A 56,429-nucleotide genomic window follows, 5' to 3' on the forward strand; every position below is an offset into this window, starting at 1 on the left:
TTGTCAATCTGGTCATAAGCCTTGAAATCACCGAAATACTTCGTGATCGCAGCCGTCGTCGACGTCTTGCCATGGTCAACGTGACCAATCGTGCCAATGTTCACATGAGGCTTATTGCGCTCGAATTTACCTTTTGCCATAGTCTCTTTCCTTAGGCGCGTGGACCTTTGGTTCAGTCGGATGCGGGGCGATTAGCGAGAACGGCCGCAAAACACAAGTGTCTTTTGGCCAGCGACGGTGCAGCCATACACCCTGACATGCAACTGCGGGTGAATGACGCAGATATAGGCAGAAAATATTGCTGTTGTAAGGGGCTGGATGAACGAACCCGGCCCTGCGCTTCGCATTCAGAAAACTGGAGCGGGTGAAGGGAATCGAACCCTCGTATTCAGCTTGGAAGGCTGCTGCTCTACCATTGAGCTACACCCGCATTTCAGGTCTCCGGTGCGGCAGTGGTGGAGGAGGTTGGATTTGAACCAACGTAGGCTAAGCCAACGGATTTACAGTCCGTCCCCTTTAACCACTCGGGCACTCCTCCAGTCTGCCGACGGAGCCTGCTGCGAGGCACTTACAGATGCCGGAGCCCTGTCGATGCCCGCCATCAGCGAAGCGCCTTATGGCCGCAAGGCTGTTTTGTGTCAACCGCGCCGGAGACGTTTTCTCCGCAGTTTTTTCATGGCGTCGCCGCCATAGGCAAAAGCAGGCACTACAGCTATAGGACGAGCATGAGCGACATCAAGAAATCCGGCACCCCCAAAGACGCGCATTATGCAAGGCTGCGTCGAACCTTTCGTGACGAAAAGGCCGGCGGGCCACCCGCGCACAGGCCACGGCGCAAGGTCATGCCCGGCGACGGTCCCTCCGAAGGTCTCGTGCATCTCTATGGCTTGCACACGGTGCGCGCAGCCCTTGCCAATCCCGGACGCAAGGTGCGCTCCATGCTGGTCACGCGCAATGCGGCCGAGCGGCTGGAACTCGGCTCTGTGGATGGCCTTCCCTTCCCGGCCCGCATCGTCGAGCCGCGCGAGATCGACAAGATCACCGGATCCGACGCCGTCCATCAGGGCGTGCTGATCGAGGCCGAGCCGCTCAGGCCCAAGCGCCTCGACGCGCTGGGTGACACGAATCTTGTGCTTGTGCTGGATCAGGTGACGGATCCGCACAATGTCGGCGCAATTCTGCGTTCCGCCGTGGCCTTCGGCGCCGGCGCGCTCATCACGACCAATCGTCACAGCCCGACCGAATCCGGCGTGCTGGCCAAATCGGCATCCGGCGCGCTGGAACACATCGACCATATCGAGGTGCGCAATCTCGCCGACGCGCTGGAAACCCTGCATGGGGCCGGCTTCCAGACGATCGGTCTCGATTCGGATGGACCCGCCGAGCTGGAAAAGACCTTTTCGGCACAAAGGCTGGCGCTCGTTCTCGGCGCGGAAGGCAAGGGCCTGCGGCAGAAGACACGCGAGACGGTGAGTGCGCTGGCCCGGCTGGATATGCCCGGCGCCATCCGCTCGCTCAATGTCTCCAACGCCGCAGCCGTGGCTCTCTATGCGGCGGGGCGGTTTCTGAACGAATAGAGAGAACAGCAGGCGTTCAGACAAAGGCCGATTCCGCTGCTCCAGTCCCGAGTTTAGCGGGATCTATGCGATGTCAGTCGCTTGCGTCTGACTGCAAAATGCCCAAACGGGCGGCAAGGGGAACATCTTTTTGGGAACACGACCGTTCCCCTCCCCGCCCGCTGTTCGCACCGGCTGTTTGCCGGTTCGATTCGCGTGATCGTCTGGCCACTTTGTGCCGATTTGATCGTCAGGCTACGTCGTGGCCGGCCATCCGCTCCAGCGCGCGCACCAGCGCCGAATGATCCTCCTTGGCCCCGCCATTGGCGGCGCAGGAGTTGAAGAGCTGCTGCGCCGTTGAGGTGTTGGGCAGCGAGACGCCGAGCGAACGGGCCCCTTCGAGGGCCAGATTGAGGTCCTTCTGGTGCAGTTCGATGCGGAAGCCCGGGTCGAAGGTGCGCTTGATCATGCGTTCGCCATGTACTTCGAGGATGCGCGACGCCGCGAGCCCGCCCATCAGCGCCTGCCGCACCCGGGCAGGATCGGCTCCCGCCTTGGACGCAAACACCAGCGCCTCGGCCACCGCCTCAATGGTGAGCGCGACGACGATCTGGTTCGCTACCTTGGTCGTCTGCCCGACGCTATTGGGGCCGACCAGCGTGATGTTCTTGCCCATTTTCTCGAAAACGGGGCGCGCGCGCTCGAAAGCGTTCTCCTCGCCGCCGACCATGATGGTGAGCGATGCAGCCTTGGCGCCTACCTCCCCGCCCGAAACCGGCGCGTCCAGATAATCGCAGCCCAGAGCGTTGATCTTCTGCGCGAAGGTTTTGGTGGCGATCGGCGAAATAGACGACATGTCGATGACCAGCTTGCCCTTCGACAGGCCCGACGCCACGCCATCCTCGCCGAACAGCACCTCATCCACCTGCGGCGTATCCGGCACCATGGTGATGATGATGTCTGCGGCCTGTGCCACGGCGGCGTTGCCGGTCACGATCCTCAGGCCTTTGTCGACAAGGTCGGCAGGCGGCGGTGATCGATGGTCGGTGGTGATGACCGAATAGCCTGCATCCAGCAGATGCCCGGCCATGGGAGAGCCCATTATGCCCAGACCGATGAAACCGATGTTTTCCATTGTGGCGTCCTTTCGATTCGTCACGCTGCCGCGTCCGCCTTGCCGGCGAATTTCCCGAACCAGCCAAGTCCCGCTTCGGTGCCGGCTTTCGGCTTGTATTCGGCGCCGATCCAGCCCGCATAGCCAAGGCCGTCGATGACATCGTAGAGGAACGGGTAGTTGATCTCGCCCGTTCCAGGCTCATGGCGGCCAGGGTTGTCGGCAAGCTGGATATGGGCGATGCGCGGCAGGTTGGCCTCTATCGAGCGCGTCAGATCGCCCTCCATGATCTGCATGTGATAGATGTCATATTGCAGCCACAGGTTCTGCGATCCGACCTTTTCGATCAGATCGAGGGCCTGTTGCGTGCCGGTCAGGAAGAAGCCCGGAATGTCGCGGGTGTTGATCGGCTCGATCAGCAGGCGAATGCCAGCCTCGCCCAGCCTGTCGGCGGCAAATTTCAGGTTTTCGACGAACACCTCTTCAAGCTCTTCACGCGGCACACCGGCAGGCGCGATGCCGGCGAGGCAGTTCACTTGCCCGCAATCCAGAGCCCTCGCATAGGTGATGGCCTTGTCGACCCCGGCGCGGAACTCCTCGATCCGGTCCGGCAGGATGGCAATGCCGCGCTCCCCGGCGGCCCAGTCGCCGGATGGCACATTGAAGAGAACCTGTTTCAGTCCGTTCTTCTTCAGCCGTGCCGAAACTTCTTCGGCGGGATGGTCGTAAGGACCGAGATATTCCACACCGCGAAATCCGGCCCGGGCGGCGGCATCGAAGCGGTCGAGGAACTCATATTCCCCGAAAAGCATGGAAAGATTAGCTGAAAACCGTGGCATAGCTGAATTTCCTCACAAACTGAATCAGTCGAGCATGGCGATTGCGGTGGGCGCATCCTCATTGCGCTCGGCCAGTTCCTCGAACTCGGTGATGTTGTCGATCTCGGTGCCCATGGAGATATTGGTGACACGTTCGAGAATGAATTCCAGCACGACCGGAACCTGATGTTCCTTCATCAGCCGGCGCGCTTCGGCGAAGGCACCGGCGAACTCGTCCGGCCGGCGTACGCGCAGCGCCTTGCAGCCCATGGCTTCGGCAACGGCGACATGATCGACGCCATAGGCGACCTCCGCATGGCCGACGGTATTGATGTTCTCGAAAGCGAGGCTGACCTCGTAGTCCATCGCGAAACCGCGCTGTGCCTGCCGGATGAGGCCGAGATAGGCGTTGTTCACCACGACATGGATGTAGGGCAGCTTGTGCTGGGCGCCGACGGCCAGTTCCTCGATCATGAACTGGAAATCGTAATCGCCTGACAGGGCGACGATATTCGCATCCGGACGGGCGGCCCTCACACCGAGCGCCGCCGGCAATGTCCACCCCAGGGGACCGGCCTGCCCGCAATTGATCCAGTTGCGCGGCTTGTAGACATGCAGGAACTGCGCACCGGCGATCTGGCTGAGACCGATGGTGGTGACATAGGTGGTATCACGGCCGAAAGCCTTGTTCATTTCCTCGTAGATGCGCTGTGGCTTCAGCGGCACCTGCTCGAAATGGGTCTTGCGCTTCATCGTCTTCTTGCGCTGCTGGCACGCCTTCGCCCAGCCGGACCAGTCGCGCAGTTTTCCAGCCGTCTTCCATTCGGTCGCCACATCAAGCAGCATTTTCAGCGCCGCGCCGGCATCCGAGACGATGCCGAGATCCGGTGCGAAGACACGGCCGATCTGCGTCGGCTCGATGTCGACATGGATGAATTTCCTTCCCTTCGTATAGACGTCGACCGAGCCGGTATGACGATTGGCCCAGCGGTTGCCGATGCCGAACACGAAATCGGCCTCCAGCATGGTGGCGTTGCCGTAGCGGTGCGAGGTCTGGAGCCCGCACATACCGGCCATCAGCCGGTGATCGTCCGGAATGGCGCCCCAGCCCATCAGCGTCGGGATGACCGGAACCCCGGTGATCTCCGCGAATTCGATCAGCAGGTCGGACGCATCGGCATTGATGATGCCGCCTCCGGCCACGATCAGCGGCTTTTCCGCCTCGTTCAGCATGGCAAGCGCCTTCTCGGCCTGGGCGCGGGTCATGGCGGGCCTGAAAGCGGGCATCGGCTCATAGGCATCGATGTCGAAGTCTATTTCTGCCAGCTGGACATCCAGCGGCAGGTCGATCAGCACCGGGCCGGGCCGCGACGAGCGCATGAGATGGAACGCCTTTTGCAGCGCCATCGGCACCAGATAAGGCTCCATGACCGTGACAGCCCACTTGGTGACGGGCCCCGCGATGGCGGCAATGTCGACCGCCTGAAAGTCTTCCTTCGTCAGCCGGGCGCGAGGAGCCTGCCCGGTGATGCACAGGATGGGAATGGAATCGGCGGACGCGGAATAAAGCCCGGTGATCATGTCGGTTCCGGCCGGGCCGGACGTGCCGAGGCACAAGCCGATATTGCCGCTGGCAGCGCGCGTGTAGCCTTCCGCCATATGCGAGGCGCCCTCGACATGACGGGCAAGAATATGACGGATCGTTCCCCGTGCCTTCAGCGCGGAATAGAGCGGATTGATGGCTGCACCCGGCACCCCGAAGGCACAGGAAATCCCTTCCTTTTCAAGAACGAGAACAGCGGCATCGACGGCACGCATTCTGGCCATGGCGGCATCCTCCAGAGCAATTCTGATGATCAGAGGATGTCAGCACCTGACCTGTTTTTCAACTTTTTCAAAAAAGTTTTTCATTTATGATATTTTTCCATAACATACTGACAAACATAATCTTTTCATTTTTCATTTACTCGCTTATCAATTTCTTATAAAAAAGTTTTTCATTTTCATTGGAAATCGAAGGTGACCGCGATGGAACAAGCCGAAAAACGTCAGCGCGGCAGGCCACGCGCCTTCAGCCCCTCCCCGGATGCCGGGCCGGTGCAGTCTCTCGACCGGGCCTTGCGGATACTGGCGATCGTGGCACGGGCAAGCGGTCTTTCGCTGAGCGAGATCGCCGACCAGTCGGGCATTGCCGCGGCGACCGCCTATCGCATGCTCACCACCCTCGAATCCCATGGAATGGTGGAGTTCGACCGAACCGAACAATTGTGGTCGATAGGCGTCGAAACCTATCGCATGGGCTCCGCCTTTCTGCGCGGGCGCAAAATTGTCGACCGGGCGCGCGTGGTGATGCAGGACCTGATGGAGAAAACCGGAGAAACCGCCAATCTTGGGCTGGCAGAGGATGATTGCGTGGTGTTCGTCAGCCAGGTCGAGACGCATCAGGCCATCCGCGCCTTCTTCCGGCCCGGCACCCGCACCGCCTTTCATGCTTCCGGCATCGGCAAGGCCGTTCTCTCCCACATGGATCCGGAGCGAGTGGCTGTGCTCATCGACCGGCTGGGTCTGGAAACCTATACGGACCGCACCCTTGCGACCCTGCCCGAACTGATGCGGGATCTCGCCGAGGCAAGGATCCGCGGCTGGGCCGTGGACGACGAGGAACGCAATCTCGGCATGCGCTGCGTGGCGGCGGCCGTTTTCAACGAACATGGCGAGCCGGTGGGAGGGGTGTCCGTCTCAGGCCCCACGGTGCGGGTCACGCCGGAACGGCTGGCGCAGATCGGGCCGGTGGTTCGCGATGCGGCGGCGGAAGTAACAGCGATGATCGGCGGCAGGAACTGAGTTCCCTCCCCTTCAGCCCATTCCGCTGACGTGGCGCAGATAGAACGCAAGCGCGACAAAGCCGACCATGAAAGCGACGCCGGTCCAGTCTATGCTCATGCCACGCACCACCCGGATCGTATTGAGCACCAGCGCCCATGCGGCCAGCACAATCAAAGCGACGATGACAAATCTGAGCATCGGCTTTCCCCTGAATGGCTCTTGTTCCCCATGTAGGGAGCAGCAAGGGCTATTTCAGCATGCGAAACCGTGATCCGGCTCTGATTTGTCTTTACTGGCACGACAAATATGCTAACCGGAGCACGTTGCCCTTGTAGCTCAGCTGGTAGAGCAGCGGTTTTGTAAACCGAAGGTCGCGGGTTCGATCCCTGCCGGGGGCACCACCACCCATTTCAGGGTGTTGATTTTCCTTGTTAAATTGGATCATTTCGCCCCACCTTCTGCACCACTTCACATAGTGGGACAGTTTCTTCCATTTTTGTTTTTGTTGCCGGGTTCCATGAGGTGGCTCCTCCGCTAATCCCGGAGATACAAAAGCGGCAACGGCCATCCGATACGATTCCAATAATGCCTTCAACGCAGTGGAGCCGCCCGCGGGATCAGGGGTGGTTGTCGGCAAGGGAAATGAGGTGAGAAAATAGTTTCCCCCTCATTTTCGAATGGTGTGATGGGTCACGATGACACCGCGTAGCCGCCAGCATGTCAGGCAAAATTGCAACGGGTCACTTTCGTAGGCGACATGATCCAGTTCCATTTTGACGCCAATGGCGTCGGGCTCGTCGCCGAGCAATCCTCGACACAGGCGCATGACATTCGCGAACCCGGAACCGAGGCGACATTGTCGTGGGCTGTGTCGGATACCCGAATGTTCGGGAGGGCCGAATGAGTTCGGCGGCGGTCTCGAACAAGCCCGCAACCGGTGGACTTGGCGGCCAAACGGGCCTTGCATTGCTGTTTCCGATCGTGCTGGTGAACGTGATTGGTTTCATCATCCCGATGCTCAATCTCGCTCGCATGTCGTTCAATGAATATGTGCCCGGAGGCGGCATCCGTGAAGCCTTCATCCTCAGCAACTGGATCAAGGCGATCGCCGATCCGTTCAATCTGCAACTGATCGCCAACAGCGTCACGCTCGGCCTTGGCGTCACTCTGGCGACGCTCATCGTCAGCTACCCGATTGCGCTGTACATTCACTGGTCCAGCGGCCGGTGGCGCAGCTTGCTGATCTTCCTCGTGATTGCGCCACTGCTTACGTCGGCGGTCGTCCGCACCTATGGCTGGATAGCACTGCTGTCCAATGACGGGCCAATCATCCGCTCGATCAAGGCTCTCGGCGTCGAAAACCCGCCGCGGCTCCTGTTCAACGCAACAGGCGTCACGATTAGCCTGACGGAAATCCTGATGCCTTACATGATCCTGGCGCTCCTGGCCGGCTTCGGCAGACTGGATTCCCGCTTCGAAGAGGCGGCGCGTTCGCTCGGCGCGACACCAGCCCAGACGTTCCGCAGGATTATCCTGCCGCTCACATTGCCGGGCATCGCGCTCGGCTGGCTGCTCTGTTTCGTGCTCGCCATCTCGTCCTTCGTCACACCGAAACTGATGGGCGGTGGCCGTGTTTTTCTGTTGGCGACAGAGATCTATGATCAGGCGATCGTCACATTGAACTGGCCGGTTGCCGCGACGCTTTCGATCCTGGTGCTCATCCTGTTTGGCATATCCCTCGCCGTCTACACCCGATTGTTGAAGAGGCTCGATTGATGGATGGACATAATATCCCCTGGCCGCTGCGCGCTCTTGTGTTCGTTCTGATGCTGTTTTTGTTGGCGCCGGCGCTTCTGGTTTTCCCGATCTCGTTCAGCGGCGACCGCCTTCTCAGCTTTCCACCGAGCTCATGGTCGTTTCGCTGGTATCAATCCCTGTTGCAGAACGAACTCATCATCTCGTCATTTCTTACCAGCCTGTCCCTGGCGGTTGTCGTCACCATGTTGTCGCTGGCAATCGCGATTCCCGCAGTTTACGCAATCATCAGATTGAAGACGCCTGGCTCGGAGCTTCTATACAATCTGTTCACCGCGCCACTCCTGCTGCCGACCATCGTCCTGGGCCTGGCGATACTGATTATCTTCGCGACTATCGGCTTGCTTGGTACGTTCCACGGCATCGTGCTCGCGCATCTCGTCGTCACGCTGCCCTACGCCCTGCGCGTGCTCGCCGTGGCGCTGGGCAACGTCAATCTGGCCTGTGAGGAGGCCGCCGCCTCGCTGGGTGCAGGGCCGCTGACTGTCGTGCGGCGCGTCACACTGCCCATGATGATGCCCGGCATCATCGCAGCGACGGCGTTATGCTTCCTCGTCTCGTTTGACGAGTTGGTCATCACTCTGTTTCTGACGGGGCCGAAGCTGACGACACTGCCGACCGAATTGTTCCGCTACGTCGAGACAAGCGCTGACCCGACGGTCGCCTGCGTCTCGGTGTTGCTGTTCCTATTAACGCTGGCGATCATCATGATCATCGATCGAGCCATGGGACTGACCCAAACCTTCGTCCGCTAAGCCGGTTTGCTGTCGCCCCACCCGGGCAATCGGGGAGGCCACGGCCATGAGCACTTTGCGTGTTGACAGGCGGCTTCCGCCGGGAGCGGAATGAGGTCTCTGGTTGTCGTAGTCTCACACCCAGACGGGCATTGCTGCGGTTCGTTGTCTGGAGCTGAAGAATGGTCTTTGCGCAGAGCCATTCGCGCAACGAAGTCTGGATGAAGCGCCCGGCGTTTCCTTTGGTGCGCGGCGTATAGGGCCTTGTGCTCTTGTGACGGATGCCGTGATCGGCGAACGCCTTGCGGAAGAGATGGCTTTTGCAGGCCCCGCCGTTGTCGGTCATGACCCGCTCGATCGTGATCCCATCCGCCTCGAAGAGGCCGAGCGCCCGCTCAAGGAAGCCAGTTGCGCTCGCTTTTTTCTCATCGGGCAGAATCTCGGTACAGGCCAGCCGGAGGCGTCATCGATGGCAATCTGCAGCACCTCCCGTTCCAACCCCTGACCACAGGCGCGACGGTTGCTCTGACCATGCTGGTTTCCGGCGATGCGCTCCAACTTTTTGGAGTCGATGCGAATCAGTTCGCCTAGCTGCCCGACATGACCAAAGATTTCATGTCCGGACTTCGACCTGATGAAGTCGACCCCCTCGACGATAGCATCCGGCTGAATTTATGCCTGTTGTCGGATTGGTCATCTTTGTCACCTTATCATTGCTGGCAAAACAGCGACTGATTTGGGGCCATGGTTTCAGAATATTTGTTCGCCATTGTGGCAACGATGATGCTCTCGAACGGGCTGGTTCTGGCCATCATGTCCCGCGATCTGCCGGACAACCTGCGTCCTGCCGCCCACATGTGGCAGGCCGGAACATTTCTGATCGCGATAGGATGCGGGCTGTTCGCCATCGCGTCGGAACGACCGCCCCCGGTGCTGCTGGTCATTGTCAACACCGCCTTCCTGATCGGCCTGCTCGCCTACAATCAGGCTCTGGCCAAGTTCTACGATTTCAAAGCCTCGAACTGGCACTACCTGACGATAGCGGTGGGTGCTTTTTCAGTATTCTGGTTCTCGATGATAGAGGAAAATTTTCAGGCCAGAATCATCATCATCACGATAGCCTGGTGCTGGCTGATGCTCGCGAGCATCAGGATACTGGCGCGCCCACCCCGGGCGGATGACTCCATCAGCCGGCGGGTGCTTCTGGTCATATTCATGATCATGGCCGTGTTTACAGCGTTGCGCGCCAGCGTTTTCCTCTTCAGCCCCCTGCCTACGGACTTCAGCGTCACCACCGGCGCATCGACGGTAAATGTGGTGACTCCCATCTTCATGGCCGTTCTGCCTGTGCTGGGCACAACGTCATTCATCCTTCTGTGTTCAGACCGCATCCGCATGCAATGGGAGCATGCCGCCTCGACCGACTACCTGACCGGCCTGCCGAACCGGCGCACACTGACCCAACGTGCCGAACAGCTTTTCAACACGGCAGGACCGGCCGGAGCCGGACTGAGTGTCGCGATCTTCGATATCGACAGTTTCAAGAAGATCAACGACACCTATGGCCACGATGTCGGCGACAAGGCACTTCAGCATGTTGCCGATATTCTCAGCACACATGCCGGCAACCGAACCATGGTCGCCCGCTCCGGCGGCGAGGAGTTCGTCATGCTGCTCGATGGCTCGCCGGAACAGCGGCTGGAAGGCCTGAGAAAGGCGGTGGAGGACGCTCCGTGCAAAACGGACGGGAATGTCATGCAGCTGACGGTTTCCGTCGGCGTAGCGTCGCGCGGTCCATCCGACGCGGATTTTTCCGGACTGCTGCGCCGAGCCGACCGGGCGCTCTATGCTGCCAAGTCTCTTGGCCGGAACCGGGTCGAAGTCAGTGACCCGCAAGAGGATGGTTTAGCCGCAGCGGGGCAGCGAGCTGTCTAGGCCGGTGGCAATTCAAAAAGCCTGGAACCGTTACCCTGCAGTTGCTCGTAGCCGATTATGCGGAACCACCGCGTCACTTCCGGCTCACCAAGCCAGCTTCTTGAGCGGATCGGCATGTTTCCGGTCAGTTCCTGTATGCGCCTGATATGCTTTTTGCAGAATCTCACCGTTGAAGCAGTGAAGAAGCCTTCGCGCGCCGCAAAGGCGGTTTCCGCGACGTGATCGATTTCGTGCCAGGTAATGATGGCAACCACAGTGTCGTCATCGAGCAGCGCGTGAGCCCGCCCCTCTTTCAGATCCATCGTCAGGCTGTCCTGCGCACCTTCAACGGTCAGGCCAGCAGCAACATAGTCAGCGGACATGCGACCGGAAAGGTCGCGGAACACCGTTTCGAGATCGCCAATCGTGGCTGTACGTGCTCTCATTCCGTCTCCTTGTCGAAAAGTGGTATTATGGCGTCCCAAATGGGTGAGGCCAAGCAAACTCTGCCTCCATCCATTTCCGAATGCGCAAATCTGTTCCCGTTCGATGACGAAGGAATGACTACATCTGGCGCCGCGTCGGGCAGGCTACGCCTGTCCCCTCTCCGCAACTCACATCTGAAGGCTCCTGCCGGGAAACTCCTGAATCTGTGTTCCTGACCAGATGCGAGAAGGCCATGGCAAAAGCTGCCATGAAGAGAGCGATGATCAACATACGTGTGAACGGCAATTGGGAAGTCCCTGTCAGTCAGGCCCCCGCCTTTCATGCCGAAGCAGCATCGGCCGCTTCCGTTTAAGCCAGCTTAATGTGTGTACCCTTTCCGGTAAACCTGTCGGCCCGCAAGGCGGCGCTCCGGTCATCCGCTTTGCCAGCACCCGAAACCCATGTTAGGTCCACATTGCATTCTGATCGGGGGCCATCGCATTAAAATGAACACCAAGCCCATGACGAAGAAGCCATCCGCGCTGGCTTTCGTTTCCTCCGGCACTCCCGAAGCACTTGATGCCCTGGCTGCATTGTCAGCCGAATACGGGCAGGTTCCGGTCGAGCAGGCCGACATCATCGTGGCTCTGGGTGGTGATGGATTTCTCCTCCAGACGCTGCGCGAGACGATGGGAACCGGCAAGAAGGTCTACGGCATGAACCGTGGCACCATCGGCTTCCTGATGAACGAGTTCGCGCTTGACGCCCTGCCCGAGCGGATAGGCGCGGCCGTGGCCGAAACCATCCGCCCCCTTGAGATGGAGGCAACCACCATGGATGGCGAAACGGCAAAGGCCGTTGCCATCAACGAGGTGGCTTTGTGGCGGCAATCCTACCAGACCGCAAAGATCCGTATCTCGGTGGATGGCAAGGAGCGGCTGGAAGAACTCAGTTGCGATGGCGTGATGGTGGCGACGCCTGCCGGATCGACTGCCTACAATCTTTCTGCCCACGGTGCGATCCTGCCTCTGGATGCACCGCTTCTGGCGCTGACCCCCGTCAGTCCGTTCCGCCCGCGTGCCTGGCGTGGCGCCCTGCTCCCCAACCGCTCCGAAGTGCGGTTTGACATCCTTGAGCCCGGCAAGCGGCCGGTCAATGCCGCAGCGGACCACACCGAAGTCAAGAGCGTGCAATCCGTCACCGTGCGCCAGTCAAAAAAAGCGACGGCGACCCTGCTGTTCGACCCCAGCCATTCGTGGAACGAACGCATCCTGAAGGAACAATTCAGATATTGATGGTGAATCCGGTGCTATAATGCGCCGGGCACCACGCCAGACCCGGCAATTGCCGCGATTATGCTCTGTTTGTGTTGACAAGACGCGGGCTTGAGCCTATCGCGATGCACATTAATAGCGTGACCATATGGCATGCTGCAACGCAGACCGCCACGCGATCCGAACCAGCTCAAAGACAGCAAGCGAACTTGTCCTCAGACACCCAGACCGCTCAAGAAGCGTTGACATTCGCAGACCTCGGCCTTTCGCCGAAGGTTGTTTCCGCAGTCGCTGACGCCGGCTATACCCAGCCGACGCCAATTCAGGCAGGCGCCATTCCTCACGCCCTTGAAGGCAAGGACGTTCTGGGCATCGCCCAGACCGGCACTGGCAAGACCGCCTCTTTCGTGCTTCCCATGCTGACGCGGCTGGAAAAAGGCCGGGCCCGTGCGCGCATGCCGCGCACGCTCATCCTTGAGCCGACGCGCGAGCTCGCCGCGCAGGTCGAGGAAAACTTCGTCAAATACGGCAAGAACCACAAGCTCAACATTGCCCTGCTGATCGGCGGCGTTTCGTTCGACGAACAGGACAAGAAGCTCGAACGCGGCGCCGACGTGCTGATCGCCACGCCCGGACGCCTTCTGGACCATCGCGAGCGCGGCAAGCTGCTGCTCAACGGCGTCGAAATTCTCGTCATCGACGAGGCCGACCGCATGCTCGACATGGGATTCATTCCCGACATCGAGCGCATCTGCGAGATGATCCCTTTCACCCGCCAGACGCTTTTCTTCTCCGCGACGATGCCGCCCGAGATCACGAAGCTGACGGAGAAATTCCTTCACGCGCCTGTGCGGGTAGAGGTTGCGCGCGCCGCCAGTGCGGCAACCACCGTTACCCAGCGGCTGGTCAAGTCCATGTCCAAGCCGTGGGAAAAGCGCGACGTTCTGCGCAAGCTGATCAAGCAGGAAGAAGAAGGCCTCAAGAACGCAATCATCTTCTGCAACCGCAAGGTGGATGTGTCGGAGCTTTACAAGTCGCTCATGCGCCACGAATTCAGCGTCGGCGCGCTTCATGGCGACATGGATCAGCGCGCGCGCATGACCATGCTGACCAATTTCCGGGATGGAAAGCTGAAGCTGCTGGTCGCTTCGGACGTAGCCGCGCGCGGGCTCGACATTCCCGATGTCAGCCATGTCTTCAACTACGACGTTCCGATTCATTCGGAGGACTATGTCCACCGCATCGGCCGCACCGGCCGCGCCGGACGCCTCGGCAAGTCGTTCACCATCGCGACGCGCAACGATACGAAATACATCGATGCGATCGAGAAGCTGATCGGGCAGTCGATCGAATGGCACGATGGCGACCTGTCGACTGTGGAAGAGAGCGAGGGTGAAACCGATGCTCCCCGCCGCGGCAAGGGTGCCCCGCGCCGTGCCGGACGCAAGGATGAGGGTCGCGAGCGCAAGCCGCGCGGCGCGCGTCATGATGCAGGCGAGGCCGCCGCACCCAGGGCAGAAGCAGATCAGGAAGTGGTGGCGCAACCGGCACCGGCCCGAACAGCTGCGCCTGCGCGAAAGCAGCGTGACTGGTCCAATGACGGCAACAGGCCGCCGCGCGAAAATCGCAACTACCGGCGACGCGATGACGATGATGGCGACACTCCGGTGGGCTTCGGGGATGATGTCCCGGCCTTCATGCTGATTGAAGCCAAGGTCTGACTTTCAGGCGAACAATTACACAAAAGGGCGGCCTTATTGGCCGCCCTTCTTGTTTAGGAAAACCTTCGGTTTTGTTCAGAGAAGCTCCGCGCTCCAGACGACAATCTGCGCGGCCGCATCGCGGAAAGCGCGGTCGAGCGCTGCAACATAGGCCTGATTGCCGGTTCCCGAAACAGGCGCCACCGCGGTGAAGCTGCGGGCTGCCCGCACTTCTCCGGTCCGGTCGTTCAGCAAGCGCACGAAAAGCTCCACATTGGCCTTCTGGCTACCGGAGACGCGCACGTCGAAGGCGCGTATCTCGGCTATCACCTGATAGTCGATGGCGAGCCCCTCGCCCGGCCTGCCAACGCCCGCAAAGCGGCTGGAGCGCTGGAAAGTCTCTGCAAGCCGCGCCTGCACCATCAGTGGCAGGCGGTCCGCCCATTGGGCGCCCTTCAGATACTGTATCGATCCGTCGGACGGCTTGATGACGATGTTCTGGCCATCGAAGGCCTTGAGGGCAGACGGTTCCGCGATGAGGATCTGGCGGCGGCTGCGCCCCTCGGCGCTGACATTCGCCGCCGACAGTTCGAAGGTGTCGAGCGGAGCAGGTCCGCCACCCGGCAAGGCCGCGCAACCTGCCATGCCGCAGGCAAGAAGAAGGGCTGCGAGACGAAACTTCACGGAACTCAGCATACAACCTCCGCCCTCAAAGGCTCAGCTCCCGACAGAGCACGGCTGGCGCGGGAAACTCCAAGGAATTTGCGGTCACAGGCCATCAACGGCGAACCCTTCCGTCATATTGCCTGACCTCGCCATCGCCTCCCGACAGAATGCGCTGCGGATTGCGTTGCAGGTCGCTGACGGCCTGCTCGATACGATTGATCGAACGGCGGCTGTCATTGACCAGCGCCTCCACATTCTGAAGCCCCTTGCCGGAAAAACGTTCCAGATTTGCGGTGATGGTGCCGAGCCGCGCGTTCAGCGTATCGGCCACCTGCTTGAACGACTTCAGCGTCTCGCGCGCATCCGCCATCACGCCGTCCGCCTGATCCGAACCCAGCATGGTGTCCACCTTGGCCAGAATGCCGTCGACCCGCACGGAAGCGTTGTTGAGGCGTTCGGCCAGCTGCTGCGCGTCGGAAATCGCCTTGTCGATGTCATCGGCACGGTTGCTGAACTTCTCGGTCACCTGCGCCACGTCGGCCGCCGCCTTGTTGGCGTTCTCGCTGGCGGTGCGAATGTTTGCCAGCGCCTCGCGAACATCATCGGGATCGATGCCGTCCAGAACGCCGTCCACCTTGGCCAGCGTGCCCTGCGTGCGCGTGGCGAACTCATTGATGGATGCTACCGCCTTGTCCACGCCATCGATGACATCATCGAATTTTTCGCCCGACCTGCTGAGGTTGCGGGTGAAATCATCGACGTTCGACACGATCTGCTTCACGCGATCCTGATCGATCGAGTTCAGCAGTCCCTCGGCCGCTTTGAGTGTGCCGTCAAGCTTGCCCGAAACACCCTGCAACTCCTCCGACAGCGCACCGACGCTGGTCAGGAACTTGTCGATGGAATCGGCATTGTTGGCCAGCGCTTCGGAGAACTTCTGCGCATTCTGGACCGTCTGGGTCAGCGGTCCGCGCACATCGGTGGCGAAACCTTCCAGCTGCGAGACGACGCTTTCGGCGCGCGTGAATATGTCCTGCGCGGTCTGCAGCAGATTCGTGACCGCAGAGGGATTGGCCGTGATTTCGGCCACTGTGCCCGCGGCCTCCGCCTCGTCAAGCAGCTTCGGTTCGTTGCGGTTGGCGCCCTTCAGCTCGATATTCGCCTGGCCGGTAAGGCCCGCGAGGCCGATGTCAGCCTGGGTGGAACGGGTGATCGGGGTCAGCCGGTCGATTTCCGTGTCGGCGATGGCGACGCTCGGATTCTCCACATCGATATAGACGCGGCGCACGTCGCCAACCTTCACGCCATTGAACAGCACGAAGCTGCCGCGCCCGAGGCCCGAGGCCGAGCCCGGTATGCGCACACGCATCATCACGGTTTCGCCACGGTCGCCGATCGCCGCCGTCCAGTAGACGAAGCCGAATGCCGCCAGTATCGCAACCAGCGTGAAGATGCCGACGATGACGTAGTTGGCTCTTGTTTCCATTACACCACTTATCGCTATGTACGGGCCGAGAGATCAAGCTGACGGGCGCGTTTTCCGCGGAAATAGGACTTTACCCACGGTTCTTCGCTCTTGAGCATCTCTTCTATCGTACCTTCGACGATCACCCTTTTCTGGCCGAGGACTGCGATGCGATCACAGGCGGTAAACAGCGAATCGAGATCGTGGGTGACCATATAGACGGTCAGTCCCATCGTATCGCGCAGCTTTATGACAAGCTCGTCGAACTCGGCCGCACCGATCGGGTCCAGCCCCGAGGTCGGCTCATCGAGAAAAACGATATCGGGATCGAGCGCCAGTGCGCGCGCCAGCGCGGCGCGCTTGATCATGCCGCCCGACAGCTCAGAGGGAAACTTGTAGGCTGCATCCGGCGGTAGGCCGACCAGCTCGATCTTGAGCATGGCCAGTTCATCCATGAGCCTTGCCGGCAGATCGAGATATTCACGCATGGGAACCTGCACGTTTTCCAGCACCGTCAGGGCAGAAAACAAAGCCCCATGCTGGAACAACACGCCAAGCCGCATATCGATCCGAACTCTTTCGGCATCGCTCATCTTATCCACGTCCTCGCCGAAAAGGCGGATCGTGCCGGAGCGCTTGGGCGTGAGCCCGAGCACAGTGCGCAAAAGCACCGATTTTCCGGAGCCGGAAGCGCCGACGAAGCCCAGAATTTCGCCCCGCCTCACCTCAAGCGACAGGTTCTGCAAAACTGTCTTGGGTCCAAACGCCACCGTCACATCGGTAGCCGACAGGACCACGTCGCCCTGCCCGTCCGCGTCCGGTTCTGCGATAGAATGTTCGCTCACGCCTGCCATCTCAGAAATCGATCGCCGCGTAGAACATGGCGAAAAGTCCGTCGAGCACGATGACCACGAAAATCGCCTTCACGACCGAGGTTGTAACCTGCTTTCCGAGCGATTCCGCGCTGCCGCCGACCTTCATGCCCTCGACCGAGGCGATTGTGCCGATGATGATGGCCATGAAGGGCGCCTTGATCAAACCCGCAGCGATGGTGCTGACATCGATCGCAACCCGCAGCCGGTCGATAAAGGCGGCAGGCGGAATATCCGAATAAAGCCAGGCCGCAACGATGCCGCCGCCAAGGGCGGCGAAATTCGCGAGAATGGTCAGGCAAGGCAAGGCGATCACCAGCGCCACCAGACGGGGAAACACCAGAACCCCGATGGGATTGAGGCCGATGACCTTGAGGGCATCGACTTCCTCCCGCATCTTCATGGACCCGATCTCGGCCGTGATGGCACTGCCGGAGCGGCCGGCGATCATGATCGCGGTGAGCAGCACGCCAAGCTCGCGCAACACCAGCACGCCGACCAGATCGACGACGAATATGTCTGCCCCGAAATAGCTCAGCTGATAAGCGCCCTGCTGGGCGACGATGGCGCCGACGATCCCCGACATGAGAAACACGACGGGGATCGCCCCGACCCCCATGCGGTCGATCTGGTTGAAGATGGCGGCCGGATTGACGGCATGGCCGCGCCCGAGCTTCATCTGCGCGCCACGGATCGTGGCGCCGAGAATGTTCATTCCGGCGATGAAGTCGTCGCGCATGGAATACACGCCGCGGCCGACCAGCTCCAGGAACCGGATGATGATGTTGACTGGCGGCTCGGCTGCCGTTTCCGTCTGCCGCCGCGATATTTCGCCCACGGCTCCGAGCAGGATGCCGGCGACATCGCTTTGGCCCTCCACGCGAACCGGGCCGCCGCGCGATTCGCAGGCCACCACCAGACGGTCGATCAGCCAGGCGCCCGCGGTGTCCAGCTTGGCGATGCCGGAGAGATCGACGGTCAGCGGGCTGCCGGCGGCGCGTTTGGCGACATCGCGCATCTGCGCATCGACATGGGCCACGGTCAGCGTCGTCCAGACGCCGGAAAGAGCGCAGACAAGGCTACCGTCGCGCTCGCTCAGATGCACACGCGGGGTTTGCGTGTCATCTCCTGATTTTGCCGCGCTTGCGCCGCGTTTGCCGATGGTCAACATGGTGTCCTGTTTAACCTGACGTGGCCGGCCTGTCGAACGGCAGATGGCCGCCACATGGCGAACCGGAGAAAGAAAGATATGGCGCGTGTCATTTCCGTCGAGGTCGAAAAATTCCCGATCGCGGGAAGCTTCACCATCTCGCGGGGGTCCAAGACCGAAGCGGAGGTGGTGACGTGCATCCTGCGCGACGGGACCAATAGCGGACGCGGCGAATGCGTGCCTTACGCTCGCTATGGCGAAAGCGTCGAAGGGGTACGCGCAGCGATAGAAGCGATGGCGGAGAGAATCTCTGCCGGCCTCGACCGCCAGTCGCTGCTCGATTCGATGCCAGCGGGTGCGGCCCGCAATGCCGTGGATTGCGCGCTATGGGATCTGGAGGCCAAGGCTTCTGGAAAAACCGTCCGCAGCCTGATCGCGCCGGATGCCGGCTCGCTTGAAACCGCATACACGCTCTCCCTTGCCACCCCGGATGAAATGGCCAGGCAGGCAAGCCTCAACGCCGGGCGCCCGCTGCTCAAGGTCAAGATCGGCGGAGGCGGAGACGACATCGCACGCATCCGTGCCGTGCGTGAGGCAGCCCCTTGTAGCCGACTCATCATCGACGCCAATGAAGGCTGGACCGACGAGAACGTGGAACGCAACCTTACCGCTGCGGCGGAACTGGGCGTCGCGCTGGTCGAGCAGCCCCTGCCGGCAGGCAGGGATGAAGTCCTGCGGCGGATAGCTCACCCGGTTGCGATCTGCGCCGATGAGAGCGTGCATCAGGCCGCCGATCTCGATGCGCTTGCCGGGCTTTACGATGCGGTCAACATCAAGCTCGACAAGGCCGGCGGGCTGACGGCAGCGCTTCTCCTGCGCGACAGGGCGCGCGCGCTCGGCATGAAGGTCATGGTCGGCTGCATGGTCGGCACATCGCTTGCCATGGCACCCGCCGTGCTTCTGGCGCAGGGCGCGGATTTCGTCGATCTCGACGGGCCGCTGCTGCTTGCCCGCGACCGCGATCCGGGCCTTCTCTATGAGGGGTCGACGGTCTTCCCGCCTGAGCCCGGGCTCTGGGGCTGAATCCTCAGGCGGCTTCCGTCAGGCGGGCATCGATGCGGATCGGCACCAGCACATCGCCCGATGGCGGTGCTTCGATCTGCACATGCGACCAGCGCAGGATTTCCATCTGGCCATCGAAATGCTCGACAACCGCCGTACAGCTCTCAACCCAGTCGCCTGTGTTAATGTATTCGACGTCGCTGGTCTTTTCGATAACCGCATGATGGATGTGGCCGCAGATTACCCCTTCAACCCCGCAGCGCTTTGCTTCGTCGGCAAGCACTTTCTGGAAGGAGCCGATAAAGTTCACAGCCTTCTTGACCCGAAGCTTGGCCCAGGATGAAAAGGACCAGTATTCGAGGCCCATCATATGCCGCAGCCGCGCGATCGCCCGGTTTGCCAGCATGGCAGCGTCATAGGCATGGTCGCCGAGATAGGCGAGCCAGCGCGCATTATGCACGACGGTATCGAACTGGTCACCATGAATGACGAGATAGCGCCTGCCGTCGGCGGCTTCATGGATGACGCTGTCGGCCACGACGATGCCGCCGAAATGCACGCCCTGGAACTGCCGCGCGAACTCGTCATGATTGCCGGCTATGTAGGTGATGCTGGCACCCTTGCGCGCCTTGCGCAGTATCTTCTGCACCACATCATTGTGCGCCTGCGGCCAGTGCCAGCTGCGGCGCAGCCGCCAGCCATCGACGATATCGCCGACCAGATAGATGTTGTCCGCATCGTGATGACGCAGAAAGTCTATCAGAAACTCGGCCTTCGCGGCTTTCGAGCCCAGATGAAGGTCCGAAATGAAAATCGTGCGGAAACGACGAGGCTGCTGACCCGGCATTGGCAATCCCACCTTTCGTGGCCCTGCTATGCCTTGATTCATACAACAAACATGTGACGCTCATTCACAAACGGTCTTCATTCGCAAGAATAAAATCCAAAATCAGCCTTGCCTCGCAATTGCCACGGTGCGTGCTAAAAGACCATTGTACGCTTCCGGAGCGTTGCCGCTTTTCCAGGCATCGCTGCAACGCTCCAACTCTTTATTTTCATGCAGATCCGATCGCGGAACCGGTTTCGTTTCCTGCCCGGATTGATTCAGGGGGTCCGCTTTGATGGATAACGGCAACGGCAAGAGAACACGCTCCGACATCGAGGAGGCAGCGCTGTTCTTCCACCAGTATCCGGTGCCGGGAAAGCTTGAGATACAGGCGACAAAGGCTTTGGGGAATCAGCGAGATCTGGCGCTTGCCTATTCGCCGGGCGTTGCGGCGCCCTGCCTTGAAATTCAGGAAGACCCCGAATCGGCAGCCCTCTACACCACCCGCGCGAATCTCGTGGGTGTGGTCTCCAACGGAACCGCCGTTCTCGGTCTCGGCAATATCGGCCCGCTTGCCTCCAAGCCGGTCATGGAAGGCAAGGCGGTTCTTTTCAAGAAATTCGCGGGCATCGACGTCTTCGACATCGAGATCGATGCGCCGGAAATCGACCAGATGGTGAGCACGATCTCGGCGCTGGAGCCGACCTTCGGCGGCATCAATCTTGAAGATATCAAGGCGCCCGAATGCTTCGAGGTCGAAGAGCAGCTCAAGGCGCGTATAAACATTCCGGTTTTCCATGACGACCAGCATGGAACGGCGATCATCGTTGCTGCCGCGATCCTCAATGGGTTGGAAATCGCCGAAAAGAAGATCGAGGACGTCAAGATCGTGACCTCGGGCGCGGGCGCGGCTGCGCTTGCCTGCCTCAACCTTTTGGTTTCGCTCGGCGCGAAAATCGAGAACATCTGGGTCACGGACCGTTTCGGCGTCGCCTACAAGGGCCGCACTGAGGAAATGGACCGCTGGAAGGACCCTTACGTCAAGGACACCAAGGCCCGCAAGCTGGGCGACGTCATCCGTGGCGCCGACGTGTTCCTCGGCCTCTCCGCGGCGGGCGTCCTGACGCCCGACCTGCTCAAGATGATGTCTGAGAAGCCTCTTGTGCTGGCGCTGGCCAACCCCTCGCCGGAAATCATGCCGGAGGTTGCCCGCGATGCCCGCCCGGATGCGATGATCTGCACTGGCCGTTCCGATTATCCCAATCAGGTCAACAACGTATTGTGTTTTCCTTACATATTCCGTGGCGCCCTGGATTGCGGCGCCAGGGCCATCAACGAAGACATGAAGATGGCTGCTGTGCGCGCCATAGCCGGCCTTGCCCGCGAGGAACCTTCCGATGTCGCCGCCCGCGCCTATTCGGGAGAAACGCCGATGTTCGGCCCGGACTTCCTCATCCCGTCGCCTTTCGACCCGCGCCTTATCCTGCGCATTGCTCCGGCAGTGGCCAGAGCTGCCGGTGAAACGGGTGTGGCCACCCGTCCGATCACCGATTTTCCCGCCTATATCGACAAGCTCAACCGCTTCGTGTTCCGTTCGGGTCTCGTCATGAAGCCGGTGTTCACCGCTGCGCGGTCATCGGCGAAGAACCGCATCGTCTACGCCGATGGCGAGGACGAGCGCGTTCTGCGCGCGACTCAGGTGGTGATCGAGGAAGGAATCGCAAAGCCGATCCTGATCGGCAGACCGCATGTCATCGATGTGCGGCTGCGTCGCTATGGGTTGCGCATCCGCCCCGGCGAGGATTTCGAACTGATCAACCCTGAAGACGATCCTCGTTATCGCCACTATGTTGACCTGCTGATCGACATCGCCGGCCGGCGCGGTGTGACGCAGGAAGCCGCGCGCACCATGGTGCGCACCGACAACACGGTGATCGCCGCGCTCGCCCTGCAGCGCGGCGATGGCGACGCCATGCTGTGCGGTCTTGAAGGCCGTTTCGGAAAGCATCTGCGCAATGTGTCGCTCATCATCGGCCCGCGTCCGGGCATACGCGACCGCGATCTGTCGACGCTGTCGATGCTGATCACCCAGCGCGGGCCCCTCTTCTTCACGGATACGTTCGTGACAGTGGACCCATCCGCCGAGGAAATCGCCGAAATGACGGTTCTGGCAGCAGAGGAAATCCGGCGATTCGGCATCGAGCCGAAAGCAGCGCTCCTGTCGCATTCGGATTTCGGCTCGCGCGATACGCCCGGTGCGGAGAAAATGCGGCGCGCCGCCGAGATCATCCGCGAGATCGCTCCCGACCTCGAATGCGACGGCGAGATGAACGCGGACTCCGCCCTGTCGCCAATACTGCGCCAGCGCGTCTATCCGCATTCGCGCCTCAAGGGCGAAGCCAACCTGCTGGTGTTCCCTAACCTGGATGCTGCCAACATCGCGATGGCGACCGTCAAGCAGATGATGGATGCCCTCCATGTCGGGCCGATCCTGCTGGGTGCCGCCATGCCCGCGCATATCCTCACGCCTTCGGTCACGTCGCGCGGCGTGGTCAACATGACAGCGCTTGCCGTCGTCGAGGCCACGCAAAGGTCGCAAGCCTCCGTCGACATGGATGCGCTGCTCGCTGCCGCCTCGGAATAGCGAAAGGCGGAATTAACCGGCAACCGCTACTCTGCCCGCGCAATTCATGGCGAGGTTGGAGTGGCGGGCCCGGTTCGCAATATTGGCGCAGGCATCATGTCGGCTTTTGCACTGGTGGGAACGCTGGTGCTTTGCGGCGTGACGCCCGCCAATTCGGCCCCTTCCTGCCGCCAGCTGGAGGCCGAACTTGCCCGCGCCTCCGTGCCGGGGAAAGCAGGCCAGGCGAAGAAGTACGACGACGCGATCGCCAGGCAACGCGACCAGATCGCCAGGGCGCGCCAGCGTGCCAACGCCTCGGGCTGCAGCTTTTCGATCTTCGCCCGCAAAGGGTCGCAGTGCGGTGAACTGAACGAAACCATCAAACGCATGACGCAAAATCTGCAAAGCCTGCAGAACACGCGCGCGGGGATGGGCAAGGGTGGTGGACGGACCGACCGCAAGCGCATACTGGCGGCGCTGGACGCAAGTGGATGCCGTGCCAGGAAGGCGCCTGCCACCGCGGCGGCCCGCAATGCGTCTCCCCTCGCCTCAGATGACACTGACTCGCGTGCCAATGCCGGGGTCGTGATCCGCGGCACCGGCTCCTCGTCGATCTACTATCCGGCAAACCGGCCCTACCGGACGCAATGCGTGCGCACCTGCGACGGCTATTTCTTCCCGATGTCGAAATCCACGAGCCCGGCCGACTTCCAGCGGGACCAGAACCGCTGCGAGGCGGCCTGCCCAGGCACGCGCGTCGAGATGTTCTACAGCCAGAGCAAGGGCGAGGACACGGCTACCATGATCTCGGCGGTGACCGGAAAGCGCTATGCTGACCTGCCCCGCGCGCTGTTCTTCCGGCGACTGGACGTTCCGACGGAGCCGGGTTGCAGCTGTGGCGGCAGCATGGCGGCGCAGGCCACCTCCTTTGCCGGCGAAGCCGTCCCGCACCCTGCCCGCATATCGACGAAACCGGGTTCGTCGGTTTCAGCCATGGAAGCACCGCGCAGAAGTGGCGGCCAGAACGAGACCGCAGAAAAACCTGTCGAAACGGCAGAACGGGAAGCTGATGACGACCGCAAGATCAGGGTCGTCGGGCCAACGTTCCTTCCCGACCGATAAGCGGCAGAAGCTCGGCCAGTTCCGGGCCGGAGGAGCGCCCCGTCAGCGCCAGCCGCAGCGGCGCGAACAGGTCCTTGCCCTTTCGCCCGGTTTCCTTGCGGACCGCGCCCGTCCATTGCTTCCAGACGGTATCGCCCCACGGCTCTTCGGGCAGCAGTGCGAAGGCTGCCTGCAGAAACTCCAGCGTCTCTGCATCGAACTGCGGTGCTTCGAGCGGTCCCTCGTTGACGATGCGCCACCAGTCGCGGGCATCGGCAAGCTTGTCGAGGTTGTCGCGAACGGCGCTCCAGAAGGCTTCCGCCCGCTCATCAGAGATGCCGAACAGCACCAGCCGGTCGCGCACTTCTTCAAAAGGCATGCGATGCAGCAGCGCGCGGTTCAGAACGAACAGCTCGTCCGGGTCGAATTTGGCGGCCGATTTCGAGGTCGATGCGGGATCGAAATGCGTGGCCAGTTCCGCCAGGGAGTCGATCGCCTGAACATTTTCGGACGTGCCGATCAAAACCGCCAGCGAGGCAATCGCCATCGGCTCGACACCCGCCTCGCGCAGGCTTTCCACCGAGAGCGCACCGCTGCGCTTGGAAAGCCCCTCGCCCGACGATGTGGTGAGCAGATTGTGGTGGCCGAACACCGGCGGTTCGGCTCCCAGCGCCCTGAACAGCGCAATCTGCACGCCGGTATTGGTCACATGATCGTCACCGCGAATGACATGGGTGACGCCCATGTCGATGTCGTCGACGACCGACGGCAGGGTATAGAGATAAGTGCCGTCCTCACGCACCAGAACCGGATCGGACAGCGACGCCAGATCGACGGTTTCCTCGCCGCGCACCAGATCATTCCAGTGCACTTCGGTGCGCTGCGTTTCAGCGGGGTCGCTGGCGAAATTGGGCAGCAGGAAACGCCAGTGCGGCCTGCGCCCATCCGCCTCGAACTGGGCGATCTCGTCCTGTGTCAGGGCCAGCGCTTCGCGGCCATACACCGGCGGCAGACCGCGCGTGCGCCTGATCTTGCGGCGCAGATCCAGTTCCTCCGGCGTTTCATAGCAGGGATACAGAACCCCGGCAGCCTTCAGCTTCTCCACCGCCTGATCGTAAACGTCGAAACGCTTCGACTGATATTCGATGCTGTCGGGGAAAATTCCCAGCCAGTGAAGATCATAGAGGATGGAGTCCGCATACTCCTTGCGCGACCGCTCCACATCGGTGTCGTCGAAACGCTGGATGAAGCGGCCATTGTGCTTTTGCGCGAACAGCCAGTTGAACAGGGCCGTGCGGGTATTGCCGATATGGATTCGGCCCGTGGGCGAAGGTGCGAAGCGGACGGTTATGGTCATCGTCGTGGCCTACCGGATGGGGTGGAAATTGGCAACACAGCCATTGGCAGTGTGCTGTGGCATTTCGTTGGCGTAACAATGCCTCAGCGCACGAAGCGCATATACATGCCATCGTTCGAGACTTCGAAGCCGAAAGCCTCGTAGAACGAATGCGCGTCGCTGGTGCGCAGACTGAAAGCCGGAATGCCTGCAAGGTCGGGATGGTCAAGCATGGCCTGCACAAGCTTCTTGCCGATACCCGCCCCACGTTTGTCCGGCCACACGATCACGTCGCAAAGATAGGCAAAGCAGGCATAGTCCGTCATCGCGCGGGCGAAACCGACCTGCTGGCCATCGATGAAAGCGGCAGCGCAGGCCGAGTGGTCGAAAGCCCTGCGGTTGATCGCATCAGTGCGCTTTTCGCCCCAGTAGGAGGCTCTGATCAGTTCCGACGTGCGCTCGAAATCGATCCGCTCAAGATCGTAGGAAATCTCGACTTCGGGCCTGTCAGCCACGGTCGCGGAACCTGTTGGTGATCGGGTAGCGGCGGTCGCGGCCAAAGTTCTTCTTCGTGATCTTGACGCCCGGAGCCGCCTGCCGGCGCTTGTATTCGGCGATGTAGAGCAGATTTTCCACGCGCATCACCGTTTCGCGGTCATGTCCGCGCGCGACGATGTCGTCCACGCCCATCTCGTTCTCGACCAGACATTCGAGAATATCGTCGAGAACCTCATAGGGCGGCAGCGAATCCTGATCGGTCTGGTTTTCGCGCAGTTCGGCGGTCGGAACCTTCTCGATGATGTTGACCGGGATAACCTCGCCGGAAGGTCCCAGGGCGCCTGGTGGCACTTCATTGTTGCGCCATCGGGAAATGGCATAGACCTGCAGCTTGTAGAGGTCCTTGATCGGATTGAAGCCGCCATTCATGTCGCCATAAAGCGTGGCGTAGCCGACCGACATCTCGCTCTTGTTGCCAGTGGTGACGACCATCGAGCCGAACTTGTTTGAGATCGCCATCAGCAGGGTACCGCGGGCGCGGCTTTGCAGGTTTTCTTCGGTGATGCCCGCCTGCGTGCCCTCGAAAAGCTGCGCCAGCGCGTTCTGGAAGCCTTCGACCGGTTCGGCGATGGGCACGATGTCATAACGGCAGCCGAGAGCGCGTGCGCAATCCTCGGCGTCTTTCAGCGATTCCTTCGAGGTATAGCGGTAAGGCATCATCACGCAGCGCACCCGCTCCTCGCCCAGCGCATCCACGGCCAGCGCAGCGCAGATGGCTGAATCGATGCCGCCCGACAGGCCAAGGACAACGTTTTTGAAGCCGTTCTTGTTCACATAGTCGCGCAGGCCAAGCATGCAGGCGCGGTAATCCGCCTCTTCCTTCTCGGGAATCCGCGACATGGGCCCCTGATCGCAGGCCCAGTGGTCGCCCTGCCTTTTCCAGGTGGTGACGGCGAGCGTTTCCTCGAACTGGCTCATCTGGAAGACAAGCGACTTGTCGGCCCCGATGGCGAAGGACGCGCCATCGAATACCAGTTCGTCCTGCCCGCCGACCTGATTGGCGTAGATCAGCGGCAGGCCGCTCTCGATCACCTGCCGGATGACGATCTGATGGCGAATGTCGACCTTGCCGCGATAGTAGGGAGATCCGTTCGGAACGACCAGCAGCTCCGCGCCGCTTTCGGCCAGCGTCTCGCACACGCCGAAATCGCCCCAGATGTCCTCGCAGATCGGAATCCCAAGACGAACGCCGCGGAAATTCACCGGACCCGGCATATCCGGCCCAGCCTGAAAGACGCGCTTTTCATCGAATTCGCCATAGTTCGGCAGATCGACCTTGAAGCGCTCAGCAATGATCTTGCCACCATCGGCCACGATCACGGCATTGTGGGTGCCGCTGCTGCGCTTCAGGGGAACGCCGATGATGATGCCCGGACCGCCATCGGCCGTTTCCGCCGCGATCTCTTCGGCGGCACGCTCGCAGGCCCTGAGGAAAGCGGGCTTCAGGATCAGATCCTCCGGCGGATAGCCGGATATGAACAGTTCGGTGAACAGGATGAGATCGGCACCCTGGCTGGCCGCGTCAGCCCGCGCCTGCCGCGCCCTGGCAAGATTGGCCGCAACATCCCCTACCGTGGGGTTGAGCTGGGCAATGGCGATGCGGAGAATATCGGGCGATGTCTTCTTGCTCATGATGCCGGTTTAGCGGGAGTCTGCGCAGAAGGAAACTGCCCCTAGACCGGCGATCCGAACAGCCGTTCGAAGATGGCGACCACCCAGACACCTCCGGACAGAAGAATAGCGATCAGCACCGCCAGCGATCCGCAATCCTTGGCGAGTTGTATGTCGATGTTGAATTCCCGGCTGACGGCATCGCATGCAGCCTCGATGCCGGTATTGAGCACCTCAACAAGGATCAGAAAGAGAACCGCGGCGATCAGGAGTGCATAGCCCTTCCACGATGACGCGACGAGCCAGCCCACCGGAATGGCGATCAGCAACAGGATCAGCTCCTGCTGGAAGGCAGGTTCGCTCCCGGCCAGGCGGCGAAAAGCCCGCACCGAGTTGAAGAATGCATCCATGAGCCGCTTCATGTTGTCTTTGCCTCCTGCCGGGCGTCCTGCTGATCGCAGGCGAAGAACGGGAAGAATGTGACCGTTCCGTGAACCGGATGCGCTTATCCCTCACCCTCCCGAAATGGGCAAGCGCACTCAGCAGAGCTGAATGCATGAACCATGCGACCCCATATCCCTGAAGTTGAAAATCTTCATATTCAGGACATCAGGTTGTAGGTTTTTAATAAAGATTTAGCGCACACCGACTAAGAATTTCAGTGTGCGGTGTGCATTGGGGGCATGGGACAGCGCCATTTGTCTGATGCATATCAAGGCTCCCGATCGGGCGCACGCCTGACAGGCGCGCCGGAACAACGGACAAACGAGTCATCTTCATGCAGGCCGCAGCAACGCATCAGGAAAGACCCCAGAAAGATCTGGCCGGAGCTGTGGTGGCAACGTTGCGCCGTCTGGGTATTGTCGGACTGCCGCGCAACTATGAAATCTTTTATGAAGCGCTCAGCGGCGCCAACCCCGCGCTCGGACTGGCTGTGGTGGCGCTCGGCAATCGCCCCACGCAGCAGCAACTGGATGAAGTGGGCAAGCGCTTTTGCGCCCATCACTATGGCCAGGGTGTCGTGGAGCAGGCACGCGAAGTTCTTGCGCGGGAGCTGGAAGACGTCGCCACGCTTCTGCGCAGCGAACGCACGCAGGTCGAAAAATACGGCCGCATCCTCAGCGAAACATCCGACGGCCTTGCCAACAGATCGGCCATTTCGCGGGAACTGCTCCAGAAGATCGTCGGCGCCGTGGCGGTGGCGACGACCTCCACCATTGACCGTGGCAGGCAGATGGAAAGTACGCTCAGCGAGAAATCCGACGAGCTGGAAGCTGTGAAGTGCAAGCTTGAGGAATACAAACGCCTCGCCGAAACCGATCCGCTCACGCAAATCCTCAACCGTCGTGCGTTCGACACGGAAATCGCGCGTATCTACAGTTCCAAAAAGGACATATTGTTCAACGCGCTGATCCTTGCCGACATCGACGACTTCAAGAAGATCAACGACCGTTTCGGCCACCCGGTCGGCGACCGCATCATCCGCTCCATCGCAGACATATTCCAGAGCAGCGTGCGTCGCGGCGTGTTCGTCGCCCGCACGGGCGGCGAGGAATTCGCCATCATCGTCGAGGGAACGAGCGAGGATCACACCACCGAGATCGCCGAACGCCTGCGCAAGCTGGTGGAGCAGACCCGGTTCACCGACCCGGTGACGGGGGTGTGCTACGGCCCGGTGACGGTTTCCATGGGCATTTGCATGGCAGCCGAAGCCGCGACCTCGGATGAATTGTACATTAAGGCAGACAGGGCGCTCTATCGCTCGAAAGTCGCGGGCAGAAATCGCGTGACACGCCATTCCGACATCGGCACCGAAAGCACCAACAAATGGCTGCTTTACCGGAAGGATTGATGATCGCCCTCGCGCTTCATGCGCAGCCGCAGACATAAAAAAGGCGCTCACCGGGAGCGCCTTTTTCCTGTTCTGCAAGAATGATCAGGCCGATGCGGCCTGCTTCTGCTGTTCCGCCGGGCGGTTTTCACGCAGCAGATCGGACACCAGGAAAGCAAGCTCGATCGCCTGATCGGCGTTGAGGCGCGGATCGCAATGGGTATGGTAGCGATCCTGAAGCTCCTCGGCGGTGATCGCACGCGCACCGCCCGTGCACTCCGTCACGTTCTTGCCGGTCATTTCGACATGGATACCGCCCGGATGGGTGCCTTCGGCGCGGTGCACATCGAAGAAGGTCTGGACCTCCTTGAGGATGCGGTCGAAGGGACGCGTCTTGTAGCCGGCCGCAGTGATGGTGTTGCCATGCATCGGATCGCACGACCAGACCACCGAACGCCCCTCGGCCTTCACCGCCCGTACCAGCTTCGGCAGGTGCTCTTCCACCTTGTCGGAGCCGAAACGCGCAATAAGCGTGAGGCGGCCGGGTTCGTTTTCCGGGTTCAGCTTGTCGATGAGCTCAAGCAGATTGTCCGGCTCCAGGCTCGGTCCGCACTTCAGGCCGAGCGGGTTTTTGATGCCCCGGCAATATTCGATGTGAGCGTGATCCGCCTGACGGGTACGGTCGCCGATCCAGATCATGTGACCGGAGGTGGCATACCAGTCGCCAGACGTGGAATCGACGCGCGTCAGCGCTTCCTCGTAGCCCAGAAGCAGCGCTTCATGGCTGGTGTAGAAATCGGTCTCGCGCAGAGCATGGTTGGTTTCCGAGGTGATGCCGACGGCTTTCATGAAGTCCATCGTCTCGGTGATGCGGTGCGCGAGCGATTCATACTTCTCGCCCTGCGGGCTGTCGGACACGAAGCCCAGCATCCAGCGGTGGACGTTCTCAAGGCTGGCATATCCGCCCTGCGCGAAGGCGCGCAGAAGATTGAGCGTCGCCGCCGACTGGCGGTAAGCCATGACCTGACGGCGCGGATCGGGGACGCGGGACGCGGCGTCGAAATCGATGCCGTTGATGATGTCGCCGCGGTAGCTCGGCAGCGTCACCTCACCCTTGGTCTCGTTGTCGGACGAGCGCGGCTTGGCGAACTGGCCGGCAACGCGGCCCACCTTCACCACCGGCTGTGAGGCAGCAAAGGTCAGGACGACCGACATCTGGAGGAAAACGCGGAAGAAGTCGCGGATGTTGTCCGCGCCATGTTCCACGAAGCTTTCGGCGCAGTCGCCGCCCTGAAGCAGGAAGGCCTCGCCGGCTGCCACGCTGGCCAGCTGCTTCTTGAGCTTTCGCGCCTCGCCCGCAAAAACGAGTGGCGGAAAGCTGGCGAGCTGGGCCTCGACAGCCCGCAGGGCGTCGACGTCCGGATAAGCCGGAACCTGCTGGATCGGCATTGCTCTCCAGGAATTCGGGGACCACTTCGTCATTGTCTCAACCACTCTTAATTTCCGGGGTCTCGCCCCATTACTCCCATATATAGTATAGGAAACGTCGCTCCATACATGAAGCGGCACTTTAGTGCCAGCCTGCAATTTACCCTGCGTCCGGCAGACCTCCCCACGCGCATTCATTCCTGAACACAAGCGCGTCGCTGATTCGCCGGCTCAGCGGATTCCCAGCCATCAGGCCGACAGAAATGCGTGGTGTGCAGCCTCCCCGTCGCAGCGGGCACTCGTGATCTGTTTACCAAAGGTAAACCACACAAGAGTTTCAGGGAAAACCCACAGCCATCTGATTTATATTGATTTTTTGGAATTCAAATTAATTCGCTCGCGTTTTGCGTGCTGTGGCGCGGATGTCACTTCACGCCACAGCCTTCCTGTTCACGACACATTACTAATTGAATCTGATCAAGCAGTGTTACTCTCTGTAACAGAATTCGAGAGGTTTGATCGGTATCGTGTTCAGGTTCGGCCCAGCACAGTGGAAAGGCAGCAGAGGCGACGGCAAGACGCCGGCTTCCCGCACGCCTGTTTCCGCGATGCAGTCGTTCTGGGGGCTGATGCGTGCCTACTGGTTCTCCGACAGATGGAGAGAAGCCTGGGGCCTTACCCTCGTTGTCGCGTTCCTGACCGCATTTTCCAGCAAGGTCGGCGTATGGTTCGCCGTGGCTTCGGGCGAACTGGTCAATTCCATCGCCTATTTTCACAGCCCCACAAACGAAGCGCCTCTGGCCAGTCTTCTGAGCAATGCGGCCTTTCTCGTCGCTCTGGTTGTGTTCAAGGATGCGGGCATCACCGGCACCAAGAGCTTCGTGTCGGCCACGCTGCATCGCCGCTGGCGCGCCTGGCTCAACTCCAGGTTCAACGACGCGCTGCTGGATGCCAACCACACGCATTTTCACGCCCAGCACGGAGCCGATACCGCGCCCGATAACATCGACCAGCGCATACAGGAATCGATCAAGGGCATGACCGGCGGCGCCATCGGCCTTGCAATGGGCGTCATCGCGGTGGCGAGTTCGGTTTTCTTCGTCGGCCAGAAGCTGCTTGAAACATCAACGGAAGTGCGCGGCTTTGAATTTCTGGGTGAATATGGCGGCCTCGTCTTCGCGCTGGTGGCGGTTGCCGCCTATGTGCCGGTCAACACATGGATCGCGGTTCGGCTGGGCGGCCTTCTGGAGCGCTTGTCGATCCGCATGCAGAAGGCCGAAGGCAGTTACCGCGGCGAGCTTTCCACCCTGCTGCGGCGCAGCTTCCATGTGGCATCCGCGCATGGCGAAGCGGTGCAGAAGACCATGCATGAGCGCCTCTACACCGAGATCGACCGCACCTGGGGGCGGCTGAACTGGATCAATGCCGGCTACGGTTCCTTCGAGCGCATCTATAATTTCGTTGGCGCCCGCGTCGTCGCCTATGGTCCGGGCCTGTTGCCCTTCATCCACAACCGCATAGACCTCAAAGGCTACATCACCGGCGCGGAACTGGTGAACTCCCTGATCAGCCAGTGTTCGTGGTTCATCCATGTCATGCCGGCGATCGCGACCCTGCGCGCCAACAGCCGTCGTGTCATCGATCTCGCTCAGGCCATTGAGAGCGTGCAGGAGCCGGTAAATTTCTATCGCCTCACCGGCGACTGCGAATTCCGCTATATGACCCAGAACCCTGTGTTCGGGCTTGCCATCCACAGCCTGCGCCTCAGCCATCACGGCCATGGCAGCGTGCCCTTCCTTGTCTGCGACAGGCTTGGCTTCAGGCGTGGCGAATGGACTTTCCTCAAGGGCGAGTCCGGCTGCGGAAAAACATCGCTGATCAAGGCCCTCAACGGCCTGTGGCCTTACGGCGGCGGCACGATCGCCTTCCCGGAAGGGGTGACGAGTTTCTATGCCGCGCAGGAAGTAAAACTGCTGCCCGTCACTCTCAAGGAGCTTGTCTGCCTGCCGCAGGGGCCTGAAAACCACAATGACGCAACGGTGGCCGCAGCGCTTCACAAAGCGGGGCTCGGCGAATTCATCGAACATCTGGCAGATGAAACCCGCGCGGGCAAAAGCTGGGACCAGCTGCTGTCAGGCGGTCAGAAGCAGAAGCTGGTCGTTGCCCGCATCATCCTGCACAAGCCCGGCCTGCTGTTCCTCGATGAGGCGACGGGCGCGCTGGACCCGGAAAGCAAGATCGCCTTCCATCAGGCCATCCGGGACAACTGCCCCGGCGTGACCGTCATCAGCGTCATGCACGAACAGGCTCCGCCGCGGTCGGCTTCCGGCGAAGAGTTTTATCACAGCGTCCTCACCATTGCCGACGGCGTGGCGACCAAGGAGCCGCTGATCCCCAGCCTGCCGCCCGAACTCACCGAAATTCTCAACCGCCCACCACAGGCGGCCGACGGCTGGCTGCATATTCCGCGTCGTCGCCTGAGAACCAGCAGCCAAAGTTGACAGGACCAGAGTTCCTGTCTCATTGCCGGTTGACTTGCCCTTTTACTTTCCTATGTTGCGGCCACTCGCAGCCTTCAACCAAACCTGCGATCGGAAAGGTCAACCCCGCCATGTCTGGCGACAGTTACAGTCGAATAAAATCGCCGTCTGTCTGATGTGACCCTTCCGGGCTCGCCTCCGGCCGACGGCAAGGAGTGAGCCAAATGAACAATTTTTCGCCCGCCATGAGCGGCGACGCCATTGCAATCGCCCGGGTTCTCGCCAACGACCATGTCGCGGATATGGTCGAAGCGCTGAACAATGAGCCCCGCGATCTCGCGGCTGAGCTGCTTTCAACAGTTCCGTTTGAGCGCGCCGTCGAAATCTTCGACCAGCCCGAGCTTGAAGACGCATCGGAGCTGATCGCCGCCCTGCCCCGGCCGCTTGCCGGCAGGCTGCTTGCGGAAATGTCTGCCGACCGCGCCGCCGACGTGCTGCGCGAACTTTCGGAGCCGGCCAGATCGGAGCTGCTGCATGCCATGGCGCCTTCGCTGCGCCATTCGCTGCTGGCTATCCTCGGCTATCCGGAAGGCAGCGCCGGCTCGATCATGACCACCGAATATGTCAGCGTTCCGCCGGACTGGACCGTGGCGCGCACGCTGGACTACATCCGTCAGGTGGAGCGCACCCGCGAAACGGTCTATGCCATCTATGTTGTCGACCCCGCCACGCATCATCTGCTGCGCGCCTTCGGCCTGCGCAAGCTGATCACCAGCCAGCCCGAAGACCGCATCGTATCGATCGCGGCCGACACCACGCCGGTTTCCGTGCCGCCGCTGATGGATGTCGAGCAGGTGGCGCAGCTCATCCGCAAATATGATCTGCTGGCCGTTCCTGTGGTCGAAGACGACAAGATCCTGGGCATCGTCACGGTGGACGACGTTCTGGACACGATGATCGAGGAAAACACCGAAGACGTGCATCGCCTCGGCGGTATGGAAGCGCTGGACGAGCCCTACATGAAGATGGGCTTCCTTTCGATGATCGGGAAGCGCGGCGGCTGGCTGTGTGCGCTGTTCCTCAGCGAAATGCTGACTGCCAGCGTCATGCAGCACTATGAGGTGGAACTCGAAAAGGCGATCGTGCTGACCCTGTTCATTCCGCTCATCATGAGCTCCGGCGGCAATTCCGGCTCGCAGGCAACATCGCTGGTCATCCGGGCGCTCGCCCTGCGCGAGCTTTCGCTCGGCGACTGGTGGCGGGTTGCCCTGCGCGAACTGCCGAGCGGTCTTGTGCTCGGCGCGATGCTTGGCGCCGTCGGCATGATCCGCATCGTTCTGTGGCAGTATCTGGGACTTTATGACTACGGCCCCTACTGGCACCTCATCGCCCTGACCATCGGGCTGGCGCTTGTGGGCATCGTCACCTTCGGCTCCCTGACGGGATCGATGCTGCCCTTCATCCTCAAGCGTATCGGCTTCGATCCGGCCAGCGCCTCGGCGCCCTTCGTGGCAACGCTGGTCGATGTGACGGGCCTTGCCATCTACTTCACCGTAGCGGCTCTGATCCTGACCGGAACAATCCTGTAAGCGAACCCCTGCGGGCGGATCAGTCGATCCGCTCGCCTTTGCGCACCCGGTAGGTGGGCTTGTACATGGTGACAAGCTCCTCGGCAGCGGTCGGGTGAACCGCCATGGTGCGGTCGAAGTCATCCTTGGTGACACCGGCCTTCAGAGGAATGCCGAGCAGCTGCGCCATCTCACCCGCATCAGGCCCCATGATGTGCGCGCCGACCACCCTGCGCGAGACGGCATCGACAATCAGCTTCATCAGCATCTTCTCGTTGCGGCCCGACAGCGTGTTGCGCATGGGCCTGAAGGAAGCGCGATAGACTTCCAGTTCAGGATATTTTTCCGCCGCCTCATGCTCGGACAGACCGACCGTGCCGATTTCCGGCTGCGAGAAAACGGCCGTGGCGATGAGATCGTGATCCGGCGCGGTGGGATTGTCCCTGAAGGCGGTTTCGACAAAGCACATCGCTTCGTGGATCGCCACCGGGGTGAGTTGCACGCGGTCAGTCACGTCGCCGATCGCCCAGATGTTTTCGACACTGGTGCGCGAATAGGGATCGACGACGATCGCGCCCGTCACCGAAGTCTCGATGCCGACGGCCTCCAGCCCAAGACCTTCCGTGTTGGGTGAGCGGCCCATGGCCAGCATGAACTGATCGACAGTGCGCGTCTCGCCGTTGCTCAGGCGCACGTCGAGGCGCCCATCGTCACGGCGCACCACTTCCTCCGCGACGGCCCGACAAACGATTTCGATTCCCTTGTCAGTCATCGCTTCCTGAAGCCCGGTGCGCAGGTCGTCATCAAAATGATTGAGGATCTTCATTCCGCGGTAGACGAGACTCGTCTCCACCCCCAGCCCGTGGAAGATGTTGGCGAATTCGACGGCGATGTAGCCGCCGCCCCCGACCATGACCGATTTCGGCAGCGCCTCCAGATGGAATGCCTCGTTGGAGGTGATGCAGTGCTTGTGGCCCTTCAGGGCCGGATGCGGTGACGGACGGCCGCCGGTCGCGATGAGGATCTGATCGGCGCTCACAGTTCGGTCATCAGCAACCAGCCGCACGGTGTGACGATCGACAAGTTCGGCGCGCGTATCAAGGATCGTTGCACCCGAGGCTTCGACATTGCGGCGATAGATGCCTTCCAGCCGGGCGATCTCGCGGTCCTTGTTGGCCAGCAGCGTATTCCAGTCGAAGCTGGCTGGCGGAACGTTCCAGCCGTAGCCGGCGGCGTCCTCGAAATGCTCGCTGTATTGCGAGGCGTAGACAAACAGCTTCTTCGGCACGCACCCGCGGATGACGCAGGTTCCGCCGAAGCGATACTCTTCCGCGATCGCGACACGTTTTCCCATGGCCGCAGCGACACGCGCAGCGCGCACACCGCCTGAACCTCCACCGATGACGAAGAGGTCGTAGTCGTAAGCGGTCATGTGAAAAACCCTTCAGGCAGGAGTGATGCTTACAGGTAGGACGCACCCGCACAAAAGAAAAGCCCGGCACAGGCCGGGCTTCATGCGACATTCAGTCAGACGGAAAATCAGTTGCCGCTGGAGGGCGCCTGCCCTTCGGCCGGAGCCTCCGTGCCATCTGCCGGCTGCACCTGCGCACCGGCCGCCGACTGCAAGGCTTCACCGACTTCCTGCGCCAGATCACGCGCAATGCCGTTCTGCCAGATTTCGGCGGCGCGAACGAGTTCACGCGAAACGATCGGGCCGCTTTCAAGCAGCTTCTTGCCGGCATCCGAGGTGTAGAATGCGGCAATGGCCTTCAGATCGTCTTCAGAAAAAACCTTCGCATAGGCAAGGGCTGCCTCACGCTCAAGATCGGCACGGCGGGATGCCATGGCCAGCGCCTTGGCGGAAACCGTTGTACCGATAAGCTCCTGCAGATCCGGATTCTTCTGGATGAGGCTCGCCTGCAGCGAGGCTGCGGCCTGCGGCAGGATGGCGTCGAAGGCGTCCGTTGCATTGATGGAGGCAACGGCGTCGCGGGCAGCTTTCAGATGGCTGTCGGAAACATCCTGCGCGAAAGCCGGCACAGAGAAGGACACCAATGCTGCGGCCGTGCATGCGACCGCGAGGCGACGAATCCGGTTCTGAAATTTCATGATCTGGCAGGGCTCCCTGATTTTACCGGACGGCTTGTATGGTTTCGATGCCGTCGCTGCCGGCGACAATCGCCGCAGACGCCAGCCCGATGAAAAGACCGTGCTCCACCACGCCCGGAATGGCGTGCAAAGCTTCGGATAGCGCTCTTGTATCCGGAATGCGGCCAAAAGATGCATCCAGGATGAAATGATCGCCGTCTGTAACAAATGGCTGCGAATCCGTCATCCGCAAATTTATATCGCCGGAAAGCCCAAGCCGGCCGGCGGCTGCGGCGATCGCCAGTTCGGTGGCACGCAGGCCGAAACGGTTCACTTCTATGGGAAGCGGAAAGCGTCCCAGCGTGTCGACCACCTTCGACTTGTCGGCGATGACGATCATGCGCGCCGAAGCGGCAGCAACGATCTTCTCACGCAGCAGCGCTCCGCCGCCGCCCTTGATCAGGCTGAGTTCCGAATCAATCTCGTCGGCGCCATCGATGGTGAGGTCGAGTTCGGGCGTCTCATCCAGCGTCGAAAGCGGCACGCCGAGTTCCCGGCACAGCGCCGCCGTCCGCTCCGACGTCGGAACGCCGACGACGTTCAGTCCCGTGGCAACCTTCTGCGCCAGCAGGCGCACGAATTCCTCGGCGGTGGAGCCGGTGCCGATACCAAGCCTCATCCCGTCCGAGACGTGGGCCAGCGCCTCGCGCGCCGCCTCGATCTTCATTTGCTTCTGGTCCATTGGAATGCCCGCCATGTTTTGCGATGCCGGCTCCTAGCACTTTTGACGGTGCGGTCAAAGCTTCCTGTCTGCGCGTCTTCGAACGTGCCGGCAGCTGCGCTTGCAAGCCATGGACCTGCGGGCTACCAGCTTTTGACACATACAATCAGGAACAGCAGATGACCGCACCGATTATAGTCTTCGACCTCGACGGAACTCTGGTCGATACCGCACCCGATCTGATGGCAAGCCTGAACCACACGCTGGAAACTGCAAGGCTTGATGCGGTATCCGAACCATCATTCCGGCAGTTTGTCGGCAATGGCGGCCGCGTAATGATCGAGCGCGCCTTCGCCGCACAGAACAAGGAGCTTTCGACCTCGGAGCTGGACAGGCTGCTGAAGGTCTTCCTTGAGCATTACACGGCCAATATTCCCGGCAGATCGCAACCCTTTCCGGGCGTGGCCGAAACCATCGCGCGATTTGAAGCCGAGGGTTACCTGCTGGCGATCTGCACGAACAAATATGAAGCGAATTCCCTTTCTCTGATCGAGGCGCTGGGTCTCAGCAGGCATTTTTCAGCCAATTGCGGGCAGGATACGTTTCCCTTCCGCAAGCCGGATCCGCGCCATCTCACGGAAACCATTCTGAAAGCTGGTGGCGATCCGCGCAATGCAATCATGGTGGGCGATTCCCGCACCGATATCGACACAGCCAAGGCTGCCGGGATTCCGGTGATCGCGGTGGATTTCGGCTACACCGACCGTCACGTCCGGGAATTCGATCCTTCCGTCATCGTCTCGCACTTCGATGAGATCACCGTGGAGATGGCGCGCCGCCTTATGGACGCTGCACGCTGACGGACCGGCGCACCGCGACAGGCCCCCGCAAAAATGTTTGCTTACAGTCGCAACCGGGGTGGTTGACAGAAACGGATACCGCCCCTTATATCGCGGCGCGCTTGGCCGACAAGGCAACGAGCGGGCGATTAGCTCAGCGGGAGAGCACACCCTTCACACGGGTGGGGTCGTAGGTTCAATCCCTACATCGCCCACCATTCCTTCTTCGAAGCTGATACTCAGCATTCGCTCGCAGGAATGGACAAAATTTATCCAACAGAAACCTTACAACTGAAGCGGATACGAAATAAGCGTGTCTGACATTGGATTTCCGCGCTTTCGCTGTAAGTGTGCCTTAGATTTGGCCGGTATCATTGCCATGATGACGTAGATGGCACCGATGCTTCAAGAATGAAGGGGCGCAGCCGATGAAACCGCGCTACATGACCTCAGCAGCATTCATCGTGCTGGCGCTCAGCCTTGCCGGCTGTGGTTCCACGGCCGTGAAACCCTCCGCCTATCAGTCGGTTTCCTGCACCGAGCTGGATGACGCAATCGGCGTGAACTCGAAAGAGATTTCGGCGACGGCGATTCGTCGGGGAAAGGTGGACAGCTGGCAACCTCCCTTCTGGATGGCGGGCGCGAAAAAGGGCGCAGCTGCAGTTCACAACAAGCAAACCCGGAAGATCGGGCGCCTGCAGGAGCAGGGAGAGCAGATGACCGGCGAAAGAGCGCGGCGCTGCCGGGGCATATCACACTGAAATCATAACATTTTGCGGAAGATGGGGTGAGGTGCCAGATACAAGTCTCGGGAACCGAAACCGTCAAAAAAGCGTGCTCGGCACCTGAGTTCGGCCTCTTCTCACCCGGTCAGGATATCACCCTGTCCGCTTCCCATTTTTTTCGGCTCACGCGAGCGATATTCTTTCTGGCACGTTTCTTCCGGTAAAGATTGCTGTCGGTCTGGGCGATCATATCCCTGAATGTCTGCCCCTGCCGGCAAACCTCGTAACCGCATGAAATGGAAAGAACAGGCTCGTCCTTTCCGATTCTTTCTCGGAACTGGCGGCCCGCAAGACCTTCGATCCTTGCGATCAGCTCAGCAGCGCTTTCGCCATCCCGCAGCGGAATGAAGGCGCAGAATTCGTCACCGCCGATACGTGCGATGAGGCTTCCCTCTCCCAGAGCCGATTTCAGGGCGAAGGCCGTCGAGATGATGGCATCGTCGCCCGTCAGATGCCCATATTCATCGTTGATCGTCTTGAGATAATCGACATCTGCGATCAGGAATCCGCCCCTGATTCCATGCTCCATGGCGAGGTCGAACTGCTCGGCGAAACTGCGCCTGTTGAGCAGGCCGGTCAGAGGATCGGTGCTGGCGGAATAGGCCAGTTCGCTGGCCTGTTTCAGCAGGCTTCGATAGGCCATATCCAGGCTTTCCAGCTTGCTGAACCAGATGATGCCCAATGGAATGGCAATCATGAAAGGCAGCACAAAGCGGACGATCACCGTTATCGTATCCGCCTCAGAGCCGGTCAGATAGCGAATTCCCGAGGAAATGGATATCGATATGGCGGCCGCCAGCAAGGCGGTAACTGCGGTACGCTTCAGCACATATCGGGATGGCCATCTCAACGAAAGCACCATGTCCAGACCGTTCAATCCAAACCACTGATACAACAGATAGTCACGAGAAGTGATGACACCAACGAAGATTGCTGTTGATTGTAGCGGCTGCGACATACGGTCCGGCTTCACATGACTTACCACCCCTACCCTGACTCAATCCATTGCGTGCCGCTCACGCCCATGGTTCAAGGCTCCCAGGCCATCGTCCCCGGACAAAAGACAGAACCGTTGCGGTCTCCCAGATGTATGAAAAGATCACCGACGATTATCTGCCAAAGCACAGGTTCGCCACGCGAATGCTGCTCCATGCCGCTCTGGTTCTGGCTCTGATGGCAGTCTCGATTGGCGTCGGCGTGATCGGCCTTGTGTTTTTCGAGGGGAAGGGCCTTGAAGAAGCGATACTGCACGCTGCCTATATGCTGAGCGGCTTCGGACTGATTGAAGTGCCCACCAGCTTTTCCGGCAAACTTTTCATCGGTCTTTACGGCCTTTACGCCAGCGTTTTCTTTCTGGCTTCCTTCAGCATCATCTTCGCGCCGATCGTTCACCGCATCCTGCACAAGCTGCATCTCGACTAGGAAGGTGCAATCGCGCCGGGGCACATGATGTGATGCGCTGCCTTTCCACCTGCCATTAGCAAACGAATTTGTGAACACCGGCAGGCGGCAAGTCTGCCTATACTCCTGCGTTGCCAACAGCGCGGAGCGCCGGTCATGACCCGTCTCACAGCGAAGGATTTTCCGCAGGAACTGCTTGAACTCTACGACTATTACGCACACGGCAGGATCAGCAAGCGCGAGTTCCTAGACCGCGCCGCCAAATTCACCGTAGGTGGCATGACCGCCGCAGCCATTCTGGCATCGCTGAGCCCGAACTATGCGCTCGCACAACAGGTCGAATTCACCGATCCGGACATCATCGCTGAATACATCACCTACCCTTCGCCGAATGGAAATGGCGATGTGAGGGGTTATCTGGTGCGCCCGGCTGCGGCTGAAGGGCCTGTGGGCGGAGTCGTGGTGGTGCACGAGAACAGGGGGCTCAATCCCTATATTGAGGATGTAGCGCGCCGCGTCGCGAAGGCAGGTTTCGTAGCGCTTGCGCCCGATGGCCTGACATCCGTTGGCGGATATCCCGGAAATGACGAAAGAGGGCGGGAATTGCAGCGGCAGGTCGATCCAGAAAAGCTGATGAACGACTTCTTTGCAGCCATAGAATTTCTGATGAAAAGCGATCTCGCCACCGACAGGATCGGCATTACCGGCTTTTGCTATGGCGGAGGCGTTTCCAATGCGGCAGCTGTGGCCTATCCGGAACTGGCTGCAGCCGTTCCCTTCTATGGACGTCAGGCAAGAACCGAAGACGTTGAGCGCATACAGGCGCCGCTGCTGATCCACTATGCCGAACTCGACACCGGCATCAACGAGGGCTGGCCCGCCTATGAGGCCGCACTGAAGGAACACGGCAAGACCTATGAAGCCTACATCTATCCCGGGGTGAACCACGGCTTCCACAACGACTCGACCCCGCGTTACGATGAGGCTGCGGCCAGGCTTGCCTGGGACCGCACCATCGAATGGTTCAGGCGCTATCTGACATAGGATCTACAGGCGCACCGCGGACGCGCGGGCCATGCACGGGAATAAACGCCGGGAGCGCAAGGCGCGTTTGACCGGAAGCAGACGATTCCGCTAAAGGCGGCGATACTTAGCTGGGAATCGCCGCATGAAGAAGCTTGTACAGATCGTGCTTATCGCCGCCATAGCGGTCGTCATTGCGGTAAGCTGGCGATGGTACAGCTACGTTACGAATACCGAAACGCCGTATGACGAGGTCGGTATTGAGTTCAACAGCCGCATGCCCGGTCCGATCAACAAATGGGGCTGCGATCGGCTTCACGCGACATTCGGCAATGTTGCTCCGCCTCTGGGATGCCGTGCAAGCGGCGAAGGCCGGTCCTGGCGATAATGCACCTCGGCCACGCCTTGCCCGAGGCGTGGCTTTTCCTGACCGGATCCAGCCTTGAACGCGCTGATTACTTCTTGTTCAGCGATGAGACGGCGAGATTGGTGAGCTTGTTGTTGGCCGCCTTTTCCTGATCGAGAATCTCGGTCAGCAGATTGTGCGCCTCGGTGTTTCCGAGCACCTTCGCCCATTCCCGCAGCGAGCCATATCTGGCAATCTCGTAGTGTTCGACGGCCTGCGCAGCGGCCAGCAGGCCCGCATCCAGCGCATTGCCCGATGCCTCCTCCATCAGGCCTTCGCATTCCCTGATAAGGCCTTCGATCGCATCGCATTTTTCACCTTCGGCTTTCACGTCGATTGTCGCGAAAACCTTCTTCAGGGTTTCGATCTGCCCCTTGGTCTCTTTCAGGTGACCGTCGACGGCTTTCTTCAGGTCGGGGCTTTTCACCACCTTGGAAACCTTGGGCAGAGCCTTGGTCAGCGCGTTTTCAGCGTAGTAGATGTCCTTGAGCGTGTGCTCGAAAAGATCGGCCAGCGTTTTCATCTCTTGTCCTCGTTAAGAACTGGATATCCCGCCCTCATCTGAAATGTGGAGAACACCTGCAGGTTCCACTGACCCTGCGTAATCGCGGGCTGCGCATCTGCGTAATGGAGGCCGGCGCAGGCCTTTGCACAGAAAAAATCGCCCGCTGCGGATGGCGGGCGATTTCATCTGCAAGGACAAGATGATCAGGCCGGATTGTCGGCAGGCGGGCTGTCTTCCGGCTTTTCTTCCCCGCCGTCTTCGGCTTTGCGCGCGCTTTCTTCTTTGGCCTTGGAACGCTCGATCATGCGGGCCGTGATGATCGAGATTTCGTAAAGGATGATCGTCGGAATGGCGAGACCGATCTGGCTGAGAGGATCGGGCGGCGTGAGCACCGCCGCCACCACGAACGCGATGACGATTGCCCACTTGCGCTTGTCGACAAGTGCCTGAGACGACAACATTCCCACCCGCGCCATCAGGCTTGTCACCACCGGCAGCTGGAACACGAGGCCGAAGGAGAAGATCAGCGTCATGATGAGGCTGAGATATTCCGAAACCTTCGGCAGCAGGGAAATCTGCACCTCACCGTCGCCGCCGGACTGCTGCATGGTCAGGAAGAACCACATCACCATCGGGGTGAAGAAGAAGTAGACCAGCGACGCGCCAATCAGGAACAGGATCGGCGACGCGATCAGAAAAGGCAGGAACGCCGCACGTTCATTACGATAGAGGCCCGGCGCGATGAACTTGTAGATCTGCGTGGCAATGAGCGGAAAAGCGATGACCATGCCGCCAAACATGGCAAGCTTGATCTGCGTGAAGAAAAATTCCTGCGGTGCCGTATAGATCAGCTCGACCTTGGTCGGATCAAGCCCGGCCCAGCTGGTCGCCCATTTGAACGGGACGACCAGAAAGTTGAACAGCGCCTTGGCAAAGAAGAAGCAGAACAGGAAGGCGACGAAAAACCCGCCGATCGACCAGATCAGCCGGGTCCGCAATTCCATCAGATGTTCTATGAGAGGCGCAGACGACTGCTCGACCTCATCCTTATCGCTGGCGCTCACTTGGGCGTCCTCGTCGTCTTGCTTGCAGTACGGGTGCGGGGTTTGGCGGCTGCCGGTTTTACAGCCTCTGCCGTTTTGGGTGCCGCAGAATCAGTTTTGGCGGGTTTGGGCGTGGCCGCCTTTGGCGCCGCGGCTTTAGCTTTGGGTGCCAGAGCTTTCGGTGCTTCTGCCTTCTTTGCCGCCGGAGCTTTTGGTGCCGCTGCCTTCTTCGCTGCGGGAGCTTTCACAGCTTTAGCTGCGGCAACTTTCTTCGCGGCAGGCGCAGCGGCAACACTGGCCCTGCCATCCGCTTTCGCCGCAGACGTCTTCGCCGTGGCTGCCTTTGCCGGGGTTTTCACTGTCCTGGCGGCAACACTGGTCTGCTCGGGTGGCACTGAGGCGTCTGTCATTGCCGGGAAAGGCGCATCACTTGCCGCCGGCGTGACTTCAGGAACAGGCGTCGCCTTCAGCTTTCCGGCATCATCCATGCTGCTCCTGACGTCGGCAGCAGCCTTTTCAAACGGATTCAGCTGCTTACGGATTTCCGCTGCAGGATTGAGACCGCGCAGGGAATCGACGGATTTCTTCACGTCGTCAAGTTCGGCTTCCTTGATAGCCTCGTTGAACTGCCGCTGAAAATCATTCGCCATGCCGCGCATCTTGGTCGTCATACGACCAAAGGTACGCAGCATCTTGGGCAAATCCTTTGGCCCGACGACCACGATCATCACGATCGCGATCACCAGCATCTCAGACCAGCCGACATCAAGCATGGCTATTCAACCTGACAAGCAAAAATGGAATCAGCTCTTGCCAGCTTTTTCCTTGGAAGGGGAAACGGTTTCATCGGCGCGATGTTCGACAGTGCGCTTGTCGTCATCGTCGTCGGCCATACCCTTCTTGAAACTCTTGATGCCCTTGGCCATATCGCCCATCAGTTCCGGAATCTTGCCGCGGCCGAAAACCAGCAGCACGATCACCAGCACGATAAGCCAGTGCCAAATCGAAAACGAACCCATTGCACTCTCTCTCGTAAGTGTTCCTGAACACTGATCTATGCGTTTTCGCGTTCAGTTTCAAACGCAACCAGCGCTATGTTCACGACTGATTTAAGATTGTCACGCAGTTTCAGGTCTCAATGCCGCGCAAAAGCGCGCACCCTGGTCCCTCAACGGTTTCAATCTTCCGTGACACGGGGCGTCAGAAGGCCCAGATCCTCAAGGTCGAGATCCGTCAGCGGGTCCTCGTCATCACTCAGCGCATCGGCATCGACCGGCGGCAATGGTATGGAGAAATTGGCCGGCATGCGGCCGGACAGGAGCCCTGCCCCCTTCAATTCATCAATTCCCGGCAGATCACGCAATTCCTCAAGGGAGAAATGATCGAGGAATGCTTCCGTCGTGCCATAGGTAACTGGTCGCCCCGGAGACTTGCGCCGCCCGCGCATTCGCACCCACCCGGTTTCGAGCAACGTGTCGAGCGTGCCCTTCGAGGTTTCGACACCGCGAATTTCCTCGATCTCTGCTCGTGTCACCGGCTGGTGATAGGCAATGATGGCCAGAACTTCGAGCGCGGCCCGTGACATCTTCTTCTGCTGCACCGTGTCCCGGCTCATCAGAAAGGCCAGATCGCCGGCCGTACGGAACGCCCAGCCGTCGCCGATACGCAAAAGATTCACGCCGCGTGGAGCATAGATTTCCTGCAAACGCCGCATGCTGGCCGCCACATCGACCCCGGCGGGCAGACGTTCCGCAAGCTGCTTTTCGCTGACCGGCGCGGCGCTTGCAAAGACGATCGCTTCGGCCATGCGGATCACCTCCGCGATGTCGCGGCGGGAGCTTTCATTTGCGCCCTCGTCATCGAATGGAAAAGGGATCACCGAGGCATTGCGGCCTTCGCTCATGATGAAGCTCCGCCGGAATCGCCGGTGTCGCGCGCCCGTACATAGATGGGGGCGAAAGGTTCATGCTGGCGCACCTCAACAGAGCCCTCACGAACGAGTTCCAGAGAAGCGGCAAAGGAACTGGCTATCGCCGTGCGCCGCTCCGCCGGCGCAACCAGATATTTGATGAGAAAACTGTCGAGCGCCGTCCAGTCGCGCAATTCGCCGACCATACGGGTCAGGATATCGCGCGCCTGCTTCAGGGACCACACGCCGCGCTTCGCGATCTGCACATTGGTGATGGCCTGCCGCTGACGCTGGGAAGCATATGCGCTCAGAAGATCGTAAAGCGTTGCCGAATACTGGTTGCGCTTTTCAACGATCACGAGTTCGGGCATGCCGCGTGCGAAAACATCGCGACCGAGACGGTTTCGGTTGACCAGCCTTGCTGCCGCGTCGCGCATCGCTTCCAGACGACGCAGGCGAAATTGCAGCACTGCCGCCAGTTCTTCGCCGCTTTCCCCCTCCTCACCCGGCTGCTTCGGGATCAGCAGCTTCGATTTCAGGAAGGCCAGCCACGCAGCCATGACGAGATAATCGGCGGCAAGCTCCAGCCGCAGCGCGCGCACCTTGTCGATGAAGACGAGATATTGCTCGGCCAGCGCCAGCACCGAAATGCGAGCCAGATCGACTTTCTGATTGCGGGCCAGATGCAGGAGAAGGTCGAGCGGGCCTTCAAATCCATCGACGTCGACGACAAGAGCAGGATCGTCGGTGCGGCGATCGTCGTCACCACTCGCCCACAGCCGCTCCATGGGCGTTGGCCTGACTGGCTTCTGATCACCTGCTGCCGTTTGCGCCACGTTCCGTTGCTCCGATATGCCTGCTGGGCCGTCTTGCAGCCCTTGTCGGCGGCTCAGGCCACCGCCGCGAAATACTCCGCAAATTCGGCGCGAAGCTCGTCTTCAGCACCTTCATTGTTCGCACCGATGACAGCCATTGCGCTGTCGGCCCGCCTGCGTGCCGCACCTTCCAGCGCTTTTGCCTTCGCTGCGGCGGCAGTCATCTCCTCCATGACCCCGTTGCAGTGAAGAACGATATCGACGCCGGCCGCAAGGATTGCCGCTGCCTTGGCCCCGAAATCCCCAGAAAGCGCCTTCATCGAGATGTCATCGCTGATCAGCAGGCCATCGAACCCGATCTCGCCGCGGATCACCTCTTCCACGACCTTGCCCGAAGTGGTCGCCGGCCCTGCCGGATCGATTGCGCTGAACACCACATGCGCCGTCATTGCCGCCGGCAGATCGTTCAACGCCGTGAACGGGGCGAAATCGTGTCTGCGCAACGCATCAAAGGAGGCGTGCACCGTCGGCAGTTCGAAATGCGTGTCGGCAGAAGCCCGGCCATGGCCGGGAATGTGCTTCATGACCGGCAGCAGGCCGCCGGCCATCAGCCCTTCGGCCGAGGCGCGGCCAAGAGCGGCGACCACCTCGGGATCGCCTCCATAAGCACGCTGGCCGATGACATCGCTGGCACCCTCGACCGGAACATCCAGAACCGGCAGGCAATCGGCGCTGATCCCGTAACGCGCAAGATCGAAGGCGTGCATGCGGCCATGCAGCCAGGCGGCGCGCAGGCCGGCCTCGCGATCCCGCCGGTAGATTTCGCCGACCGCGGCAGCCGGCGGATAGTTCGGGGCCAGTGGCGGGCGCAGGCGCTGCACCCTGCCCCCTTCCTGATCGATGAACACCGGCGCATCGTCGCGTCCCACGCAATCGCGCATCGATGCCACCAGATCACGGATCTGCTCCGGCTCGCTGATGTTGCGGGCGAACAGGATGAAACCCCAGGGACATTCGCCACGGTAGAAGCGGATTTCCTCGCGGGAGAGCGAGTGGCCTGAACAGCCGAGAATAAGTGATTTTGATTCGGTCATGGCCCGAATTTACCGGGTTCGTGCGGGAAAGGGAATCATTCGCCACGCCCATGCAAAAGGGCCGGCGCATGGTGGCGCCGGCCCTTTTTCAAAAGTCTGGCTCGCAGGCGTTTTACTTCGAAACGAAGCAGTTCCCGCCAGCAGCCTTGTAGCTCTCGCAGAGGCTGATCGCCTCGGCACGCGACTGGCTTGCTACGCGGACCCGGTAGAAGGTGCCCTTACCGGCCACTTCAGCCTTGACGATGTTGACGCTGCGGCCCTGAAGCACGCTGGCATAGCGGCGGGCCAGATCCTGATAGGTGGACTGGGCGGCCTCGACGCTTGGCTGCGAAGCGATCTGCACAGCCCATGTTCCGGCTGCCGCCGCGTTGGGATCGAGTGCTGCGACCTGCCCCGGCTTGACCTCGCCAACGATGTTCACCGGCTGTTCAGCAGGGCGCTGCGGAGCAACAGGAGCTGCCGAAGGCGTATTGGCGGACTGCTGGGGCTTTGCCGCCGGCGTCACGGCACCGGTCTGTTCGGCACCGGGAGCGCTCACCGCCTGCGGCGCCGGATCCTGCGGTTCGGTCGCCGCAACCTGCTGGGCCGGCGCGGGTTCTTCGCGAGGCACCAGCGTGCCGTCGGGCTTCACGACCATGGTGCGAACCTTGCGCGGCGCAACGGCAGGTGTTTCCTCAGAGGCGACATCATCAACGGTAGCCGGAGCGACGCGCTCTTCCGACTTGGCGGAAGCCGGCGCACCCTCGCCCACCACACGCGCCTCGGGAGCCCTTGCGGCAACATCCACAGGCTTCTCGGCGTCAGAGACGAGTTTTTCCTGAGTGGGTGCCGCCGGATTACCGCCCCTGGCAACCATGTCGTAGACCTTGTTGTCCTGATTGGGGATCACGGTGCCGCCGGGATTTTCCGGCTTGACCTTGATCGGCGCGTCATCAGCGCGGACGAGTACAGGCGCATCGCCGGAATCACCCCCGCCGAAAGAGAGAGCGAACGCTCCAATGCCACCAATTACGGCCACTGCGGCGACGATCGCCCCGGCCAGCCACAAACGGTTGCGCGGCTTCTTGTCCTCCGCTTCCGAAATGGTCTCACCATAATCGGGATCATAATCGAATCCATCATCCGCAGCCGCGGCTGCGGCCGGCTGATAGGAGTGTTGTGCAGCGGCATCGAAATCGAAGTCGAAATCCTCGTCAAAAGTCCGGTCATAGGATGACGATGGCTGGGCTGCCTGTGCGACAGCATTTTCTGCCTGTTTCTGAGCAGGCGCAGCAAACACGTCAGCCTGCTGTGCGGCAGGTTGAGCGGCTTCAGCTTCGGCGATGTTCATATCGCTGAGAAGATCGGCGAAATCGGCTTCCAGATCATCATAGGAAGCCGGCTCGGCTACATCCTGCTCGAACGGCACATCCGGAATTTCCAGATCATCGGCGAGAGCGACGGCCCGCTCAGGAATATCGATGGTCTCAAGCTCGGGAATCTCCGCAACGGGCGGGCGGGCCGGTGCCTGCGGCACGGGCTGCTCGTGCGCCACCGGAGCTGCAGCGGGCGTCTCAGGCGCGTAGGCGTCGGAGGTCACCTGATAGGCGTCAGATGAATGCTGCGGCTGATGACGCTGCCATGCCGCAGCATTCGCCTGCACGTCAGGCTGGGCGCTCGCCTGCGGCTGCGGCACTGCAGCAGGCTGTTGCTGCGGGCGCAGGAACGGCGTGCTGCGGCTCCAGCTGTGAGCCTGCGTTGCCGCCGCGACAGTTGCGGCAGCCGGGATGAAGGACTTCAGTGCATCGACAGGATCGGCCGGGGTCTGCGGCTCGAACTGCGGCTGAACGTTCTGCGCAGATTCGGAACCGAAATCGCCGAGATCGAGATCCAGGTCGAAATCATCACGCGCAGATACGGGCGCGGCAGTCTGCTGCGCAACGTCGGCAGCGGCTGCCTGATGCTCCACATGAACGTCGAGAGGTCGTTCCAGCTCGAAATCCGGTTCGTAGCCGGGCTGAGGCCGGGCCGACATGCGGTTAAGCAAGGCGTTCAGCTCATCCTCAAGGCTGGGAGCCGGCGCTTCGTCTGCCACTTCCGCCTCAACGGAAGGCAGCTCGGCATGAGCATATACAAAATCATCGTGCGGCTGCTCATAGGATTGAGGTGCAACATGCAATCCATCGGCAGGAGCAACATCCCATTCAGGCTCATCCGCAGATGGCTGCTCATCAAACACCGCGGCTGCCAGTTGACGTTCAAAATCGTCACCAGCATCAAAAACCTGCTCAGAGGCTGCGGGAGCCTGCGGCTCATGCGCGACAGCGGCAGGTTCTTCAAAGGCGAAATCGGCATCGTCGAAGACGGCAAAATCATCTGCTGGCTGCGCCTGTCCGGCCAGCTCATCGGTGAGAGCGGCATCGAAATCGGCGAAGGGATCCGCGTCGGCAGTTCCGGTGACCGTCAGCTCCTGCTCCAAGGCAAGATCGAAATCCGGATAGTCCACCTCTGCGCTCTGCACAGCGGCGACCGGCGCTTCGGAATGGGCGCCGGCTTGCTGCTCAAAGGCAGGCTCATCGAACGAGATGTCGTCGAAATTGAAATCCGGTTCAGCAGCCGAAGGCGTCTGCGCGGCGGTATCCGCGCCTGCATAGTTTGCGGAAGCATCATAGCTTACAGAAGCATCGTTGCCGGCTTCCGGCCAGGCCGCAGCCTGCGGCTCCTCACCGAACTCACCCATCAACTCCTTTTCAAGGTCGATGGTGAAATCATCGTCAGCAACGTCTTCGAAGCGAGGTTCATTGTCCGGCTTCACTGGCACGCGCGGGTCGAAACCCATGATCCGTGTCAGCTCCGCGAACGGATCATCCGCCGCGATATCGTCGCGGTCTGCTATCCTCAGCTGGGTTCTGTCTGCCATCGTCGTTCCCGAACTCGCACAATCGGACGCCATCGACGTCGCGTAAGGTTGGCCCCTACCAGCGCAATGTGGGCAAATGGTGACAGGTATTCCGCTGCTGTCTAACGCATTTCCTTCGGTGCATCGGCCCCGATAAGCGTCAGACCGGATTGAAGTACATCCGCAACGGCCTGCACCAGCCCTAGTCTGGCAAGGGTCAATTGTGGATCGTTAACCTTAACAAAACGTAAGTCCGGATTATCCGTGCCACGATTCCAGTGTGCATGGAACGCGCTGGCAAGGTCATAAAGGTAGAAGGCAAGCCTGTGCGGCTCCTGCGATGAGGCAACCTGCTCTATCAGGCGCGGGTATTCGGCAAGCTTGCGCACCAGCCCGATTTCGCCCTCGTCGGTGAGGCCGGAAACGGCAGCCGAAAGCGTTGCGCGGTCAGGCTCCGAGATGCCCATCTGCTCCTTCGCCTGACGGAACACGGAATGGCAGCGCGCCGAAGCATACTGCACATAGAAAACCGGATTGTCCTTCGACTGCTCGGTGACCTTGGCGAAGTCGAAGTCCAGCGGCTCGCTGTTCTTGCGGTAAAGCATCATGAAGCGGATCGGATCGCGCCCGACCTCCTCAACCACTTCGCGCAAAGTGACGAAGTCGCCCGAGCGCTTGGACATGCGCACAGGCTCGCCGTCGCGGAACAGCTTGACAAGATTGCAAAGCAGAACGGTGAGCTCGACCTTGTCGCCGCCAACGGCGCGCGCCAGCGCCTCCAGACGCCGGACATAGCCGCTGTGATCGGCCCCCAGCACATAGATCAGCTCTACGAATCCGCGATCGACCTTGTTCTTCAGATAGGCAACGTCAGCGGCGAAATAGGTGTAAGTGCCGTCGGACTTGACCAGAGCGCGGTCAAGGTCGTCGCCAACAGCGGTGGAGCGGAACAGCGTCTGCTCGCGATCCTCCCAGTCTTCCGGCTTCTCACCCTTGGGCGGCGGAAGCTTTCCCTTGTAGATGTGGCCCTTCAGGGTCAGGTCGTTGATTGCCGAGCGGATTGCATTGGCATTGTCGGCGTGCAGGGTGCGCTCGGAAAAGAAGACGTCGTGGCGCACGTTGAGCAACGCCAGATCATCTTTGATCATCTTCATCATGGCGTCGATGGTGCGATCCTTGACGATTGCCAGCGCCTCATTGTCCGGCATTTCCAGCAACTTACGGCCAAATTCCGAAGCAAGCTCCTGCCCCACGGGCACCAGATAATCGCCGGGATACAGCCCTGCCGGAATATCGCCAATGTTTTCGCCAAGCGCCTCGCGATAGCGCAGCAGAACGGAACGGCCGAGTACGTCGATCTGCGCACCCGCATCGTTGATGATATATTCCTTGGTCGCCTCATAGCCGGCGAAATCCATGATATTGGCGAGCGCATCGCCCACCACGGCGCCGCGACAATGGCCAACATGCATGGGGCCGGTTGGGTTGGCCGAGACATATTCCACATTCACCTTGCGTCCGGCACCCGCGGTGGAGCGGCCATAATCGGTGGCCTTGCACAGGATGAAAGCCAGATGCTTCTGCCAGAACGCATCGGTGAGGCGAAGATTGACGAAGCCGGGACCCGCCACCTCCGCCCCGGCAACATCGACATCCTCACGCAGCGTCGCGACGATTCGATCCGCCAGCGCGCGCGGATTTTGTCCGGACGGCTTGGCCAGCACCATTGCGGCGTTGGTGGCCAGATCGCCATGGCTTGCATCCCGTGGCGGTTCGACGCAGATGCGTGACAGATCGAGCACGCCCCCGTCCTTGTCCTTCAGATCAAGCGCTTCGACTGCTTTGATGATCCGCGCGGTGAAGTCGGCGAAGATGTTCATGAGGAGGCTTTCGATAACAGCTTGGGGCCAGTCAGCCGATTTTAAGGTGTATTCTCACCGATCAGTGAGTTTTCCTGCGCCTAACTCAAATCCGGCGTGTGGTCAAACAAACGCCGGTGCTCTTTCACGGCATAGGTATCGGTCATGCCGGCGAGGAAATCGGCGACATGACGCGTCTTTATGCGATCTTCCGCGCGATCAAGCCCCTCTCGCCAGCCTTCCGGCATGGCGCGCGGGTCGGAGAAATAGACGTCGAACAGATCGCAGACGATCTTCTCCGCATTGACGCGCACGCGCATGACTTCCGGATGCCGGTAGAGATGCTTGTAGAGAAACGCCTTCAGTTCCTTTTCCTCCACCGCCATGGCCGGCGTGAAGGTGACGATGGTTTCACCGGCCGCCCTCACCGCCTCGGCGCTTTCAGGCCGCAGGCGCGCCAGATTTTCAGTGGCGGCCCTGATCACGTCTTCGACCATGATTGTGATCTGACGCCGCATCAGTTCGTGGCCGACGCGCACATCGTCCAAGGCGGGATAGCGCTCCCTCACCTGACGCAGAATTTTGCCCGGCAGTGCCAGATCCTCCAGCATGTCCAGTTTGAGAAGCCCTGCTCTCAGGCCATCGTCGATGTCATGGGTGTTATAGGCGATGTCATCGGCAATCGCCGCGCACTGGGCTTCTATCCCGGCGAAGCGGTCGAGTTCGAGATCGTGCAGTTCGTTGTAAGCGCGGATGGTGGCCGGCAGCTCGCCATCAAGGCCCTCGCCATTCGCGCCGGTCAGAGGCCCGTTGTGCTTCACCAGTCCTTCCAGCGTTTCCCAGCTCAGGTTCAGACCGTCGAACTCCGCATAGCGCCGCTCCAGCCGCGTCACGATACGCAGAGACTGGGCGTTGTGATCGAAACCACCCCAGGCAGCCATCTTCGCGTTCAGCGCATCCTCGCCGGTATGGCCAAAGGGGGTGTGGCCGAAGTCATGGACGAGTGCCACCGCCTCGGCGAGATCCTCATCGCCACGCAGCGCGCGAGCCAGCGCCCGGGCAATCTGCGCCACCTCGATGGAATGGGTCAGCCGCGTGCGGAAATGGTCGCCTTCATGGGCGATGAACACCTGCGTCTTGTGCTTCAGACGCCGGAATGCGGTCGAATGAATGATGCGGTCGCGGTCACGCTGGAAAGGAGTGCGGGTCGGGCTTTCCGGCTCCGGCACGAACCTTCCCCGCGTTCTGGCGGGATCGGTTGCATAAGGCGCGCGCGGCCGGTAGCCGAAGCCTATTCCCTCATAAGCGGCGTTCGCGATACCCTGTCCGATGCTTGCCTCGTCCATACTTTCTCCGCAGATCGCAACGGGCACTCATGGCCAGCGACCAGTTGTTGACTTGATGGCACGGCGTACATACCTATCAAGAGAAATCAAATGCAAGGTGACGCCGTGAACGCGAACGCCGCGATGAACTCCAACGTCGAAGTAACCGAAGCCGCAGCAAAGCGGATCGCCAGGATCGTTTCCGGCGACCCGGGCAAAAGCGCATTGCGCGTTTCCGTCGAAGGTGGCGGCTGTTCCGGCTTCTCCTACAAGTTCGATCTCGTTGAAGGCCCCGATGAGGGCGACGTCGCCATCGAGAGAGATGGCGCAACAGTGCTGATCGACGACATTTCTCTGGTCTATCTCGGCGGCTCCGTCATCGATTTCGTCGACGACCTGATGGGCCAGTCATTCCAGATCAGGAACCCGAACGCCGTGGCTTCCTGCGGCTGCGGAACCAGTTTCTCCATCTGACGCAGCAGTCTGTCACAGAAAAAGGCCGCCCCCTGGGGCGGCCTTTTCGTGTTGATCCGCGATTCTGGTCTCAGGCTTCGGCCGACATGGCGGCCTTGCGCAGGCCCTGCGCATCACCGGTGGCCCCGTTGAAGACCAGATTGAGCGCCACGGCGGCAATGGATGCCAGCAGGATGCCGGAGTCCACCAGCGGGCCGATGGCCTTCGGCAGCCAGATGTGGAAGTCGGGCGCCACGACCGGGATCATGCCGAAGCCGAGCGAAATCGCCACGATGAACAGGTTGTTGCGATTGGCCTTGAAATCCACGGCCGACAGAATGCGGATTCCGGTTGCCGCCACCATGCCGAACATGACGATCCCCGCACCGCCAAGCACCACCGTGGGGAGCGCCTCCACCAGTGCGCCCATCTTGGGGATGAGGCCCAGAACCACCATGATGACGCCGCCCGCCACGCAGACGAAGCGGCTGCGAATGCCGGTAACGCCCACCAGCCCGACATTCTGCGAAAAGCTCGTATAGGGGAAGGTGTTGAAGATGCCGCCAAGCACGGTGCCGAGACCATCCATGCGCAGGCCTGCCGACAGCATCGGCTGGGTGATCTTCTTTTCCGTCATGTCGCCGAGGGCCAGGAACATGCCCGTCGACTCGATCATCACCACGATCATCACCAGAACCATGGTGATGATGAGGACCGGATCGAAAATCGGCATTCCGAAATGGAACGGCGCGATCGGCGCGAACCACGCGGCGTTGGCCACCTTGTCGAAATGCATCATGCCGAGCGATGCCGCAATGACACCGCCGGCTACGATACCGACGAGAACGGCGACATTCGACAGAAAACCCTTCGCGTAGCGCGCGACACCTATGATGACGCCAAGCACGACCAGCGAAAGCACGATGTTCGATACGGGCGCATAGGCCGCATTCGGAACGCTGGGCGCCAGCCCCATCCCGGCCGGCACAGGCGGCAGCGTCGAGCCGGCGGCCCCTGCCGCCTCCTTCACCGAATTCAGCCATGCCGCATGTTCGGGGTTGATGATCTTCGGCGCCGTAGGCCCGAACGGCATGCCGAATATCCAGTTGATGCCGATCTTCATCAGCGACACCCCGATGACGAGGATGATCGTTCCCGTGACCACAGGCGGGAAAAGCCGCAACATGCGGCTGACAAAGGGAGCGATGAGCACGGTTATGATGCCGGCCCCGATGATGGCGCCGAAGATCATGCGCGCGCCTTCATAGCCGGGATTTGCCGCTGCCATGGAAACCATGGGGCCAACGGCTGCAAAGGTCACACCCATCATCACCGGAAGCTTGATGCCGAACCACTGCGTTGCGCCCATGGATTGCAGGATCGAGGCGATGCCGCAAACAAACAGATCCGCGGAAATGAGGAATGCGACGTCGGCCGGTTCAAGCTGAAGCGCCCTGCCCACGATGAGCGGCACGGCAATAGCGCCTGCATACATGACAAGAACATGCTGAAGGCCGAGCGTAAACAAACGCGGCGCAGGCAGCATCTCGTCGACGGAATGCGTCGATGCTGTTGACATTATGGTCCCTCCCTTTGCGCAACAGCTGAAACGGGTTCCATAGACTGCCGCGATGGTGCAGGATGACCTCAATCAAGCCTACATGCCATCAAGAACTGTTTGAAATAGTCGCGAGAATTTCATGAAGATTGCCACCTGGAACATCAACGGCGTGCGGGCCCGTATCGGCAATCTCACCCATTGGCTGCAGGAGAGCGCGCCGGACATTGTTTGCCTGCAGGAAATCAAATGCGTCGATGAACAGTTCCCCCGTCTGGAGATCGAGGCGCTGGGCTACAATGTCGAAACGCACGGCCAGAAGGGGTTCAACGGCGTTGCCCTGCTTTCCAGGTTGCCGTTCGACGAGGTCAATCGCGGCCTGCCCGGTGACGATGGCGACGACCATGCACGGTTCATCGAAGGCGTTTTTTCAACGCCAAAAGGCGCGCTGCGCGTCGCCTCGCTCTACCTGCCCAATGGCAATCCGATCGATGATCCGGTGAAGTTTCCCTACAAGCTCGCCTGGATGCAACGCCTTGAAGACTGGGCGCGCAAGCGACTTGCTCTGGAAGAGGCGCTTGTTCTGGCAGGAGACTACAACGTCATTCCTGAGCCGATCGACGCAAGACATCCCGAAGCGTGGGTCAACGACGCGCTTTTCCAGCCTCAGACCCGGCAGGCATTCCGGCGACTGGAGAACCTCGGCTTTACCGAGGCGGTGCGCGCGGTTACCGACGAACCGGACGTCTATACATTCTGGGATTATCAGGGCGGCGCCTGGCAGAAGAACAACGGCATCCGTATCGATCACCTGCTCCTGTCGCCGGAGGCGGCTGACATGCTGGGTTCGGCATCGATCGAGAAACATGTGCGGGCGTGGGAAAAGCCGTCCGATCATGTGCCGGCGGCTGTGGAACTCAGGCTGGAAGCTGCCTGAAACGCGTCGTGAAGCAAAGGTAACGATTCAAGCGAA

53 protein-coding genes and 4 tRNA genes are annotated in these 56,429 nt (G+C 60.6%); 24 read left to right on the plus strand and 33 right to left on the minus strand.

Annotated elements, in window-relative coordinates; genetic code table 11:
* From AC5XE7_RS15340 to AC5XE7_RS15350, 3 genes are all read right to left on the minus strand, one after another.
* The coding region (locus AC5XE7_RS15340; protein ID WP_495366759.1) for a GTP-binding protein at window positions 1–140 on the minus strand (140 nt) is incomplete at its 3' end.
* Window positions 141–356: 216 nt separating this feature from the next.
* A tRNA-Gly gene (locus tag AC5XE7_RS15345) sits at window positions 357–430 on the minus strand.
* Window positions 431–453: 23 nt separating this feature from the next.
* A tRNA-Tyr gene (locus tag AC5XE7_RS15350) sits at window positions 454–538 on the minus strand.
* Between the two features lie 187 nt (window positions 539–725).
* Between AC5XE7_RS15350 and AC5XE7_RS15355 the strand changes: the two genes are divergently transcribed.
* A complete protein-coding gene (locus AC5XE7_RS15355; protein ID WP_495366691.1) occupies window positions 726–1,577 on the plus strand; it encodes a TrmH family RNA methyltransferase in 852 nt (283 codons plus the stop codon).
* 229 nt (window positions 1,578–1,806) lie between these two features.
* On the opposite strand, the gene AC5XE7_RS15360 is transcribed toward AC5XE7_RS15355, so the two are convergent.
* From AC5XE7_RS15360 to gcl, 3 genes are read right to left on the minus strand one after another with little or no spacing between them, the layout of a single operon-like run.
* Entirely contained in the window at window positions 1,807–2,742 is a 936-nt protein-coding gene (locus AC5XE7_RS15360; protein WP_495366760.1) for a 2-hydroxy-3-oxopropionate reductase, read from the minus strand.
* Window positions 2,712–3,509: a hydroxypyruvate isomerase gene (hyi, locus tag AC5XE7_RS15365; RefSeq protein ID WP_495366692.1), complete on the minus strand. Its 798-nt coding sequence runs from the start codon at window positions 3,507–3,509 to the stop codon at window positions 2,712–2,714. Before hyi ends, AC5XE7_RS15360 begins: the two co-directional genes overlap by 31 nt.
* 24 nt (window positions 3,510–3,533) lie before the next feature.
* The gene (gcl, locus tag AC5XE7_RS15370; RefSeq protein WP_495366693.1) at window positions 3,534–5,315 is read right to left on the minus strand and encodes a glyoxylate carboligase; all 1,782 of its coding nucleotides are present in this window, start codon (window positions 5,313–5,315) and stop codon (window positions 3,534–3,536) included.
* A 201-nt stretch (window positions 5,316–5,516) separates the two neighbouring features.
* On the opposite strand from gcl, the gene bhcR reads away from it, so the two are divergent.
* Window positions 5,517–6,332: an HTH-type transcriptional regulator BhcR gene (gene bhcR / locus AC5XE7_RS15375; RefSeq protein ID WP_495366694.1), complete on the plus strand. Its 816-nt coding sequence runs from the start codon at window positions 5,517–5,519 to the stop codon at window positions 6,330–6,332.
* A 12-nt stretch (window positions 6,333–6,344) separates the two neighbouring features.
* Here the strand turns inward: bhcR and AC5XE7_RS15380 are convergent, their stop codons facing one another.
* Window positions 6,345–6,512, minus strand: a complete 168-nt coding sequence (locus AC5XE7_RS15380; RefSeq protein ID WP_280200463.1) for a hypothetical protein — start codon at window positions 6,510–6,512, stop codon at window positions 6,345–6,347.
* Between the two features lie 127 nt (window positions 6,513–6,639).
* Between AC5XE7_RS15380 and AC5XE7_RS15385 the strand changes: the two genes are divergently transcribed.
* The 6 genes from AC5XE7_RS15385 (at window position 6,640) to AC5XE7_RS15410 (ending at window position 10,798) form a co-directional block, all read left to right on the plus strand.
* Window positions 6,640–6,715 (plus strand) — tRNA-Thr (locus AC5XE7_RS15385).
* 329 nt (window positions 6,716–7,044) lie between these two features.
* Complete coding sequence (locus AC5XE7_RS15390) at window positions 7,045–7,218, plus strand: TOBE domain-containing protein (protein WP_495366695.1); 174 nt, start codon at window positions 7,045–7,047, stop codon at window positions 7,216–7,218.
* Complete coding sequence (locus AC5XE7_RS15395) at window positions 7,215–8,090, plus strand: ABC transporter permease (RefSeq protein WP_495366696.1); 876 nt, start codon at window positions 7,215–7,217, stop codon at window positions 8,088–8,090. Before AC5XE7_RS15390 ends, AC5XE7_RS15395 begins: the two co-directional genes overlap by 4 nt.
* Window positions 8,090–8,884 (plus strand): ABC transporter permease, encoded by a 795-nt coding sequence (locus tag AC5XE7_RS15400; RefSeq protein ID WP_495366697.1) that lies wholly within the window; start codon window positions 8,090–8,092, stop codon window positions 8,882–8,884. The genes AC5XE7_RS15395 and AC5XE7_RS15400 overlap by 1 nt, the downstream gene beginning before the upstream one ends.
* 265 nt (window positions 8,885–9,149) lie before the next feature.
* The gene (locus tag AC5XE7_RS15405; protein ID WP_495366698.1) at window positions 9,150–9,368 is read left to right on the plus strand and encodes a hypothetical protein; all 219 of its coding nucleotides are present in this window, start codon (window positions 9,150–9,152) and stop codon (window positions 9,366–9,368) included.
* 239 nt (window positions 9,369–9,607) lie between these two features.
* Window positions 9,608–10,798, plus strand: a complete 1,191-nt coding sequence (locus AC5XE7_RS15410) for a GGDEF domain-containing protein (protein WP_495366699.1) — start codon at window positions 9,608–9,610, stop codon at window positions 10,796–10,798.
* Here AC5XE7_RS15410 and AC5XE7_RS15415 read toward each other — a convergent pair.
* Window positions 10,795–11,223: a hypothetical protein gene (locus AC5XE7_RS15415; RefSeq protein WP_183829661.1), complete on the minus strand. Its 429-nt coding sequence runs from the start codon at window positions 11,221–11,223 to the stop codon at window positions 10,795–10,797. The two genes, AC5XE7_RS15410 and AC5XE7_RS15415, sit on opposite strands and share 4 nt — an antisense overlap.
* A 501-nt stretch (window positions 11,224–11,724) precedes the next feature.
* On the opposite strand from AC5XE7_RS15415, the gene AC5XE7_RS15420 reads away from it, so the two are divergent.
* Window positions 11,725–12,498: an NAD kinase gene (locus AC5XE7_RS15420; protein ID WP_495366761.1), complete on the plus strand. Its 774-nt coding sequence runs from the start codon at window positions 11,725–11,727 to the stop codon at window positions 12,496–12,498.
* Between the two features lie 188 nt (window positions 12,499–12,686).
* Window positions 12,687–14,198 (plus strand): DEAD/DEAH box helicase, encoded by a 1,512-nt coding sequence (locus tag AC5XE7_RS15425; protein ID WP_495366700.1) that lies wholly within the window; start codon window positions 12,687–12,689, stop codon window positions 14,196–14,198.
* Between the two features lie 75 nt (window positions 14,199–14,273).
* Here AC5XE7_RS15425 and AC5XE7_RS15430 read toward each other — a convergent pair whose 3' ends face one another.
* The 4 genes from AC5XE7_RS15430 to AC5XE7_RS15445 all read right to left on the minus strand — a co-directional run bounded on the left by AC5XE7_RS15430 (window position 14,274) and on the right by AC5XE7_RS15445 (window position 18,351).
* A complete protein-coding gene (locus AC5XE7_RS15430; RefSeq protein WP_495366701.1) occupies window positions 14,274–14,873 on the minus strand; it encodes an ABC-type transport auxiliary lipoprotein family protein in 600 nt (199 codons plus the stop codon).
* Between the two features lie 82 nt (window positions 14,874–14,955).
* A complete protein-coding gene (locus tag AC5XE7_RS15435) occupies window positions 14,956–16,329 on the minus strand; it encodes an MlaD family protein (RefSeq protein ID WP_495366702.1) in 1,374 nt (457 codons plus the stop codon).
* 14 nt (window positions 16,330–16,343) lie between these two features.
* A complete protein-coding gene (locus tag AC5XE7_RS15440; RefSeq protein WP_287944912.1) occupies window positions 16,344–17,162 on the minus strand; it encodes an ABC transporter ATP-binding protein in 819 nt (272 codons plus the stop codon).
* Window position 17,163: 1 nt separating this feature from the next.
* Window positions 17,164–18,351 (minus strand): ABC transporter permease, encoded by a 1,188-nt coding sequence (locus AC5XE7_RS15445; protein WP_495366703.1) that lies wholly within the window; start codon window positions 18,349–18,351, stop codon window positions 17,164–17,166.
* A 78-nt stretch (window positions 18,352–18,429) separates the two neighbouring features.
* On the opposite strand from AC5XE7_RS15445, the gene dgcA reads away from it, so the two are divergent.
* Window positions 18,430–19,413 (plus strand): N-acetyl-D-Glu racemase DgcA, encoded by a 984-nt coding sequence (gene dgcA, locus AC5XE7_RS15450; RefSeq protein ID WP_495366704.1) that lies wholly within the window; start codon window positions 18,430–18,432, stop codon window positions 19,411–19,413.
* Between the two features lie 4 nt (window positions 19,414–19,417).
* Here the strand turns inward: dgcA and AC5XE7_RS15455 are convergent, their stop codons facing one another.
* Window positions 19,418–20,239 (minus strand): UDP-2,3-diacylglucosamine diphosphatase, encoded by an 822-nt coding sequence (locus AC5XE7_RS15455; protein ID WP_183829636.1) that lies wholly within the window; start codon window positions 20,237–20,239, stop codon window positions 19,418–19,420.
* A gap of 274 nt (window positions 20,240–20,513) precedes the next feature.
* On the opposite strand from AC5XE7_RS15455, the gene AC5XE7_RS15460 reads away from it, so the two are divergent.
* Together AC5XE7_RS15460 and AC5XE7_RS15465 are read left to right on the plus strand one after the other, a co-directional pair.
* The gene (locus AC5XE7_RS15460) at window positions 20,514–22,862 is read left to right on the plus strand and encodes an NADP-dependent malic enzyme (protein ID WP_495366705.1); all 2,349 of its coding nucleotides are present in this window, start codon (window positions 20,514–20,516) and stop codon (window positions 22,860–22,862) included.
* Window positions 22,863–22,958: 96 nt separating this feature from the next.
* The gene (locus tag AC5XE7_RS15465) at window positions 22,959–23,963 is read left to right on the plus strand and encodes a DUF2865 domain-containing protein (RefSeq protein ID WP_495366706.1); all 1,005 of its coding nucleotides are present in this window, start codon (window positions 22,959–22,961) and stop codon (window positions 23,961–23,963) included.
* Here the strand turns inward: AC5XE7_RS15465 and gltX are convergent.
* The 4 genes from gltX to AC5XE7_RS15485 form a co-directional block, all read right to left on the minus strand.
* Window positions 23,926–25,299: a glutamate--tRNA ligase gene (gltX, locus tag AC5XE7_RS15470; RefSeq protein WP_495366707.1), complete on the minus strand. Its 1,374-nt coding sequence runs from the start codon at window positions 25,297–25,299 to the stop codon at window positions 23,926–23,928. The two genes, AC5XE7_RS15465 and gltX, sit on opposite strands and share 38 nt — an antisense overlap.
* A gap of 83 nt (window positions 25,300–25,382) precedes the next feature.
* On the minus strand, window positions 25,383–25,793 hold the full coding sequence (locus AC5XE7_RS15475) for a GNAT family N-acetyltransferase (protein ID WP_495366708.1): 411 nt from the start codon (window positions 25,791–25,793) through the stop codon (window positions 25,383–25,385).
* A complete protein-coding gene (locus AC5XE7_RS15480; protein ID WP_495366709.1) occupies window positions 25,786–27,468 on the minus strand; it encodes an NAD+ synthase in 1,683 nt (560 codons plus the stop codon). The genes AC5XE7_RS15475 and AC5XE7_RS15480 overlap by 8 nt, the downstream gene beginning before the upstream one ends.
* 41 nt (window positions 27,469–27,509) lie before the next feature.
* Window positions 27,510–27,869, minus strand: a complete 360-nt coding sequence (locus tag AC5XE7_RS15485) for a diacylglycerol kinase (protein WP_239798611.1) — start codon at window positions 27,867–27,869, stop codon at window positions 27,510–27,512.
* Window positions 27,870–28,225: 356 nt separating this feature from the next.
* Between AC5XE7_RS15485 and AC5XE7_RS15490 the strand changes: the two genes are divergently transcribed.
* On the plus strand, window positions 28,226–29,299 hold the full coding sequence (locus tag AC5XE7_RS15490) for a GGDEF domain-containing protein (protein ID WP_495366710.1): 1,074 nt from the start codon (window positions 28,226–28,228) through the stop codon (window positions 29,297–29,299).
* Window positions 29,300–29,383: 84 nt separating this feature from the next.
* Here AC5XE7_RS15490 and AC5XE7_RS15495 read toward each other — a convergent pair whose 3' ends face one another.
* Window positions 29,384–30,760 carry a class II 3-deoxy-7-phosphoheptulonate synthase gene (locus AC5XE7_RS15495; protein ID WP_239798609.1) on the minus strand — a complete coding sequence of 459 codons (1,377 nt, stop codon included), beginning with the start codon at window positions 30,758–30,760 and terminating at the stop codon, window positions 29,384–29,386.
* Window positions 30,761–31,314: 554 nt separating this feature from the next.
* Here AC5XE7_RS15495 and AC5XE7_RS15500 point away from each other — a divergent pair.
* Together AC5XE7_RS15500 and mgtE are read left to right on the plus strand one after the other, a co-directional pair.
* The gene (locus AC5XE7_RS15500; RefSeq protein WP_495366762.1) at window positions 31,315–33,207 is read left to right on the plus strand and encodes an ABC transporter ATP-binding protein/permease; all 1,893 of its coding nucleotides are present in this window, start codon (window positions 31,315–31,317) and stop codon (window positions 33,205–33,207) included.
* 203 nt (window positions 33,208–33,410) lie between these two features.
* Window positions 33,411–34,775 (plus strand): magnesium transporter, encoded by a 1,365-nt coding sequence (gene mgtE / locus AC5XE7_RS15505; RefSeq protein ID WP_183829611.1) that lies wholly within the window; start codon window positions 33,411–33,413, stop codon window positions 34,773–34,775.
* Window positions 34,776–34,794: 19 nt separating this feature from the next.
* Here mgtE and gor read toward each other — a convergent pair whose 3' ends face one another.
* The 3 genes from gor to rpiA form a co-directional block, all read right to left on the minus strand.
* A complete protein-coding gene (gene gor, locus AC5XE7_RS15510) occupies window positions 34,795–36,186 on the minus strand; it encodes a glutathione-disulfide reductase (protein ID WP_495366711.1) in 1,392 nt (463 codons plus the stop codon).
* Window positions 36,187–36,293: 107 nt separating this feature from the next.
* On the minus strand, window positions 36,294–36,863 hold the full coding sequence (locus AC5XE7_RS15515; protein WP_495366712.1) for a DUF2059 domain-containing protein: 570 nt from the start codon (window positions 36,861–36,863) through the stop codon (window positions 36,294–36,296).
* A 22-nt stretch (window positions 36,864–36,885) separates the two neighbouring features.
* A complete protein-coding gene (gene rpiA / locus AC5XE7_RS15520; protein WP_495366713.1) occupies window positions 36,886–37,584 on the minus strand; it encodes a ribose-5-phosphate isomerase RpiA in 699 nt (232 codons plus the stop codon).
* A 158-nt stretch (window positions 37,585–37,742) separates the two neighbouring features.
* Between rpiA and AC5XE7_RS15525 the strand changes: the two genes are divergently transcribed.
* From AC5XE7_RS15525 to AC5XE7_RS15535, 3 genes are all read left to right on the plus strand, one after another.
* The gene (locus AC5XE7_RS15525) at window positions 37,743–38,423 is read left to right on the plus strand and encodes an HAD family hydrolase (protein ID WP_495366714.1); all 681 of its coding nucleotides are present in this window, start codon (window positions 37,743–37,745) and stop codon (window positions 38,421–38,423) included.
* A 122-nt stretch (window positions 38,424–38,545) separates the two neighbouring features.
* Window positions 38,546–38,620, plus strand: a tRNA-Val gene (locus AC5XE7_RS15530).
* Between the two features lie 210 nt (window positions 38,621–38,830).
* Window positions 38,831–39,163: a hypothetical protein gene (locus AC5XE7_RS15535; protein ID WP_495366715.1), complete on the plus strand. Its 333-nt coding sequence runs from the start codon at window positions 38,831–38,833 to the stop codon at window positions 39,161–39,163.
* 109 nt (window positions 39,164–39,272) lie between these two features.
* Here AC5XE7_RS15535 and AC5XE7_RS15540 read toward each other — a convergent pair whose 3' ends face one another.
* On the minus strand, window positions 39,273–40,037 hold the full coding sequence (locus AC5XE7_RS15540) for a GGDEF domain-containing protein (protein ID WP_280200719.1): 765 nt from the start codon (window positions 40,035–40,037) through the stop codon (window positions 39,273–39,275).
* A gap of 236 nt (window positions 40,038–40,273) precedes the next feature.
* Here AC5XE7_RS15540 and AC5XE7_RS15545 point away from each other — a divergent pair, with 236 nt between their 5' ends.
* From AC5XE7_RS15545 to AC5XE7_RS15555, 3 genes are all read left to right on the plus strand, one after another.
* Window positions 40,274–40,609 (plus strand): hypothetical protein, encoded by a 336-nt coding sequence (locus tag AC5XE7_RS15545; RefSeq protein WP_183829594.1) that lies wholly within the window; start codon window positions 40,274–40,276, stop codon window positions 40,607–40,609.
* A gap of 135 nt (window positions 40,610–40,744) precedes the next feature.
* A complete protein-coding gene (yghX, locus tag AC5XE7_RS15550; protein WP_495366716.1) occupies window positions 40,745–41,632 on the plus strand; it encodes a YghX family hydrolase in 888 nt (295 codons plus the stop codon).
* A gap of 124 nt (window positions 41,633–41,756) precedes the next feature.
* The gene (locus AC5XE7_RS15555; RefSeq protein ID WP_495366717.1) at window positions 41,757–41,999 is read left to right on the plus strand and encodes a hypothetical protein; all 243 of its coding nucleotides are present in this window, start codon (window positions 41,757–41,759) and stop codon (window positions 41,997–41,999) included.
* 67 nt (window positions 42,000–42,066) lie between these two features.
* Here the strand turns inward: AC5XE7_RS15555 and AC5XE7_RS15560 are convergent, their stop codons facing one another.
* The 10 genes from AC5XE7_RS15560 to AC5XE7_RS15605 form a co-directional block, all read right to left on the minus strand.
* On the minus strand, window positions 42,067–42,540 hold the full coding sequence (locus AC5XE7_RS15560) for a YciE/YciF ferroxidase family protein (RefSeq protein WP_495366718.1): 474 nt from the start codon (window positions 42,538–42,540) through the stop codon (window positions 42,067–42,069).
* A gap of 185 nt (window positions 42,541–42,725) precedes the next feature.
* A complete protein-coding gene (tatC, locus tag AC5XE7_RS15565) occupies window positions 42,726–43,526 on the minus strand; it encodes a twin-arginine translocase subunit TatC (protein ID WP_495366763.1) in 801 nt (266 codons plus the stop codon).
* 56 nt (window positions 43,527–43,582) lie between these two features.
* Window positions 43,583–44,338, minus strand: a complete 756-nt coding sequence (tatB, locus tag AC5XE7_RS15570) for a Sec-independent protein translocase protein TatB (RefSeq protein ID WP_495366719.1) — start codon at window positions 44,336–44,338, stop codon at window positions 43,583–43,585.
* A 30-nt stretch (window positions 44,339–44,368) separates the two neighbouring features.
* A complete protein-coding gene (locus AC5XE7_RS15575) occupies window positions 44,369–44,584 on the minus strand; it encodes a twin-arginine translocase TatA/TatE family subunit (protein ID WP_183829579.1) in 216 nt (71 codons plus the stop codon).
* Window positions 44,585–44,742: 158 nt separating this feature from the next.
* Window positions 44,743–45,468 (minus strand): SMC-Scp complex subunit ScpB, encoded by a 726-nt coding sequence (gene scpB / locus AC5XE7_RS15580; protein ID WP_495366720.1) that lies wholly within the window; start codon window positions 45,466–45,468, stop codon window positions 44,743–44,745.
* Window positions 45,465–46,262: a segregation and condensation protein A gene (locus AC5XE7_RS15585; RefSeq protein ID WP_495366764.1), complete on the minus strand. Its 798-nt coding sequence runs from the start codon at window positions 46,260–46,262 to the stop codon at window positions 45,465–45,467. Before AC5XE7_RS15585 ends, scpB begins: the two co-directional genes overlap by 4 nt.
* Window positions 46,263–46,363: 101 nt before the next feature.
* Window positions 46,364–47,383 (minus strand): beta-N-acetylhexosaminidase, encoded by a 1,020-nt coding sequence (gene nagZ, locus AC5XE7_RS15590; RefSeq protein ID WP_495366721.1) that lies wholly within the window; start codon window positions 47,381–47,383, stop codon window positions 46,364–46,366.
* A 112-nt stretch (window positions 47,384–47,495) separates the two neighbouring features.
* Window positions 47,496–50,282, minus strand: coding sequence for an SPOR domain-containing protein (locus AC5XE7_RS15595; protein ID WP_495366722.1), 2,787 nt, complete (start codon window positions 50,280–50,282; stop codon window positions 47,496–47,498).
* A 101-nt stretch (window positions 50,283–50,383) separates the two neighbouring features.
* The gene (argS, locus tag AC5XE7_RS15600; RefSeq protein WP_495366723.1) at window positions 50,384–52,141 is read right to left on the minus strand and encodes an arginine--tRNA ligase; all 1,758 of its coding nucleotides are present in this window, start codon (window positions 52,139–52,141) and stop codon (window positions 50,384–50,386) included.
* A gap of 80 nt (window positions 52,142–52,221) precedes the next feature.
* The gene (locus AC5XE7_RS15605; RefSeq protein WP_495366724.1) at window positions 52,222–53,466 is read right to left on the minus strand and encodes a deoxyguanosinetriphosphate triphosphohydrolase; all 1,245 of its coding nucleotides are present in this window, start codon (window positions 53,464–53,466) and stop codon (window positions 52,222–52,224) included.
* A 123-nt stretch (window positions 53,467–53,589) separates the two neighbouring features.
* Between AC5XE7_RS15605 and erpA the strand changes: the two genes are divergently transcribed.
* Window positions 53,590–53,919, plus strand: a complete 330-nt coding sequence (erpA, locus tag AC5XE7_RS15610; RefSeq protein ID WP_239800998.1) for an iron-sulfur cluster insertion protein ErpA — start codon at window positions 53,590–53,592, stop codon at window positions 53,917–53,919.
* 70 nt (window positions 53,920–53,989) lie between these two features.
* Here erpA and AC5XE7_RS15615 read toward each other — a convergent pair whose 3' ends face one another.
* A complete protein-coding gene (locus tag AC5XE7_RS15615; RefSeq protein WP_495366765.1) occupies window positions 53,990–55,480 on the minus strand; it encodes a nucleobase:cation symporter-2 family protein in 1,491 nt (496 codons plus the stop codon).
* Window positions 55,481–55,598: 118 nt separating this feature from the next.
* On the opposite strand from AC5XE7_RS15615, the gene xth reads away from it, so the two are divergent.
* Window positions 55,599–56,393, plus strand: coding sequence for an exodeoxyribonuclease III (xth, locus tag AC5XE7_RS15620; RefSeq protein WP_495366725.1), 795 nt, complete (start codon window positions 55,599–55,601; stop codon window positions 56,391–56,393).
* Window positions 56,394–56,429 lie beyond the last annotated feature (36 nt).

Source organism: Aquamicrobium sp. YD-1-mutant5, assembly GCF_059509755.1.

Excerpts from the sequence above, each read along its gene's own strand:
- AC5XE7_RS15380 (WP_280200463.1), bottom strand. The coding sequence starts at position 6,512 with ATGCTCAGATTTGTCATCGTCGCTTTGATTGTGCTGGCCGCATGGGCG.
- AC5XE7_RS15495 (WP_239798609.1), bottom strand. The coding sequence starts at position 30,760 with ATGACGAAGTGGTCCCCGAATTCCTGGAGAGCAATGCCGATCCAGCAG.
- AC5XE7_RS15415 (WP_183829661.1), bottom strand. The coding sequence starts at position 11,223 with ATGAGAGCACGTACAGCCACGATTGGCGATCTCGAAACGGTGTTCCGC.
- AC5XE7_RS15445 (WP_495366703.1), bottom strand. The coding sequence starts at position 18,351 with ATGTTGACCATCGGCAAACGCGGCGCAAGCGCGGCAAAATCAGGAGAT.
- AC5XE7_RS15490 (WP_495366710.1), top strand. The coding sequence starts at position 28,226 with ATGCAGGCCGCAGCAACGCATCAGGAAAGACCCCAGAAAGATCTGGCC.
- AC5XE7_RS15410 (WP_495366699.1), top strand. The coding sequence starts at position 9,608 with ATGGTTTCAGAATATTTGTTCGCCATTGTGGCAACGATGATGCTCTCG.
- AC5XE7_RS15545 (WP_183829594.1), top strand. The coding sequence starts at position 40,274 with ATGTATGAAAAGATCACCGACGATTATCTGCCAAAGCACAGGTTCGCC.
- gcl (WP_495366693.1), bottom strand. The coding sequence starts at position 5,315 with ATGGCCAGAATGCGTGCCGTCGATGCCGCTGTTCTCGTTCTTGAAAAG.
- argS (WP_495366723.1), bottom strand. The coding sequence starts at position 52,141 with ATGAACATCTTCGCCGACTTCACCGCGCGGATCATCAAAGCAGTCGAA.
- bhcR (WP_495366694.1), top strand. The coding sequence starts at position 5,517 with ATGGAACAAGCCGAAAAACGTCAGCGCGGCAGGCCACGCGCCTTCAGC.
- AC5XE7_RS15420 (WP_495366761.1), top strand. The coding sequence starts at position 11,725 with ATGACGAAGAAGCCATCCGCGCTGGCTTTCGTTTCCTCCGGCACTCCC.
- xth (WP_495366725.1), top strand. The coding sequence starts at position 55,599 with ATGAAGATTGCCACCTGGAACATCAACGGCGTGCGGGCCCGTATCGGC.
- gltX (WP_495366707.1), bottom strand. The coding sequence starts at position 25,299 with ATGACCATAACCGTCCGCTTCGCACCTTCGCCCACGGGCCGAATCCAT.
- AC5XE7_RS15480 (WP_495366709.1), bottom strand. The coding sequence starts at position 27,468 with ATGAGCAAGAAGACATCGCCCGATATTCTCCGCATCGCCATTGCCCAG.
- AC5XE7_RS15485 (WP_239798611.1), bottom strand. The coding sequence starts at position 27,869 with ATGAAGCGGCTCATGGATGCATTCTTCAACTCGGTGCGGGCTTTTCGC.
- AC5XE7_RS15400 (WP_495366697.1), top strand. The coding sequence starts at position 8,090 with ATGGATGGACATAATATCCCCTGGCCGCTGCGCGCTCTTGTGTTCGTT.
- hyi (WP_495366692.1), bottom strand. The coding sequence starts at position 3,509 with ATGCCACGGTTTTCAGCTAATCTTTCCATGCTTTTCGGGGAATATGAG.
- AC5XE7_RS15560 (WP_495366718.1), bottom strand. The coding sequence starts at position 42,540 with ATGAAAACGCTGGCCGATCTTTTCGAGCACACGCTCAAGGACATCTAC.
- AC5XE7_RS15555 (WP_495366717.1), top strand. The coding sequence starts at position 41,757 with ATGAAGAAGCTTGTACAGATCGTGCTTATCGCCGCCATAGCGGTCGTC.
- AC5XE7_RS15355 (WP_495366691.1), top strand. The coding sequence starts at position 726 with ATGAGCGACATCAAGAAATCCGGCACCCCCAAAGACGCGCATTATGCA.
- gor (WP_495366711.1), bottom strand. The coding sequence starts at position 36,186 with ATGACCGCTTACGACTACGACCTCTTCGTCATCGGTGGAGGTTCAGGC.
- AC5XE7_RS15535 (WP_495366715.1), top strand. The coding sequence starts at position 38,831 with ATGAAACCGCGCTACATGACCTCAGCAGCATTCATCGTGCTGGCGCTC.
- AC5XE7_RS15395 (WP_495366696.1), top strand. The coding sequence starts at position 7,215 with ATGAGTTCGGCGGCGGTCTCGAACAAGCCCGCAACCGGTGGACTTGGC.
- AC5XE7_RS15460 (WP_495366705.1), top strand. The coding sequence starts at position 20,514 with ATGGATAACGGCAACGGCAAGAGAACACGCTCCGACATCGAGGAGGCA.
- nagZ (WP_495366721.1), bottom strand. The coding sequence starts at position 47,383 with ATGACCGAATCAAAATCACTTATTCTCGGCTGTTCAGGCCACTCGCTC.
- AC5XE7_RS15430 (WP_495366701.1), bottom strand. The coding sequence starts at position 14,873 with ATGCTGAGTTCCGTGAAGTTTCGTCTCGCAGCCCTTCTTCTTGCCTGC.
- rpiA (WP_495366713.1), bottom strand. The coding sequence starts at position 37,584 with ATGGACCAGAAGCAAATGAAGATCGAGGCGGCGCGCGAGGCGCTGGCC.
- AC5XE7_RS15525 (WP_495366714.1), top strand. The coding sequence starts at position 37,743 with ATGACCGCACCGATTATAGTCTTCGACCTCGACGGAACTCTGGTCGAT.
- erpA (WP_239800998.1), top strand. The coding sequence starts at position 53,590 with ATGAACTCCAACGTCGAAGTAACCGAAGCCGCAGCAAAGCGGATCGCC.
- mgtE (WP_183829611.1), top strand. The coding sequence starts at position 33,411 with ATGAACAATTTTTCGCCCGCCATGAGCGGCGACGCCATTGCAATCGCC.
- yghX (WP_495366716.1), top strand. The coding sequence starts at position 40,745 with ATGACCCGTCTCACAGCGAAGGATTTTCCGCAGGAACTGCTTGAACTC.
- AC5XE7_RS15605 (WP_495366724.1), bottom strand. The coding sequence starts at position 53,466 with ATGGACGAGGCAAGCATCGGACAGGGTATCGCGAACGCCGCTTATGAG.
- AC5XE7_RS15465 (WP_495366706.1), top strand. The coding sequence starts at position 22,959 with ATGTCGGCTTTTGCACTGGTGGGAACGCTGGTGCTTTGCGGCGTGACG.
- tatC (WP_495366763.1), bottom strand. The coding sequence starts at position 43,526 with ATGGAATTGCGGACCCGGCTGATCTGGTCGATCGGCGGGTTTTTCGTC.
- AC5XE7_RS15440 (WP_287944912.1), bottom strand. The coding sequence starts at position 17,162 with ATGGCAGGCGTGAGCGAACATTCTATCGCAGAACCGGACGCGGACGGG.
- AC5XE7_RS15585 (WP_495366764.1), bottom strand. The coding sequence starts at position 46,262 with ATGGAGCGGCTGTGGGCGAGTGGTGACGACGATCGCCGCACCGACGAT.
- dgcA (WP_495366704.1), top strand. The coding sequence starts at position 18,430 with ATGGCGCGTGTCATTTCCGTCGAGGTCGAAAAATTCCCGATCGCGGGA.
- scpB (WP_495366720.1), bottom strand. The coding sequence starts at position 45,468 with ATGAGCGAAGGCCGCAATGCCTCGGTGATCCCTTTTCCATTCGATGAC.
- AC5XE7_RS15455 (WP_183829636.1), bottom strand. The coding sequence starts at position 20,239 with ATGCCGGGTCAGCAGCCTCGTCGTTTCCGCACGATTTTCATTTCGGAC.
- AC5XE7_RS15515 (WP_495366712.1), bottom strand. The coding sequence starts at position 36,863 with ATGAAATTTCAGAACCGGATTCGTCGCCTCGCGGTCGCATGCACGGCC.
- AC5XE7_RS15595 (WP_495366722.1), bottom strand. The coding sequence starts at position 50,282 with ATGGCAGACAGAACCCAGCTGAGGATAGCAGACCGCGACGATATCGCG.
- AC5XE7_RS15435 (WP_495366702.1), bottom strand. The coding sequence starts at position 16,329 with ATGGAAACAAGAGCCAACTACGTCATCGTCGGCATCTTCACGCTGGTT.
- AC5XE7_RS15575 (WP_183829579.1), bottom strand. The coding sequence starts at position 44,584 with ATGGGTTCGTTTTCGATTTGGCACTGGCTTATCGTGCTGGTGATCGTG.
- tatB (WP_495366719.1), bottom strand. The coding sequence starts at position 44,338 with ATGCTTGATGTCGGCTGGTCTGAGATGCTGGTGATCGCGATCGTGATG.
- AC5XE7_RS15500 (WP_495366762.1), top strand. The coding sequence starts at position 31,315 with ATGCAGTCGTTCTGGGGGCTGATGCGTGCCTACTGGTTCTCCGACAGA.